Origin of the sequence: Nonomuraea sp. NPDC049269, from assembly GCF_043197155.1 — a bacterium.
In the GTDB taxonomy this organism is placed as follows: domain Bacteria; phylum Actinomycetota; class Actinomycetes; order Streptosporangiales; family Streptosporangiaceae; genus Nonomuraea.
Genome location: NZ_JBICSO010000002.1, coordinates 1,381,789 through 1,437,361 on the forward strand (window position 1 = coordinate 1,381,789; position 55,573 = coordinate 1,437,361).

The following is a 55,573-nucleotide window of genomic DNA, read 5'->3' on the forward strand; positions in this document are numbered from 1 at the left end:
TCCTCGACGGTGACCAGATCATGGCGATCCTCGCGGTCGACATGCATGCCGAGGGCACGCTGGCCAAGGACACCGTGGTCACGACCGTGATGTCCAACCTGGGCTTCAAGCTGGCCATGCGCGATACGGGCATCAACGTGGTGGAGACCGCGGTGGGCGACCGCTACGTGCTCGAACGCATGAAGGCCGACGGCTACAACCTCGGTGGCGAGCAGTCGGGTCACGTCATCATGCTCGACCACGCCACCACCGGAGACGGTCTGCTCACCTCGCTGCACCTGCTCTCGGTCGTGGCCAGGTCGGGCAAGTCGCTGCGTGAGCTGGCCGCGGTGATGACGCCGCTGCCGCAGATCCTGATCAACGTCAAGGACGTGGACCGGGGCAAGGCGTCGGTGCCCGAGCTCACCGAGGCCGTTGCGCTGGCGGAGAAGGAGCTGGGCGAGACCGGCAGGGTGCTGATCAGGCCCAGCGGCACCGAGCCGATGATCCGCGTGATGGTCGAGGCCTCGTCCGAGGAGCACGCCTCCGAGGTCGCGGGCCGGCTGGCCGACGTGGTGCGGGCCGCCTGCGTCTGAGGTCTTCACTGTGAGGGGCACGGCACCGCCGTGCCCCTCACGCGTATTCTGCGGCTGGTGAGCGTGACTGTGCTGATCACCGGTGGGCGGGCCCCTGTGGCGTTGGACCTGGCCAGGAAGTTCGCCAGGTCGGGTGTGCGGGTCGTGGTGGCCGAGAGTTCGCGGGCGCAGCTCTGCGCGCGGTCGGCGGCCGTGGCGGTGAGCCATCGGGTGCCGCCGCCCAACCGTGCCCCCGAGGCGTTCGCCGACGCGCTGGCCGACATCGTCAAGCTGGAGGGTGTGCGGCTGGTCGTGCCCACCTGCGAGGAGATCTTCTGGGTCGCCCGGGGGCGGAAGCGGCTGCCCTGCGAGGTGCTGGCCGAGCCGCTCGGGACGCTGCGGGCGTTGCACAGCAAGTGGGAGTTCGTCCAGCTGGCGAAGGGGTTCGGGCTGCCGGTGCCGGAGACGGTGCTGGTGACGTCGCAGGACGACCTGGTGGGGGTCCGACGGCCCTTCGTACTAAAGCCGGTTTTTTCGCGCTTTGGTACGAAGGTGCGGGTGGTGCGGGGAAATATCGCGTTAAGGGCGGGCGAGGGGCCCTGGGTGGCTCAGGAGTTGCTCGGCGGGGAGCAGATCTGCACGTACTCCGTGGCCGTCAAGGGCAGGGTGGTGGCGCATGCCGCCTACGCGGTGGAGTTCACGGCTTCCGGGGCCTGTGTCAGTTTTGAGCCGGTGGAGCATGCCGAGGTGGACGCCTGGGTGACGCGGTTCGTGGAGCGGGCTGGGTTCAGCGGGCAGATCGCCTTCGACTTCATGGCCGGCGACCGTGTGGTGCCGATGGAGTGCAATCCGCGGGCCACCAGTGGGGTCCATCTTCTGGGCGACGAGCTGGCCGGGGTGTTGCTCGGTGACCTGCCGGACGAGCCGCTGCGGCCCGCGCCCGGCGCGCGGGCGATGATCGGGCTGGCGATGCTCGGCTTCGGGCTGGCCGGCGTGCGGTCCTGGCCGGAGTTGCGCCGGTGGGCGAGCGTGGTGTCGTCCACTGACGACGTGATCGCGGTGAAGGGTGATCGGGGGCCGTTCGTGGCGCAGTTCGGGGTGCTGTGGGAGAACTGGATCCGCTCGCTGTGGACGCGGCGGTCGCTGATCGAGTGTTCGACGTACGACATCGAGTGGGACGGTCGGTGAAGGCCGAGCTGTACACGAGGGACGACCTCGGCGAGCTGCCCTGGCCCGAGACCGAGGACGGCGCCTATGCGCGGGCCTACCTGGTGCCGCTGGTCGAGGGCGGGACCGAGGCGTACGTCGGCAATGTGGCCACGACCTACGGGGTCCTGCTGGTGGACGGGCGCGTGGTGCTGCCGGTGTCGGTCAACGACGATGAGCAGGGGAACGCGTGGGTGTGCTCGCCGTACACGCATTATGTGACCTATGCCGGTGAGGAGCTGCGCGTGCTTCGTAGCGGGGTGCTGCGCGCGGTGCTGGCGGCGGCGCTGTCCGCGTTGGGGGCGCTGTGCCGGTGGGCGGAGCTGGACCGGGTGGTGCTGGTCAACAACTGGCTGCTCTCCACGAACCTCTATCCGGCGATCGAGCCCGCCCATGAGCAGGCGGCCATCCGGTTCCTGCGCGAGCGGTTCCCCGGGCACGCCGTCGGGTTCTGCTCAGTGAACCGGCGGATCGACGGCTGTGTGATGGTGCCGGGGCGGCGGATCTACCTGGTGCGGCCGGGGGAGCAGGGGGCCCGGCAGCGCAAGAAGTGGCGGCGTGATCTGCGGCTGATCGAGCGCCGGGGGTATGAGGTGGTGCGGCCGCGCGAGGATGACGCGGCTCGGGTGGTCGAGCTTTATAACCTGCTTTATCTGGATAAATACTCGCGGAACAATCCGCAGTTCACCGAGCGGTTCGTCCGCGAGACCATGCGGGCGGGGACGATCACTTACTGGGCGCTGGCAAGGGACGGGCGGATCTCCGGGGTGCTCGGCTACTTCCACCGTGACGGGACGCTGACCACGCCGATCTTCGGGTACGACACCGCGCTGCCGCAGCAGGTCGGCCTGTATCGGATGCTGAGCGCGCTGGTCTATCAGATCGCGGTGGACGAAGGGCTCGCGGTCAACGACAGTGCTGGTGCGGGGGAGTTCAAGCGGCTGCGCGGCGGGGTGCCGGAGATCGAGTACCGGGCCGTGTATGTCGGGCATCTGCCGTGGCGGCGTCGTACGGGCTGGGTGGCGCTGGCCCGGCTGCTGAACACGGTCGCGGTGCCGATCATGCGGCGTTACGAGCTTTGAGGGAGTGGGATGGGGAGCGATCTGCTGGCTCAGGTGTTCGCCGCCTGTGAGCGTACGCCGGGGGCGACGGCGATCGTGGGGGCGCGGGGGCGGGAGCTGACGTTCGGCGGGCTGCGCGAGCGGGCGCTGCGCATCCGCGACCGGCTGGTGGCCGAGGGGCTCGCGCGCGGGGACGGCGTGCTCTACGCCGTCGAGCCGTCGCCGGACGCGATCGCCGTGGCGCTGGGCGTGGTCGCCGCAGGTGGGGTGCTGGTGCTCGCCGATCCCGGTCTCGCGCCGGAGATCCTCCAGGCCCGGCTCCGGCTGGCCCGGCCGGGCTGGGTGGTGGCGGGGTCGCTGCTGTACGCCGTCACGTCGTTCGCGCCGCTGCGCGCCCTGGCCAGGCGCCGGGGCGTGCTCCTGCCCGACCTCCGCGATCCGCTGCCGGAGTTGGAGCTGCGTCACGCCTACACCGGTCGCCGGCTGCCCGGCGTGCCCAGGGACGCCGTACGCTTACGCGGCCTGAACGGACCGCTGACCGGTACCGTCACCGGCGACGTGGACGATCCGGCGGCGGTGATCTTCACCTCCGGCACCACCGCGCACCCCAGGGCCGTCGTGCACACCCGCGCGTCCCTCGCCGCCGGGCTGGAGATCTTCAGGGACCGCTTCCCCGTCGAACCCGGCGACGTCGTCCACACCGACGGCCTGATGCTGGGCCTGCCCGCGCTCATCGGCGGCGCCACCTGGTCGATGCCCGGCCAGGACAAGTTGATCTTCGAGCGCCGGGTGACCCACCTGTACTGCGTGCCCGTCGAGCTGGCCGCCCTCGTCGAGCGGGTGGAACGGCTGCCGGAGAGCCTGCGCCACCTGCTGCTCGGCTCGGCTCCCGCGCCGCCGGCCGTACTGCGGAAGGCGATCGCCGCCGCGCCGGGCGCGGAGGTGCTGAGCATCTACGCGATGACGGAGGCGCTGCCCATCGCACTGGCGAGCGCGGCGGAGAAGCTGGCCTGCGCGGAGGGAGACCTGCTCGGCGCGCCGCTGCCGGGCGTCGGCGTGCGGTTCACCGAGGACCAGGAGCTGATCGTCAGCGGCCCGCACCTGGCGCGCGGCTACCTGGGCGAGCCGCCGCACGACGAGGTGGCCACCGGCGACCTGGTACGTCTGGACGGGCAGGGCCGCCTCGTGCTGCTCGGCCGGAAGAAGGACATGATCCTTCGCGACGGGTTCAACATCTACCCGAGCCTGTACGAACCGGCCATCGCGGCGCTGCCCGGCGTGGCCGACGCCGCTATCGTCGGCCTGGCCGATCCGGTCACCGGCGACGAGGAGGTCGTGCTGGCGCTGGTGCCGGGCGACGGCTTCCAGGAGGCGGCCGTACGCGCCCGGCTGCCCGCGCTGGTCGACGTGGGCGCGCTGCCCGACCGGATCGCGGTGCTCGCGGACTTCCCGCGATCCAGCAGGCGCAAGCTCGACCGGGCGGCGCTGCGTGCGGCTATTCGTCGTCCGTGAGGGCGAAGACGCGCAGCCGCTGTCCCGCCCAGAGCACCGCGCCCAGCGTCACGATGATCAGCGCCGGCACGGCGAAGCCGAGCGTCACGTTGGTCTTCAGGAACGGGTTGTCGGAGATCTGGTCGGCGATCGTGTTGGCCCACTGCTGGATGGAGAACTTCTGCGCCCCCGGTACGAACGAGCCGACCAGCGTCTCCCACAGCAGCGCGTAGATGATCCCGATCGTGACCGCGTGCCGGGTGATGATGCCGAGCAGCAGGAACACCGCGGCGTAGGCGATGCCCGCGACCAGCGCGCCGAGTGCGAAGCCGACCGCGAGGTCGTCTTCGTTGCCCACCAGCAGCCAGGCCGCGAAGTACGTCGGGACCGCCGCGAACACCGCCAGCAGCGAGGCGCCCACCAGGAACTTCGTCTGCGCGATGACCGGCCGGGAGATCGGCTTGGACATCAGGTGGATGATCGTGCCGTCGTCGATCTCCGGGGCGATCACCCCGGTCCCCGCGATGAGGCCGAGCAGCGGGAGCATCGTGCCGATGGCGAACTTCTCCATCAGCAGTTCGGCCGAGTGCGGGTCGTTGGCGCCGCCGAACAGGCGCAGCATGACCGCCAGGGCGATCAGCGCCAACGGCAGCAGAAGCAGCAGGACAATCCGGCGCCTGCCTAGCAGCGCCCGGTAGGTGATCCCTGCAACGACCGTGTTCATCAGGTACTCCTGTTGATCAGGTAGGCGAACACGCTCTCCAGGTCCTCGTCGGCGGGGGAGACCTGGTGCAGGTGGATGCCTTCGGTGCGGGCGACGCGTGGCAGCAGTCGCGCGAAGCGCCGGAACTCGGTCGCCTGGACTTCCAGCCCGTCGGGGCCGAGTGCCACGCCGCCCGCCGAGCTGTCGAGCATCAGGGCGGCCGCGAGCTTCCGGTCGTCACTCGACCGGATCCTGAACAGGTGCGGCCGGTCGGTCATCAGCCGGCGGATCTCGCGGAAGTTGCCCGAGGCGGCGTGCCTGCCCGCGACCAGTACCTCGATCTGCTGGGCGACCCGCTCGACCTCTTCCAGGATGTGCGAGCTGAACAGGATCGTCTTGCCCGCCGTGCCCATCGCGCGGATCAGGTCCATCAGGTGCATCCGCTGGCGCGGGTCCATGCCGTTGAACGGCTCGTCGAGCAGCAGCACCGGCGGGTCGTGGACGAGCGCGGCGGCGACCTTCACCCGCTGGCGCATGCCCTTGGAGTAGGTCTCGACGCGGCGGTCCTTGGGCTCCTCCATCTCGACCGTGGCCAGCGCCTTGCGGGCGGCCTCGACCGGATCGGCCAGGCCGTGCAGCCTGGCGGCGGACAGAACGAACTGCCAGCCGGTGAGGAACCCGTAGACACCCTCCCGTTCAGGGACCAGGCCGATGTTCCGGTAGATGTGGTGATTTTTCCAGATCTGGGTGCCGTCCATCGTCACCGTGCCGCCCGAGGGGGCCAGGAACCCGGCCATCATGTGCAGCAGCGTCGACTTGCCCGCGCCGTTGGGACCGAGCAGGCCGGTGACGCCGGGACCGATCGTCATCGTGACGTCGTTGACCGCCACCACGTTGCCGTACCAGCGCGAGACCTGTGCGAGTTCGATGTTCATCGGGCGGCCGCCTTCCGGTAGCGCGCCGCGAGCGCCCCCAGTCCGATCGCGATGAGCACGACCACGATGATCGCCGGGGCGGGCCCCGGCGGGTAGCCGCTGCCGTCCAGCGCGTTGGACGTGGTGTTGAACAGCCACACCTGTACGGCGTCGACCAGCCAGAACGGGTGGATCAGCCAGGCCCAGGCGGCAGCCGACCGGTAGCCCGACGAATCCAGCGCGGCGAACATGATCGGGGTGGAGGCCGAGGTCAGCAGGTAGACGGCGATGATGGAGGCGACGCCGAGCCCGCGCCTGGGCGTCAGCGAGGCGATGGCCAGGCCGAACGACGACAGCAGGATCGACAGCAGCAGTGCCATGGCCATGGCCCCGAGGTATTCCTTGGTCTGCGGCGGCCCGTCGAGGTCGATGAGCAGCTCGCCGACGTAGATCAGCGTCAGCGGCACGGCGATCAGCAGGAACAACGCCACGGTCATGGCGGTGACCTTGGCGGTCACGTACTCGGTGATCGTGACCGGACGTGACAGATACAGGGGCAGTACCCGGTGGCGCAGGTCGGGCGCGACCACCGTCGGGGCCTGCGAGGCCAGGAAGATCGCCAGGACCGTCTGCATGTAGACCGCGAAGCCGGTGTAGCTCATGCCGTGCTGCTTCAGCAGGGCCATCATCGCGATCGACACGATCGCGGGCAGCAGCATGATGAAGGCCAGGGCGAATGGCATGATCTTGCTGCGTGCCGTACGGCCGAGGCCGAAGACGCCGCGCAGGCTGTGGACGGTCAGGGCGCGCGTCGAGTAGCCGCGGCCGAGTCGCGGACCGTCGTAATGGCGGTAACCGATGTCATAGATCTCAGACATTCGCCGCCTCCTCCCTGAAGACGTCCTCGATGCGGTGGCGGCCCTGTTCCAGCCGGATCAGGCAGAGGTCGAGATCGACGGTCGCGTCGCGGATCGCGTCGAACGTCTCCGGACCCGTCACCTCGACCACCAGCAGGCGGCCGTGCTGGGTGGCGGTGTGGCCGAGCTCGGACAGCCGCTCGGCGAGCGGCTGCGTGCCCTCCTCGACCTCGACCGTGACGGTCTGCGTGGCCTGGGTGAACTCGGCGATCGCGGACGAGCGCAGCAGCCGGCCCGCGTCGATGACGATCACGTGGTCGCAGATCCGCTCCAGCTCGCCGAGCAGGTGCGAGGTGACGAGCACGCTGATGCCGAAGTCGGTGCCGATGCGCCTGATCAGCGACAGCATCTCGTCGCGGCCACGCGGATCGAGCCCGTTGGTCGGCTCGTCGAGGAAGATCAGCTTGGGGTCGTGCACGAGCGCCTGGGCCAGCTTGACGCGCTGCTTCATGCCGGTGGAGTAGCCGCCGATGGCGCGGTAGCGCTCCTCGGCCAGTCCCACGTGGCGCAGCACGTCGGCGGCGCGCTCTCGGGCGGCCGTGCGCGGCAGCCCGGACATCTGGGCGAGGTGGACGACCAGTTCGGTGGCGGACACGTCAGGGGGGAGACAGTCGTGCTCGGGCATGTAACCGACGAACCTGCGGATCTCGGCGCCCTGCGTGGTCACGTCGAGATCGAGCACGCGCGCGCCGCCCCCGGTCGGTGGCAGTAAGCCCAGCAGGATCTTGATCAGCGTCGACTTGCCCGCGCCGTTCGCCCCGACCAGGCCGGTGACGCCGGACCCGACGTTGACCGTCAGCTGGTCGAGTGCCGTGACGGTCGGGAAGCGTTTGGTCAGCCCCTCGGTAGCGAGGATGTGCATGATCTGGACCCTACTGGCCGGGGGTGGGGTGTGGCCTCGTTCACACGGATGAACGATGTCCTACTTGAGGCCAGAATTTCCGCTGGACCGCGAGGGTGACGGTGCCCGCGATGAGCATGCCGACGATGTTCAGCGCGAGCTGCGCGACCGACCCCGCGACCTCGTCCCAGTCACTGAGCGCCAGCGCCACGGCCACGTAGCCGGCGGCGGGGACCGTGGTGACCGAGATGAAGACGCCGATCAGGGCAGACGACTTGCCGGCCGTGATCGACAGCACCCCGGCCGCGCCCGCCAGCAGCGCCACGATGAACGACCAGCGGTCGGGCTTGACGATGAACTGGACCTCCTCGTTGACCCGCAGATTGGACAGGTCGATCCAGCCCATCCAGCGCGAGACCAGCGCGCAGGCGAACGTGATCGCGATCGCCACCGCGAACCCGATGACCAGGGTCTTGGCCGAGGTGATGATCAGATGGCCGCGGAAGCGGAGCAGGCCGAAGCAGATGGCCGCGATCGCGCCGAACTCGGGGCCGAGCACCATCGCGCCGACGATCAGGATGGGGGAGTTCTGCAGGACGCCGATGCCCGCGAGCTGCGTGGCGATCGCGAGGAAGGCCAGGTACGCCCATGTGATGCGCGACTCGGCCTGCACCTTGTGGGCGAGCTCCTCCCAGACGACCGCGTCGTCGGGGTCGCCGGGAGCCTCCTCGACGGCGTCCGCGGCCACCTTGGACAGGGCCAGGTGGATCTGCTCGACGGCGATGGACCCCTCGTCCTGCACCCACTTGAGCCTGCTGATCACCTCGTTGGCCGCCTCGCGGGCGACGTCGCAGAGGATCAGATCGCCGGCCGGCTCGCGGGCCGCGCCGGGCAGCACGGCGACGTTGGTGACGCCCGTGCACTCGTCGAGCACGGTCGTCACCTCGCCGGTACGGGCGGACGGGCAGATCAATCGCAGATGTAGCACCGGGTCATTCTTGTCGATCGGATGTTGATGATGTGTTGACAGTGGTACGCGAGGGTTTTTCGCATGAGGGAGACGTTCAGGTGCCACGACGAGGGCGAGGACTGCTGGTTCGCCGACATCGACGATCAGGGGTGCGCGGGCAGGTTCGCCGCCTACCTGTTCGAGGAGGCGTTCAGGTTCGGCGAAGCCGTACCCGCCTGACGGAGTGGTCGGCGCCTTTCTGCATGACCAGGCTGGCGCGGCCGCGCGTGGGGGCGATGTTCTCGACCAGGTTGCGCTCGTTGATGTCGCGCCAGACGTTGACCGCGAACTCCGTCGCCTCCTCGTCGGACAGGTCGGCGATGTACTTGAAGTACGACTGGGGGTCTTCGAAGGCGGTGCGGCGGAGCTTGTGGAAGCGGTCGACGTACCAGGCCCGGATGTCCTCCACCTTGGCGTCGACGTAGATCGAGAAGTCGAAGTAGTCGTTGACCGCGAGGGACGTGGGCGGGGCGGGCTGAAGCACGTTCAACCCCTCGATGATCAAGATATCCGGATTTTTCACCACTTGTTTTGCGCCAGGGACTATGTCGTATTCGAGGTGGCTGTAGACCGGGGCGTGCACCTCGGACTGCCCGGCCTTGACCTCGGCCACGAACCTGACCAGCGCCCTGCGGTCGTAGCTCTCCGGAAATCCCTTGCGGTGCATGATCCCCTTGGATTCCAGCACCGCGTTGGGGTAGAGGAAGCTGTCGGTGGTGAGCAGCTCCACGTGCGGGTGTTCCGGCCAGCGGGCCAGCAGTGTGTGCAGAAGCCGCGCCGTCGTCGATTTCCCGACCGCGACGCTGCCCGCGATGCCCAGGATGTACGGCACGCGCTGCCCCGGATGCTCGAGAAACGCGTTCAGCACGTTACTGCGTTGTTTGGACCCGGTGAAGTGGAGATTCAGCAGCCGGGTCAAGGGGAGGTAGATGTCGGTGACCTCGGTGAGGTCGATGGGATCGTCGACGCCACGCAGCTCTTCCAGCTCTGCCGCGGTGAGAGTCAAGGGCGTGTTCTTGCGGAGTTCGCTCCACTGCTCCCTGCTCAGTTCAACGTAGCCGTTGTTCACCTTGGCAGCGTAGCGACGACGTCCAAACGCGCTCTCGACGGGTGCCAATCTTTGTCCACAGCCTGTGGATAAAGACATGGGATTACTTCGTCGCAGTTCTGGGTATGGGCGGCGGCTCCCGCCTGGGATCTCGGTGAAACGGGGCATGCGGCGATTTGTCAGAGGCTACTGTTCGGATACCGAGCCCTGGGAGGCCTTGTGGATCGTCGTCGCTTTCTGACCAGAGCAGGTCTGGCCGCCGCGGCCGGCATCGCCGGGCCGTTCGCCGGAGTCGCCTGCGCGGGCGCCAGAGGCGGCGTCGCCCTGGCGACCGGGTACGGACCGCTGAAGGCGGTGCGCGACGCGCGTGATGGGAAGGTCCGGCTGCACCTGCCCGAGGGGTTCAAGTACCGCTCCTTCAGCCCGGCGGGCAGCAAATACTCCGACGGCTCCATCGTGCCGGGCAAGCACGACGGGATGGCCGCGTTCCGCGGCCCGCGCGACACCGCGATCCTGGTGCGCAACCACGAGGTCGCCGGGCCGGTCGGCGCGTTCGGGGACAAGGACAAGGCCTACGACCCGGCGGCCGGCGGCGGCACCTCGACCCTCCAGGTCACCCGTTACGGCGAGGTGCTCAAGAGCGCCCCGTCGCTGAACGGCACCATGATGAACTGCTCGGGCGGCCCCATGCCCTGGAACGCCTGGGTGAGCTGCGAGGAGACCGTCAACGGCCCCGACGTGGCCAACGACTTCAACGGCAACGACAACAGCAAGCTGACCCGCAAGCACGGCTACATCTTCGAGGTGCCGGTGTCGGGCACCTCCAACGCCAAGCCGATCAAGGCGGCCGGCCGGTTCGCGCACGAGTCGGCCGCGTTCGACCCGCAGGCCGGGGCCCTCTACCTGACCGAGGACTGCTTCGCGTTCGCCTCCGGCTTCTACCGCTACACGCCGCCGAAGCACCCGCTCAAGGCGGGGCGGCTGCTCGACGGCGGCCGGCTGCAGATGCTCGCGATCAAGGGCTCCCCGCACAAGGACCTGTCCAAGGGGCAGCGGGCCGGCGTCACGTACAACACGGTATGGGTGACCATCGACGACCCCGACCCCACCTTCACCGGCAAGCCGTCGAACGACGATGCCGTCCAGGCCGTCGGCAAGCAGGGCCGGGCCGAGGGCGCGGCGATCTTCTCCCGGCTCGAAGGGGCCATCTACCACCAGGGCGTCGTGTACTTCTGCTCCACCCAGGGCGGCGCCACCGCCGAGGGTGACACGCCGCCGTCCGGGTTCGGCAAGGGACGCGGGCAGGTGTGGGCGTACGAGACGTGGACCGGGCGGCTCAGGCTCGTGTACGAGTCGCCGCGCTCGTCCGTGCTGGACCTGCCCGACAACGTGACGGCCAGCCCCCGCGGCACGCTGGTGCTCTGCGAGGACGGCGACGGCGACAACTTCCTGCGCGGCCTCACCAAAAAGGGAGAGATCTTCGACTTCGCCCGCCTGGAGCCGGTGGAAGGAGACCCGGGCGCGGAGTTCGCGGGCTCCACCTTCGGCCCCGGCGGTCACACCCTGTACGTCAACATCCAGTCCAAAGAGGGCATGTCCTTCGCCATCTGGGGACCCTGGCAGCGGGGCTCGTTCTAGACGGCCAGCTCCGCGACCGCGGCGGCCACCTGGTCCACCTCCTCCTCGGTGTTGTAGTAGTGCGGTGACAGGCGCAGGCACCAGTCGACGTCCTTGTCGCCGAAGTCGAACTGCGCGAACTCCCGGAAGCTGAGCGCCGAGTTGATCCGCCGCGCGTCCATCGCCGCCTTGAACGGCTCCGGCTGCCAGCCCTCGATGGTGAAGGTGACGATGGCGCCCAGCTCGGAGCCCTGTTCGAGCACCCGTACCCCCGGAACGGCGTCGAGCAGGCCACGCAGCCGGGCGGCGAGCGCGGGCGAGCGGCGCGCGATGGCCTCGACGCCGATCCCGCGGGCGTAGCGGGCGGCGGCCGCGCAGCCCAGCACGGTCGCGTACGGGAACTCCCACTCCTCGAACCGCGAGGCCGACTCGGCGGGCTGGTAGCGGTCCGGCCCGGTCCAGCGCGCGCCGTGCATGTCGATGAACAGCGGCTCGTAGCCCGCCTTGAGTACCCGGTCCGACACGTACAGGAAGCCCGAGCCGCGCGGTCCGCGCAGGAACTTCCGGCAGGTGGCGGTGAGCAGGTCGCAGCCGATCTCGGCCACGTCGATGGGGCGCTGGCCGATCGACTGGCAGGCGTCGACCATGTACAGCAGGTCCAGTTCGCGGCAGTGGCGGCCGATCTCGGCGACCGGCTGGACCAGCCCGGAGTTGGTGGGGATGTGGGTGGCGCTCACCAGCCGGGGGCGGTGCACCCGCATGAGCCGGGCCATCGCCGCCACGTCCACGCCGCCCTCCGGCGCGTCCGGCGCGTGCACGACCCGCACGCCGAAGCGCTTGCGCAGGGACAGGAACGCGATCTGGTTGGAGATGAAGTCGTTGCGCGTGGTCAGGATGACGTCGCCGGCCTCGAACGGGATCGCGGACAGGGCCGTGGCGAAGGCGTGGGTGGCGCTACCGGCGAACGCGATGTTCTCCGGATGGCAGTTGATCAGGCCGGCGAGCTCCGCGTAGAACTCGCGGACCTGGCCGGCGCGGGCGGCCGCCGCCTCGTAGCCGCCGATCTGGGCTTCCAGTCGCAGGTGGTCGACCATCGTGGCCAGCACCGGAGCGGCCAGCAGCCCGCATCCGGCGTTGTTGAAGTGCACGACCTGCTTACACCCTGGAGTGTCGGCCCGCAGGGCCTCGACGTCGAGTAGCGGTTCAGAGCTGCTATTGAAAGCGCTATTATCCAGTTTCATGTCGGATAGTAGCAGTTCGGCGGAGCTGGCAGTGCGGCTGCGTGCCCTGCTGTCCGGGATGGCGCCGGGTGACCGCCTGCCCAGCAGCCGCGACCTGGTCCAGCGCTACCGGGTGGGCCCGGTGACCGTGTCGCAGGCCATCGCCGCGCTGGCCGCCGAAGGCGCGGTGATCACCCGGCCGGGCAGCGGCACGTTCGTGGCGCCGCGCGCCAGGAAGGGCGCCGCGGTCGCCGACACCGCCTGGCAGACGGTCGCGCTCACCGACCGGGCCGTGGACACTCGCTCACTGACCGACGCGCTCGGCCCGCCACCCGCCGGGACGATCATGCTGGACGGCGGCTACCTGCATCGATCGCTGCAGCCGACGCGGGCACTGACCGCGGCACTGGGCCGCGCGGCCCGCCGCCCCGACGCGTGGGACCGCGCGCCCGCGGCCGGCCTGGCGCCGTTGCGCGCCGTGTTCGCCACCATGGCGGGTGGCGGCGTCACCCCGGACGACGTGCTGATCACGGCGGGCGGGCAGAGTGCGCTGTCGATGGCGTTCCGCGCCATCGCCGGCCCCGGCAACCCGGTGCTGGTGGAGTCGCCCACCTACCCCGGAGCGATGGCCGCCGCCCGCGCGGCCGGGCTCAGCCCGGTGCCGGTGCCCATGGACGCCGACGGTCTGCGGCCCGATCTGCTGGCCGAGGCGTTCGAGCTGACCCGCGCGCGGGTGCTGTACTGCCAGCCGGCCCACCACAACCCGACCGGCGCGGTGCAGGCGCCCGAGCGGCGCCGTCAGGTGGTCGAGGTGGCCAGGGCGGCGGGTGCGTTCGTGATCGAGGACGACTTCGCCCGGCACCTCGGCCATGGTGGGCCCGTGCCGCCTCCGCTGGTGGCCGACGACCGTGACGGCACCGTCGTCTACCTGACCTCGCTCACCAAACCGGCCGCGCCGAGCCTGCGCATCGGGGCGCTGATCGCGCGCGGGCCCGTGATGGCGCGGCTGCGGGCGGTCCGCCTGGTCGACGACTTCTTCGTCACCCGGCCGCTTCAGGAGGCCGCACTGGAGCTGGTCAGCTCGCCGGCCTGGGAACGGCACCTGCGCACGCTGGCCACGGCCCTTCGGGAGCGGCGCGGGGAACTGGCCGCCGCCGTCGCGCGCGAACTGCCGGGCTGGACCATCGCGCGGGTGCCCGCCGGTGGGCTGCACCTGTGGGTCCGCCTGCCCGACGGGCTGAGCGACCCGGTGGTCGCCGGCGCCGCCCGGCAGCTCGGGGTCGCGGTCAGCGCGGGCAGCCGCTTCTTCGCCACCGAGGTGCCCGCCGCGTGGCTGCGCCTCGGATTCGCCGCCACGGCCGACGCCGCCGAACTGGCCGAGGGCGTACGGAGGCTGGCAGCCCTCTGTTGAAGGCGGCCAAGCGGTTGTTCATACTCCAAAGCATGCTGTACATCTTCGGTTTTGAGCGGATCGGCGTGGCCGTGAGCGATCTGTACTTCGTCGATCCGAACCCGGGCAAGGGTCAGGAGGGAGCCGAGCACGGCGTACGTCTCGAAGTACGGATGCTCGAACGAGGGCAGCTGAAAGGGTCCATCTATTCGGCGAGGCCCATCAACGTCGACCGGCCCATCTGGCGCGTCGACCTGCTGGAATCGGTCGACGGCCGTCCCGGCAGCTTCGACCGGACCCATCACCACCCGGCCTTCACCGAATGGAACCCGGGCCCACGCGTGTTCGACAAGGAGCTGTCGAGTGATCCCCTGACGTGGCTGGCGGGCAAGCTGGCGGATCTGGACGCCGTGCTGGAGAAGGCGGGGGTCGATCGCGACGAGTCGATCGCGGCGGACGTGGCCGCGCTGCGCGGGTGCGTTCCCGAGATCATCGACAGCGTCAGCCGCCTGCTCGCAAGGGTGGGTAAGGGCGAGCTCGGCACGCGGCCCGATGACGGGCCGGCCGACAGCGTCCGGGCCAGTTGGTTGTAGGCGGGCCCGTTAACCTGGGGGGATGATCCTGGGCATCGGCGTGGACGTCGTCGACATCGCGCGGTTCGAGTCGGCGCTGGAGCGCACGCCGGGGCTGCGCGAGCGGCTGTTCACCGAGGTCGAACGGCCGCTCGCGGTGCACTCGCTGGCGGCCAGGTTCGCCGCCAAAGAGGCCGTCGCCAAGGCGCTCGGCGCGCCGAGAGGGCTCGGGCACCTGGAGGCCGAGGTGCGCTGCGACGAGACCGGCAAGCCCGAGCTCCACGTCACCGGCAAGGCCGCCGAAGTCGCCTACGGCCTGGGCGTCAAGCGCTGGCACGTCTCGCTCAGCCATGACGCCGGTGTGGCGATGGCCTACGTGATCGCGGAAGGATAGCTTCGGATCATGCCTACCGCCTACACCGCCGACCAGATCAGGACCGCCGAGCGCGCGCTGATGGCGCGGCTGCCCGACGGCACGCTCATGGACCGCGCCGCCGCCGGCCTGGCCGCCGTCTGCGCCGGCCTGCTCGGCAAGGTGTACGGCACGCGCGTCCTGCTGCTCATCGGCAGCGGTGACAACGGCGGCGACGCCCTCTACGCCGGAGCCCGGCTGGCCGGACGCGGCGCCCGGGTCGAGGCCGTCCTGGCGGGCGCCAAGACCCACGAGGCCGGTCTGGAGGCGTTCCGCCGGGCGGGCGGCACCATCGCCGGCCCGGACGCCCTCGACCGGGCCGAGCTGATCGTCGACGGGCTGGTGGGCATCGGGGCGACCGGCGCGTTGCGGGAGCCGTACGCACGGTTGGCCGAGGCGGCCAACACCGCGCCCGGCCTGGTCGTCGCGGTGGACGTGCCCAGCGGCGTCGACGCGAGCACCGGTCAGGTGGCCGGGGCGGCCGTCGGGGCCCAGGTGACGGTGACCATGGGAGCCCGCAAGACCGGGCTGCTCGTCGATCCGGGTGCGAGCTACGTGGGCGAGCTGGAGCTGATCGACATCGGGCTCGACCCCTACCTGCCCGATCCCGACGTGGTGTCGCTCTCCCACCATGACGTCTACGGCCTGCTGAAGCACCCGATGGGCGAGTCCGACAAATACCGCAGGGGCGTCCTGGGTGTAGCGGCGGGCAGTGACCGCTACACGGGCGCCGCCGTGCTCGCCGTGGGCGGAGCGCTGCGCGCGGGCGCGGGGATGGTGCGTTACGTGGGGCCGGCGGAGCCGGTGACCCAGGTACGCGCCCGCTGGCCCGAGGCGGTCATCACCGAGCTGAGCGAGCCGTCGATCGACGAGGTCGGGCGGGTGCAGGCATGGGTGCTGGGACCGGGTCTCGGCACCGGTGACTGGGCGCACGAGCTGGCCGCCAGGGTGCTGGCCAGTGACGTGCCCGTCCTGATCGACGCCGACGCCCTGACCCTGGTCGCCGGGGACAGGGCGCTGCTCCGCCGTACCGCGCCGGTGCTGATCACGCCGCACGCGGGGGAGCTGTCGCGGCTGCTGGGGGCCGACCGCGCGGCGATCGAGGCGGGCCGGCTCGAACACGCCCGCCGGGCGGCGGCGGAGCTGGGCGTGACCGTGCTGCTCAAGGGCTCGACCACGGTCGTGGCCGCGCGGGACCTGCCGGTACGCGTCAACGGGACCGGCACCGCGTGGCTGGCCACCGGTGGCACGGGCGATGTGCTCTCCGGCGTGGCCGGCGCGCTGCTGGCGCAGGGGCTCGACTGCTTCGACGCGGGCTCGTGCGGGGCCTACCTGCACGGGCTGGCGGGGCGGATCGCGGCAGACGACGCCCCGCTGACCGCCGCCGACGTGGCCGAGGCGGTGCCGGCGGCGATCCGCATACTGCGGGGCGCATCGCGTTCTCCCAGGTGAGCCGGAGGGCGGTCGTCGCCCCAAGAGGGCGAATCGCGCTCGACCACGCGAGTGAGCTGCCAGACTGGAGGGATGACATCCCCGATGGCGACGCCCGCGGAGGCGCGGGTCGATCTGGCCGCGATCAGGCACAACGTGGCACTGCTCAAGGAGCGCGCGGGCGGCGCCGAAGTGCTGGGGGCCGTCAAGGCCGACGCCTACGGGCACGGGCTCGTCCCGACCTCCGAGGCCGTGCTGCAGGGCGGCGCGAGCAGGCTCGGCACCGCCTACATCCGTGAGGCGCTCGCGCTGCGGGCCGGTGGCATCACCGCGCCGCTGCTGTCCTGGATCATCACGCCGGGAGAGCCGCTCGACGAGGCGCTCGAAGCCGAGATCGAGCTGTCGGCGGCCGACGAGGGGCTGCTCGACGAGATCGCCGCCGCGGCGCGGCGCACCGGGCGGACCGCCCGGACGCACCTTGAGGCCGACACCGGCATGAGCAGGGGCGGTTCACCGCTCGCGGCCTGGCCGGGGCTGCTGGCCAGGGCGCTCGCCCTCCAGGCCGAGGGCGTCATCGAGATCGTCGGCCTGTGGTCGCACTTCGCCTGCGCGGACATGCCGGGGCACGGCTCGATCGACCGGCAGATCGAGGCCTTCGAGGCGGCGCTCAAGCAGGCCGAGCAGGCCGGCGCGGCCGGGTCCCACGTCATCAGGCACCTGGCCAACTCCGCCGCGATCCTGACGCTGCCGCGCACCCACTACGACATGGTCCGGCCCGGCATCGCGATGTACGGGCTCAGCCCGGTCCCCGAGCTGGGCGACTTCGGGCTGCGGCAGGCGATGACGCTGGTGGCGCGGATCGCGCTGGCCAAGCGGGTGCCGGAGAGCTCAGGAGTGTCCTACGGACACCTTTATGTCACGAGTTCCGAGACCACGCTTGGCCTGGTACCGCTCGGGTACGCCGACGGGATCCTCAGGCACGCGACGGGGCGGGCGGAGGTGCTGGCAGGCGGCCGCCGCAGGGCGATAGCCGGCCGGGTGTGCATGGACCAGTTCATGATCGACATGGGCGACGACCCGCTGGCCGCGGGGGACGAGGTCATCCTGTTCGGGCCAGGTGGGAGGGGTGAGCCGACCGCTCAGGAGTGGGCGGATAACCTCGGCACGATTACGCATGAGATCGTGACCAGGATCGGTTCGCGGGTGCCGCGGGTGTATAGGGGATCAGGGACATGACGACGACAACACGGCGGAAGGTCGGGATCGCCGGCGCGATCGTCGGTGCCGCTTCGGCCGGTGTGGCCGCCGCGGCACTGGCCAAACGCTACGCGGTGGGCCGCATGAGGCTGCGCCCCGACGCCGAGGCCAGCGAGCGGTTCGGCGAGCTGCGCGGCCGGGACCGCACGCTCATCACCTCCGACAGCACGGCCCTGCACGTCGAGCTCGACGGGCCCGAGGACGCGCCGCTGACCATCGTGTTCTGCCACGGCTACTGCCTGAGCCTGGAGTCGTGGCACTACCAGCGCCGTGACCTGCGCGACAACTACCGCATGGTGCTGTGGGACCAGCGCTCCCACGGCCGCTCCCAGCGCGCGAGCGCCGAGGACAGCACGATCGACCGGCTGGGCGACGACCTGGCCGAGGTGATCGACCGTTTCGTACCCGGCCCGTGCGTGCTGGTCGGCCACTCCATGGGCGGCATGACGATCATGGCGCTGGCCGACCGCCACCCCGAGCTGTTCGGTGACAAGATCCGCGCGGTGTCGCTCATCGCCACCTCGGCGGGCAAGCTGGCCGAGCTCACGCTGGGCCTGCCCGCGCTGCTGTCCAAGGTCGTGCACAAGATCGCTCCGCCGACGATCTCGATGCTGGGCAAGCGGGGCTCGTTCGTCGACAAGACCCGCCACGCGGGCAGCGACATCGCGTTCCTGATGACCCGTCTCATGGGCTTCGGCGACTCCAAGAACGTCAGCCCCACCCTGGTCGACTTCGCCGAGACGATGATCAGGGCGACGCCGACCGAGGTGTTCGCCGACTTCTACCCGGCGCTGATGAACCACGACAAGCTGGCCGCCCTGCACGTCCTCGACCCGGTGCCGACCGCGATCCTGGTCGGCGACAAGGACTGGCTGACGCCGCCCGAGCACAGCAAGGCGATCGCCGCCGCGCTGCCCGAGGCCCAGCTCACCGAGGTGCCGGACACGTCGCACCTGATCCAGCTGGAGCGCCCGGGCGTGGTCAACGACGCGCTGCGCGACCTGATCAAGCGAGTGGAGCTGTAGTGGCGGAGAGGCTCCCGACCGCCGAGGACATGCGCGCCTACGGCGCCCGCCTGGCCGGCCTGCTGGGCCCCGGCGACCTGGTCATCCTGTCCGGCCCCCTCGGCGCGGGCAAGACCACGCTCGTGCAGGGCATCGCCGAAGGGCTCAAGGTACGCGGCCCGATCACCTCGCCCACGTTCGTGATCGCCAGGGTGCACCCGTCGCTCCGGCAGGGCCCGCCACTCGTCCATGCCGACGCCTACCGGCTGGGCGGTGACCTGGAGGTCGACGACCTCGACCTCGACGCCTCGCTCGACGAGTCGGTGACGGTCGTGGAGTGGGGCGAGGGACTCGTCGAGGGGCTGTCCGACGACCGGCTGGAGATCCACATCGACCGTGAGAGTGGCGACGACGCCCGCATCGTGACGCTGCGCGGCGTCGGCGCCCGGTGGGCCGACACGCCGTCCGAACCTGCGGAAAAGTAAAATCCGCCCTGTCTTCCGGCAAAGCTGTCACCCTTGATCTACCTCACCATCGATAGAAAACATGATCATTGGTAAGGGTTCGCCCAGAAAATCTGGGTATCAGGAGGGGCGGCGTCCACTTTTTTGGTGGATGCTTGGTGAAGGACGGCGCGGAGTGGGGTGCGGCGGTGCTCAGGGTCAGGCGAGTCGCGTACGCGGGAGCCATCGTCATGATCGGCGCGGTCGGCTGCTCAGCCTCCGCCCAAACCACACCGACCGCCACACCATCAGCCTCGGCCAGCACCACCCCCACGCTCGGCGCCACTCCGACCGCCAGCAGGAAGCCCATCCTCGTGCAGTTGAGCCCCGCGAAGGTCACCGCGGGTGAGAACTCCAAGGTGTGGATCTTAGCGAACTGCCCGGTCCCCACCGGCGGCCCCGCGCACACGGGCACCGCCGCGTCCAAGGCGTTCCTCAGCGGCGTGCCGCTGACCACCGCGCCGACCGCCGCCACGGCCACGCCCACGCCGACCGGCCGCGTCACGGCCGCCAACCCGTGGGTACGCGGCGAGGCGCAGGTGTCGAGCACCGTCAAGCGCGGCTCCTACCTGGTCGAGGTCAAGTGCGACGGCACCAACGACACAGGCAAGGCCACTCTGCAGGTCGTCAGAGCGACCGCGGACACCTCGGACGACGACACCAAGCCCACCAAGGCACCCCGAGCGGGCGGCGGCGGCACCTTCGGCAAGGACATCGACGACGACTCGGGGATGCCGGTCGGCGGCGTGCTGGCCGGCGTGGCCGTGCTGGCGGCGGCCGGGCTGCTGATCAAGCGCCGCGTCCGGGGTTAGCCGATGGCCCGCCCTGGACGCGTGGTCCTCGCGGGAGCCGTCACCGGGCTGTTGCTGGTCGCGTTCGGCAAGTCCTACCAGAACACCACCAAGACGACCGGCTCCGTCGTGCCCCAGAGCATCGACATCCCGTCGATCGAGGTCGAGGCGCCGCTGATGAAGCTCGGCCTGAGCAAGGACGGCGAGGTCGAGCTGCCGCCGTACGAGAAGCCCAAGATGGCCGGCTGGTACACCGGCAGCGCGGTGCCCGGCGACAAGGGCGCCTCGGTCATCATCGGCCACGTCGACACCAAGACGGCCCCGGCGGTGTTCTACAAGCTCAGGCAGGTACGCAAGGGCGAGATCGTCAAGGTCGAGCGGAGTGACGGCAAGGTCGTCAAGTACAAGGTCGACTCGATCGAGCAGGTGGCGAAGGAGCACTTCCCGGCCGAGCGCGTCTACGGCGGAGACGGCCTCAAGCTGGTGACCTGTGGCGGCAAGTTCGACTACGCCAAGGGCGAATACCTCGACAACATCATCGTCTACGCTTCCCGAGCGTGAGCGATGAGCGCAACCCGCCCGCCTCGGGCGCGCGGGTTCCCTGGCCGGAGGTGCACCCGGCCGCCCGCGCGGCCGTCGAGGAGTTCCTCGGCGCTCCCGTGACCGAGGCCGTGACGCAGCAGGGCGGGTTCTCGCCCGCGGCGGCGGCCCGGCTCCGCGCCGCCAACGGCCGGCGCGCCTTCGTCAAAGCCGTCGGCCCGGAGCCGAACCCTGACAGCGTCCGTCTCTACCAGGCCGAAGCCAGGATCGCCGCCGCCCTGCCCGAGTCCGTGCCCGCGCCGCGGCTCCAGTACGACGTCGAGATCGAGGGCTGGGTGGTGCTGGTCTTCGAGGACATCGAGGGCCGCCACCCCGAGCTGCCCTGGCGCCGCGACGAGCTCGACCGGGTGATGGAGGCCGTACGGCGCATGTCCGCCGCGCTCACGCCCTCGCCGATCGAGGCGCCGCCGGTCGCGGAGGCGTTCGGGGAGGCCTTCCGCGGCTGGCGCTCGCTGCTCGACGAGGACACCACCGGCCTCGACCTCTGGGCGCTGCGCCACCTCGGCGCGCTGGCCGAGCTGGAGTCCGGCTGGGCCGACGCCGCCGCCGGCGACACGCTCCTCCACGCCGACCTGCGGGCCGACAACCTGCTGCTCACCGAGGACCGCGTCTACGTGGTCGACTGGCCGTGGGCCTGCGTCGGCGCGAGCTGGTTCGACTTCCTGGGCATGCTGCCGTCGGTCGCCATGCAGGGCGGCCCGCCGCCGCAGGAGCTGTTCCCCGACCCCGATCCCGCCGCCACCGCGGTGATCGCCGCCTTCACGGGTTACCTGGTACGGCAGGGCCGCCGGCCGTCGCCGCCCGGCCTGCCCACGGTCAGGGCGTTCCAGCGGGCGCAGGGCGTCGTGGCGCTCGACTGGCTGAAACTGCGCACCGGCTGGGCGTGACCCGCCAGGCAGGTAGGCTAAACAGTCGTGCTGGTCCTGGCCTTTGATACCGCGACGCCCGCCGTCACGGCCGCCCTCCATGACGGGCAGCGAGTGCTCGCCGAGTCGACGACGATCGACGCCCGGCGACACGGCGAGCTGCTCGTCCCCACCGTCGAAACCGTGCTGCGCGAGGCGGGCGCCGTCCTGTCCGACGTCACCGCCGTCGTCGCGGGCAGCGGCCCCGGCCCCTACACGGGGCTGCGCGTCGGGCTGATGACCGCGCAGGGGCTCGCCACCACGCTGGGCGTCCCCGCGTACGGCATCTGCACCCTCGACGCCGTCGCCTACGGCAGCGGGTTCACCGAACCGTTCCTGGTCGCCACCGACGCGCGGCGCAAGGAGGTGTTCTGGGCCCGCTACGCGGACGCGCGCACCAGGCTCGACGGGCCGTTCGTCGACCGGCCCGCCGATGTGCCGGTGGACGGCCTGCCCGTGGCCGGTGCCGGAGCCGGGCTCTACCCCGACCTCCTGGGGCGATCCGACGCTCCGCCGTACCCCTATGCCGGGTTCCTGGCCGCCCTGGCGGCCGAGGGCATCGCGGCGGGGGTGGCGCTCGGGCCGCCGCGCCCGATCTACCTGCGGCGCCCCGACGCGGTGGTGCCCGGCGCGCCCAAGCGGGTGACGGCATGAAGCTCCGGCAGATGGACGTGCGGCTCCGGCAGATGACCGAGGCCGACCTGCCGGCGGTCATGGAGATCGAGCGCAACACGTTTCCGATGGACGCGTGGAGCGAGGGCATGCTCCGTGGCGAGCTGGCCGACCAGCCGCGGACCAGGCACTACGTGGTGGCCGTCGTCGGTGAGGAGATCGTCGGCTACGCCGGTCTGGCCGCCGCGGCCGACCAGGCCGACGTTCAGACCATCGCGGTCGACTACCCGCATCAGGGCACCGGGATCGGCGGCGCGCTGCTGGCGGAGCTGCTGGCCGAGGCCGGCCGGCGCGCGGCGCGGGAGATCTTCCTGGAGGTGCGCGCCGACAACCCGCAGGCGCGGGGGGTCTACGAGCACTTCGAGTTCGAGGTGATCGGCCGGCGCCGCCGCTACTACGACGACGGCACCGACGCGATCATGATGAGAAGGAAGCTGGATGGCTGACGCACCCCTGGTCCTGGGCATCGAGACGTCCTGCGACGAGACCGGCATCGGCATCGTCAGGGGCCACACGCTGCTGGCCAACACGATCGCCTCCAGCATGGAGGAGCACGCCAGGTTCGGCGGCGTGGTGCCCGAGGTCGCCTCGCGAGCCCACCTGGAGGCGATGACGCCGACGGTGGAGGCCGCGCTGGCGCAGGCCGGGCTGAAGTTCTCCGATATCGACGCGATCGCCGTCACCGCAGGCCCGGGGCTGGCCGGGGCGCTGCTCGTCGGCGTCGCCGCGGCCAAGTCCTACTCGCTCGGCCTCGGCGTGCCCCTCTACGGCGTCAACCACCTGGCCGCCCACGTCGCCGTCGACCAGCTCGAACACGGCCCGCTGCCCAAGCCGTGCATCGCCATGCTGGTGTCGGGCGGCCACTCGTCGCTGCTGCTCGTGCCCGACGTCGCCGAAGACGTGATCTCGCTCGGCTCCACCGTGGACGACGCGGCCGGGGAGGCGTTCGACAAGGTGGCGCGGGTGCTCGGCCTGCCGTTCCCCGGCGGCCCGTACATCGACAAGGCGGCCACCTCCGGCTCGGGCACGGCCATCGCCTTCCCGCGCGGCAAGATCGACGACGGCACGCTCGACTTCTCCTTCTCCGGGCTGAAGACCGCGGTGGCGCGCTGGGTGGAGGCCCGCGAGACGGCCGGCGAGTCCATCCACGTGCCCGACGTGGCGGCCTCTTTCCAGGAGGCCGTGGTCGACGTGCTGACCCGCAAGGCGCTGCAGGCCTGCCGGAAGTACGAGGTGCGCGACCTGCTGATCGGCGGGGGTGTCGCGGCCAACTCCCGGCTGCGTGCCCTGGCCCAGGAGCGGTGTGACGCGGCGGGCGTACGGTTGCGGGTGCCGCGGCCCGGGCTGTGCACCGACAACGGCGCCATGGTCGCGGCGCTGGGGTCCGACCTGGTCGCGGCGGGCGTCACCCCGTCGGCGCTGGACATCCCGGCTGACTCGTCGATGCCGATCACGACCGTGCACGTATGACGGGCGCGTTGGGGCCGTTCCCCCCTGCGGGGGAGGCGGTTCCCTCCGGCGGGCGATGAGCCGGCCCTGACGCGGCTGCGATCTTCGAGGTAGATCGGGCAAGCCATGCCCGCAGGCCCGAAGGACCGCCGATGACCACCCTCACCGAAGTACCGCCGACCACCGGGCGGCTACGCGCCGCCTGGACGGCCGCCCACGCCCCCGTGCCCGGAGTGCCCCGCTGGGCGCGGATCGCCGCCTACGCCATCCCGTTCACCGTGCTGCCGGCCAGCGTCTGGCGGATCGCGGCGGTCACCTTGCACCTGCCGATCGGTCACGGCGAGCAGGGCGCCGGGGACATCCCGTTATGGCTCCCGATGGAGCTGTACGTGGTGCTGCTGTCGATCTTCTCCGAGCTGGTGGCGTTCACCGCCATCGGGCTGATCTCCGCGTGGGGAGAGGTGTTCCCGCGCTGGATCCCGGGTCTGCGCGGGAAGCGGGTTCCGGTGCTGGTCGCCGGTGTCCCCGCCGGGCTCGGCGCGGTCGTCCTCACCTGGCTGTGGACGCTGGCGGCGGTCGCCACCTCAGCCGGACACGACATCTACGGCCGCCCGCTGCCCGCGGACTTCCCTCTGGAGTTCCACGACTGGCAGGGCCTGCTGGCCGTCGCCGCCTACGCGCCGCTGCTGCTGTGGGGCCCGCTGCTGGGAGCGCTCACCGTCGCGTACTGGCGGCGCCGCCGCGCCAGGCCCGCCGCGCCTGTGGCAGCTCACAGGCCGTCGCGGTAGGAGGGGTAGGCGGGCGCCCAGCCGAGCTCCCGTTTCGCGCGTTCGCTGGACACCCGGATGCGAACGCCCGTCATGAAGGCCCGCATGTACGGCGTCGGCGTCAGCAACCAGCCGGGCACCCGCGGCGGTGCGGGGGCTTTCGCCGCCCGAGCCAGCGCCCGGACGTACTCGTCGAAGCTCACCGGCTCGTCATCCGCGACGTTGTACGCCCGGCCGGGCCGGCCCCGGTCGAGCGCGGCGACGGCGGCCGAGGCGGCGTCGTGGATGTGCACGAGCGAGATGACGCTGGCCGGGTGCACCTCCGGCAGCATCCGCCGCCTCGCCATGGCCATCATCTTCCGCGTGGTCACCTCGGGGCCGTAGAACAGGCCGTAGCGCAGGGCGATGCCCTCGATGCCCGGTGTGTTGAGCACCTGCTCCTCATTGGCGCGCAACGTCCTCATGTGCACGCCGAAGGGGCCCCTGGCGGGCTCGGCGAACGGCCGGTCCTCGGTCACCGGCTCCGGGCCGTGGTCGCGGTAGCCGTACCCGAGGAAGAACGACTGCGCGACGAAGCGGCGCGCGCCGACCTCCTCGGCGGCCGCGATCAGGTTGGCCGTGCCCCGCTCGCGCAGCGCGCCGGTCGGATACAGCGCACGGTGGAACAGCGGCACGCCGGTGATCGCCGTCGCCTGGTGCATCACCGCGTCGGCCTGATGACCCTTCACCGCGGCGAGCAGGGCGTCGCGGTCCATCATGTCCGCGACCAGGCCGGTCGCGCCCGCCTCCGCCAGCTTGGCGGCACCGCGCTCGGTACGGGTGAGGCCGAGCACGGAGTGGCCGGCGGAGATCAGCTGGGGGATCAGCTCGGTGCCGACGGTGCCGGTGGCTCCTGCCAGAAGTACCTTCATTCCTGCTTCCTTGTTGTGTGGTGGGGTTCTCACGCAACAGCTGCGTGGCGGGGCTCCCGATGTGACATGGCGAGCCGTGAGATGACCTACGTGCCCGCTACGGTGGGCCGAAACCGCCCCGGGGGAGCTGGAAGGGATCGTGGCCGATGCTGAGGCGGTGTTCACGTGGCCTGTCTCACCGGAATTGTTCCCCGGTACGCGGGGGTGGACGTCCGGCGCGACGGGGTGTCGGCCTGCCCCGGCGACGGCCCAGGATGCGCGTCGTCACGGCGGGGACCCCGTGAGCGTTCACGACCGGCCAGGAAGGTCGCGCGCCCAGGTCGGCGCGTGCGGGTGACCTTGGCTGTGCCGTACAGGGAGGTCAGTCTTTTCTGGTGGGGCGGAGGAGGGCTTCGGCGAGGGCGAGCATGGTCTCCTCCAGAGCGCCCAGGCGCTTGGTGAGGTCGCCGGTGGCGGGCTCGACGATGTCGGTGACCGTCTGGGTGAGCTCGGAGCGGTCGGGGCGCGCCGCGACCAGCTCCGTGAGCGCGGACGCGGCGGCGGTCAGGTGCTCGCCCTGGTCGGTGGTCTGGGAGTCGAGGAGCTCGCGCACTCGCTCGCCGATGCTGAGCGTCGCGGGCAGCTGACCGATGCGCTGGTTGACGGCCTCGATGCGGTCGTCGACGGCTTCGAGGTGCTCGTTGGCCTGTTCGGCGCGTACGGCGAGGCCGGTCAGGTTGGTCTCCACGCTGTTGAGCTGGGTGCCGAGGCCGTTGACCGAGGTGCCGAGACCGTTGATCGAGGTGTCGACGCCGGCCAGCCGGGTGTTCAGGCCGGTTACGGAGAGGTCGACCTCGGTGAGCCGCTCGCTCAGGCCCGTCACGGTGGCGTTGACGCCGGTGAGCTGGTTGTCCAGGCCGTCGAAGCGGGTGGTCAGGCGCTCCTCCACCTCACCCAGGCGTTCGTCGAGTGACTCCAGGCCGTTGTCGAGCTGGTTGAAGCGGCCCTCGTTGCGGGTGGCGGACTCGGTGAGGTGCCGGTCGGCGACGGCCAGGCGTTCGTCGAGCCGGATGAAGTGGCCGTCGACACGGCCGTCGAGCGCGTCGAACCGGTCGTCGTGGCGGGACAGGTGACTGTTGACGGAGTTGAGGTGCTGGTCGACGCCGCCGAGCCCGCTTTGGGCGTCGAGCAGCTTGCCGTCGACGACGTCGAGGCGACCGGTCAGGCGCTGCTCGGTCTCGCCGAGGCGGCCGGACAGGCCCTGCTCGGACTCGCCCACACGGGCGGTGAGACCCTGCTCGGTCCTGTCGAGACGCGCGATCAGGGTCTGCTCGGCCCTGTCGATACGCGTGGTCAGGGTCTGCTCGGTCTTGTCGAGGCGGCCGGCGAGTCGCTGGTCCAGGTCGGCCAGTTGCTGCTCAGCGTCGTCGAGGCGGCCGACGAGGCGTTGTTCGGTGCCGTCCACCTGGGCGCCGAGACGGTCCGTCGCCGCGGTGAGCTTGCCGCCCAGTTGGTTGGCGGTGGCGGTGAGCTTGCCGTCGAGCTGGTCGGTTGCGGCGGTGAGCTTGCTGTCGAGCTGCTCGGTGGCGGTGGTGAGTTGTGCGGCGGTGGCGGTGAGCTTGTCGTCGAGCTGCTCGGCCGTGGCGGCGAGCTTGCCCTCCAAGCCGTCGGGCAGCTCCAGCACCGCGCTTTCGACACGGTCGGTACGGGCGGTCAGCTCGGCGAGCGACTTGTCGATGCGGGTGAAGCGGTTGGCGGCGGCCTCCATGCCCGTGGTGAGCCGGCCCAGCCTCATGCCCAGATCACCCATCTGCTTGGTGATGCCGTCGGTGCAGTCGAGGACCGACTGCAGCTTCTTGAGCACCTCGTCCACGTTGTCGCCGACGCTGCCGACCTCGGCCCAGAGCCCCGGCAGCTCCGACACCGGCGCCACCCGCTGATGAACCGACTCCACATGCGCGTCAACGGTGCCCACCTGCTCGCCGACGGCGTCAACGTGGTCGCGTACCGCCTCCACATGCTGGGCGAGACCCTCGGCCCACATCGGCGGTTTGGCCGCGATGTCGTCAAGCCGCCCGCTCACCGTCTCGAGCGTGCCGCTCAGCCCGCCGAGCTCCCGTTCGCGGACCTCGCGCAGCAGCCACTCCATACCTTCGAGGCGCTGGCGGATCTCGTCGAGGACGGCGCCCTGGGTGCGCTGCTCGTAGACGTGATCCTGGGAAGCACGCGCCAGCAGGTCCCGCATCCTTTCGGAGATGGCGGAATCGCCGCCTGCCTGTAGAAGGGTGGTGTGGTTGGAGTGATCCACCGAAAGGCTCCTTCGCTCGCCGACGGTCTGCCGCGCAGCGGTGGGATAGGTCCGGTTTGCAGATGGAAGAAAGAGAGCGCGGCTAACCGCCAGCGTGCCCACCTTAGCCTCTCGATCAAGGTAAGTCAGGGGCGAAGTGAAAGATAGGTATTGGCCCGGGAACGCCCGGATTTGTCATTTATGCAGGTGGGGCGGCATGGCAAATCAGGACGGAAGGCTTATTCATCACGCGGGTAAGGACGATTACCGCTGATTTATCGCCAGAAAGCCGGAGGTCATTTCTGAGCCGCTCGATGTCGACTGCCGAGGCTCGCTTCTTGATAACGACATTTCCGATTTGCCGCTCGCGAAGGGTGGCGCGGAGGCGCTTCAGCGAGAACGGCAGCACTTCCTCCACCGAGTAACGCGCGGCCCACGGGGTGTCGAACGCCTCGTCGCTCGTGATGTAGGCGATCATCGGGTCGGGGAGGCGGCCATTGACCATCTCGGCGACCTCCCCGACGAGGTGTGCACGGATCGCGGCCCCGTCGGGCTCGTACACATAGCGCCCGACGGGACCGATCTGCGCCTCGACCCCGCGGGCGACGAGCGTTTCCCCACCGGGCAGCAACGTCGCCCGCCGCACCGCACCACCGGGCACCGTCGCCGGTGGCACCACATCGCCCGGCCGCTCAACAGCGCCGATCGGACCTGTGGCGCCGATTGTGGGCGCTTCGTCTGTTCTGGGGGCGCCGGTTGTGTCTGGGGTGCCGGCCCTGGTCGTGGCGTCGATGGAGCCTGTCCAGAGGGCCGCTTCTTTTACCTCGCCCTTGTACGACACCCACTCGGCTTCGGCGCCGGCCGGGATGAACTCGTACGGGATCCCCGGAGCCACCTTCAGACAGGCCCGCGGGGCCCTGGCGACCAGGTCGAGCACGACCGGCCACGGTGGCGAGTAGGCCATGGGGTCGAACGTCCTGCCCCGGCTCGTACGGCGGGCAGGGTCGGCGAACAGCCAGTCATACTCCTCCGGCGAGACCGTCGCGGCGTCGCCCACCCGGACGGTGACCCGCTCCCCGAGCCCGAGCGCTTCGGCGTTGGCCCGGGCGACCGCGACGGTCAGCGGATCGAGGTCCACGGCGTCCACGAGGCACCCGGCGCGGGCCAGCGCGATGAAGTCGCCGCCGATCCCGCAGCAGACGTCCACCACCCGCGTTCCACTGGTCACGACCCGCGTTTCTCCGGCCCAGCCAGGCCTGCCACCGGCCGCGACCGGCGTTTCCCTGGCCGCGCCCTGCGCTTCGCCGGATGTGGCCCGCGTTCCGTCGGTGGGTGTGGCCAGGCGGCGGGCGCGGTGGGCGCCGACCTCGGCGCGGGTGGCCTGCTCCAGGCCGTGCGGAGTGAAGTACATGCTGGCCGCGTCGGCGCCGAACTTGGCTCTGGCGCGGTCGCGTAGCCCCGCCTGGGTGAGCGCGGCCGAGGTGAGCGCGGCGTCGTACGTCCTGCGCAGTCTCGTCGCGGCGGCCACCGGATCGGCCCCCACCAGCTCGACGGCCTCGGCCAGAGCGCGCTGCCCGCGCGGGGTGAGCAACTCGGTGAAGGCGTCGAGATCCACGTCACACCACGCTAGCGCCTCCCCGCCACGCTCCAGGCCGCGACCCCGTAGGCGCGAAGGCGGTGGTGAAGGGACGGGTGGCCGCACGCGTTGCGGTGGTCTGACGCGGCTGCCTGGCCAGATACGGCTGGTGGACTGATGTGTCCGCTGTGCGCGTAAAGCGGGTACTCGTGCGTACTCACGCATCCGCCGTACCCCACGAGCACGTGTCACCCCATTTACTCCCAACCTTGGGCAAGCTCTTGGGCCTGATCGCTCTGAGCAGACGCGTTCGTGTTGACTGTCAAGCCCCTCTTGCATATGTTTCCTGTTGGCACTCTCCCCTTGAGAGTGCCAACGTGCGACGAGGCAGGTCTGACACCCGCGACGGCAGGCCCCGCTGGTCGCCTCTTCTAGATCATTCAAATCTGAAGGGGAGGTCCGATCGTGACGACCGCCACCAAGGTTCCCGTTAAGCCGCTCGGCGACCGCATTGTGGTTCAGCCGCTTGAGGCCGAGCAGACGACCGCTTCCGGCCTGGTCATCCCTGACACCGCCAAGGAGAAGCCGCAAGAGGGCAAGGTCCTCGCGGTGGGCCCGGGCAACTGGGATGAGGACGGCGACAAGCGCATTCCGCTTGACGTCGCTGAGGGCGACATCGTCCTCTACAGCAAGTACGGCGGCACCGAGGTCAAGTACGGCGGCGAGGAGTACCTCGTGCTCTCCGCCCGCGACGTTCTCGCGATCATCGAGAAGTAAGTCGGATGCGTCGGGCCCCGGGCGCGCGCTTCTCGTCTGAGCGCGTGCGGCCGGGGCTTTCGACGCTAGGAGAGGACTTTCAGCATGGCCAAGATCCTAGCGTTCGACGAGGACGCCCGCCGCGCGCTTGAGCGCGGCGTCAACGCCCTCGCGGACGCCGTGAAGGTTACCCTCGGCCCGCGTGGCCGCAACGTCGTCATCGACAAGAAGTTCGGTGCTCCGACGATCACGAACGACGGCGTGACCATCGCTCGTGAGATCGAGCTGGAGGAGCGCTACGAGAACCTCGGCGCCCAGCTCGCCAAGGAAGTCGCCACCAAGACCAACGACGTCGCCGGTGACGGCACCACCACCGCGACCGTCCTGGCCCAGGCGATGGTCCGCGAGGGTCTGCGCAACGTGGCGGCCGGCGCTTCGCCGCTGTCGCTCAAGCGCGGCATCGACAAGGCCGCCAAGGCGGTCAGCGACAAGCTGCTCGCCAGCGCGCGCCCGGTCGAGGACAAGAAGGAGATCGCGAACGTCGCGACCATCTCCGCTCAGGACGCCAAGATCGGCGACCTGATCGCCGAGGCGTTCGACAAGGTCGGCAAGGACGGTGTTCTCACCGTCGAAGAGTCCAACGCCATGGGCATGGAGCTCGAGTTCACCGAGGGCCTCCAGTTCGACAAGGGCTACCTGTCGGCGTACATGGTGACCGACCCCGAGCGCATGGAGTCCGTCCTCGAGGACGCCTACATTCTGCTCACCCAGGGCAAGATCTCCTCGATCGCGGACTTCCTGCCGCTGCTCGAGCAGATCGCCCAGACCAAGAAGCCGCTGCTCGTGGTCGCCGAGGACGTCGAGGGCGAGGCCCTGGCCGTTCTGGTCACCAACAAGATCCGTGGCACGTTCACCTCCGTGGCCGTCAAGGCTCCGGGCTTCGGCGACCGCCGCAAGGCGATGCTGCAGGACATCGCCATCCTCACCGGTGGCCAGGTCGTGAGCGAGGAAGTCGGTCTCAAGCTCGAGAACGTCGGCCTTGAGGTACTCGGCACCGCTCGCCGCATCGTCGTCACCAAGGACGCCACGACCATCGTCGACGGCGCCGGTGACGCGAAGGCGATCGAGGACCGGGTCAAGGAGATCAAGCTCGCCATCGAGCAGTCCGACTCCGACTGGGACCGCGAGAAGCTGCAGGAGCGCCTGGCCAAGCTGGCCGGCGGCGTGTGCGTGCTGCGCGTCGGCGCTGCCACCGAGGTGGAGCTCAAGGAGAAGAAGCACCGTCTCGAGGACGCGATCTCCGCTACGCGGGCCGCGATCGAGGAGGGCATCGTCTCCGGCGGTGGCTCCGCGCTGATCCACGTCTCCAAGGACCTCGACGACCTCGGTCTGACGGGCGACGAGGCGACCGGTGTCGCCATCGTCCGCCGCTCGCTGGTCGAGCCGACGCGCTGGATCGCCGAGAACGCCGGTCTCGAGGGCTACGTGGTCACCCACAAGGTCTCGGAGCTGTCCGCGGGCCACGGCCTCAACGCCGCCACGGGCGAGTACGTCGACCTGCTCAGCGAGGGCGTCATCGACCCGGTCAAGGTCACCCGCTCGGCCGTGCAGAACGCCGCGTCCATCGCCGGCATGCTCCTCACCACCGAGGCGCTCGTCGTCGACAAGCCGGAAGAGGAGTCCGCTCCTGCCGGTGGGGGCCACGGTCACGGCCACGGTCACTGACCAGTTTCTCCCTTACACGGTTCGCGCCTGTTCTCTGGGTGCGGGCCGTGTTTTGGTTTTTGCGGCTTTACGGCAGGCATGGGCCGGCCCCACCCGCCGTCCAGGGCCGGGGTCTGTCCAGGGGCACGCTCCTCCGGTGGAGGCGGCTGAGCGCCGTGACGCGCGCATGGTGGGCCCCGGCCATCCCTTCTTGCCCGGGTCGCCGCCCTGGCACTTCCTTGGACGCTGAGGCGCCGCGTATCGCCTACCCTCGGCCGCTCTCACGGCCGACAGACGTTGGCCCAACTCCCACCACCAGGTATGGCATATGACATACGCTCAATCCCGGCAGGCCGCTGGAGAGGTGGCCGAACGATGATGAAGTGGGAAAATTCCTTTATTCGGGTAAACCTGATGTGTGCCGTAAACGTCTAGCCGCCTGGCAATTTCTGCACATTTCGGGTTATGGGATGAAATATTCTTCCGCAATAAAGGCTTAGTGTCGTCGTTTGATTACTGCCCGTTATCGTCTCGTCAATGTGACCAATCCGTAGCCGTTCGCGATGACGACAGGCCCGATCAGTGCGGGCATCATGCCTATCGTGAGCGAGGGAAGCGTCGCCGACGCCAAAATTGGGGTAAGGCTCGCGTCGAGACTTCCGGCACGGACGGATGACTCCGACCTAAGGGAACTGACGAGCCTCGCCGTGCAGGGAGATCGCAGTGCGATCGAATCCCTGCTGGGCGAGTTGCGTCCGATGGTGGTGCGCTATTGTCGCGCCAGGCTGGGCAGGGTTTCAGGGCAATATCACATTGCCGATGACGTAGCCCAGGAGGTGTGCATCGCGGTCCTGTCCGCGCTGCCGCGATACCGAGACATGGGGCGGCCTTTCGCCTCCTTCGTCTTCGGTATCGCCTCGCACAAGGTGGCCGATGCGTTGCGGAGTTCGGTCCGCTCGGCCGTACCGACTCAGGATCTACCGGACGGGCCGGACGATGGACCGGGGCCCGAGGAGACGGTAGTCCGTTACATCGAGGTGGAGTACGCCCGCAGGCTGCTCGCCAAGCTGCCCGACAACCAACGCGAGTTGCTGTTGTTGCGGGTGGTGTCGGGGTTGTCGGCGGAGGAGACCGGTAATGTACTCGGTATGTCACCAGGTGCGGTCCGCGTCGCCCAGCATCGAGCGCTGGCGAGGTTGCGGCAGATGGCCGAACTGGAGTCGGCTTGACGCCGGAGGAGCAGACTGACGCGCTTCTCGACGTGCTAGCCCGCGGCGAGCTGCCTGATTCGCGCGATCCAGCCGCACGGCTGCTCGCCGTGCTGCTGGACGACGTGGATCAGCGGCGCTCCTCGGTGTCGATGACACCGTCGACATAGCCTCTGGCGTACTCCCAGGTCACGTAGTCGGCCGGGTCGGGAAGAAAGGCCGGCTCGTGCATCTGGGGCTGGCCCTTGTCGATCATCTGGCGCAGATTGCCGCGCAGCAGCTCCCAGTCGAAGAAGTGCTGCTCGCCGCATTCCGGGCAGTCGAGCACGAGTCCCAGCACTCCCTGCTGCTCTAACAAGGAGCGAAAGACCTCGACGTCGGCGAGGTCGGTGATGGCCTCGTCGCGCTCGCTCGCGGTCAGCGGTTCGGCGTCGTCGAGCTCGCCCATCGCTGAGGAGGGGTCGTTCGGGTCGTCCGCGAACGGGTCGCGGGGGACGTCTTCCAGCACCTTCCCACCATATGACCGATGCGGCCGACGCGGTGGCTATTAGCTCAGCCAGCCACGCCGCGCGGCCTCCACACCTGCGTGAAAGCGTGATTGCGCGCCGAGCTGAACCATGGCGTCGGCGAACCTGGCCCGTACCGTGCGCACCGAGACGCCCAGCTGGCGGGCGATCGAGTCGTCGCACATGCCCTGCGCCGCGAGCCGCAGCACCTGCACCACGCCCTCGCCCCGGCGGCCCCAGGGCAGGGGTACGGCCCGGCCCCACAGCTCCTCGAAGAGCGATCGGAGCATGCCGACGACGATCGGCGTCCGTACTAAATAGAAGTTGTACGCGTGGTCGGGCAGGTTGCCGCCCCATAAAGCAGGCAGGCCGGCGGCGTCGGAGCCGGCGGTCATGAACCAGCTCGGCACCCGGTCCAGCGTGCGGACCGTTCCGCCGGTCGCCAGCAGCCTGGTCAGCTGGTCGCGTACGCCGGGCAGGGTGAGCGTGGAGACCGGGATGACGGCCCGCACATTCAGGAGTTTCCGCTGCTGTGCATCGATCCAAGGATCGGCAAATTTTCGTACAAAGTCTGCCATGGTGCGGTCATCGGGGATCGCGGTGAGCAGCCGCATCGGCGGGGACTGCACCGCCATGCCCACCACGCTCTCGTAGAGCACGTCGGCGCCGCTCACCATCTCGACCCGGAACGCGCCGTTCTGGTAGTCGTGCCCCACGTCGTAGTCGCGGATCAGCCCCCGGATCGATCCAAGCGCGGAGTCGATGCGCCTGCTCTCCTCGGCCAGCCGGTCGAGGCGCTCGGCGATCAGCCGGCCGAGCGCGGCGGCGGGGTGCCTGGCCAGGTACTCGCCCGACTGCTCGTCGATCACGCCGAGCCTGACCAGGTCGTCGAGCTGCCTGCTCACCTTGTCCACGGGACCGTCCATGGCCTCGGCCAGTTCGGTACGCGTGGTTCTGTGCAGGCGCAGCACCGCCGTGTACAGCGCGGTCTGAGCCGGGTCGAGGCCCAGTGTCGCGAGGGGATCAGACGCCTTAAGGGGATCAGACACGGTGTGGGACTCGGTGCGCATATAAGGGGCTCCGTAGGGAGGACACGGGCGTGTCGTGAGAATAACTCGGCGATACGTCCTTGTCCGCTCCTTGCGTTGGACTCCCTGGTCACATGTGCAACTTCGTGCAATTGCACGTTTTCACATTGCGGTGTGCCGATGAGTAACGCAGGCTTAACCCAGCGTCGGCATCCACTTGAGCTGGCAGCGCTGGCCATCAGGACGCGGAGGGGGGTTCGGTGGCGCTTTACGCGCTTCCGCCCGGATGCCGGTGGCCGGAGGATGGGGCGGATCACCGACCGCCCCATCCCTCGGCACTTTTGGCGGCCGGGGGTACGACGGGCCGTGGGGGCCATCGTGCTCCCGGCCTCAAGACGTTTTGCACGTAGGCCCTAGACTTGCCTGCATCAGCATCGGCAGGAGGGGCCGCAGCATGTCCAAGTTCACCGAGACAGGTCTGACCTTCGACGACGTGTTGCTCGTCCCGAGCTATTCAGATCTGCAACCCGGTGACGCGGATACCGGGTCGCGGCTCTCCCGTGGGATCAGACTGTCGATCCCGCTGGTCTCCGCCGCGATGGACACCGTCACCGAGGCCCGCATGGCCGTCGCGATGGCCCGCCAGGGCGGCATCGGCATCCTGCACCGCAACCTGTCGGCAGAAGAGCAGGCCCAGCAGGTGGACCTGGTCAAAAGGTCCGAGGCCGGGATGGTCACCAACCCGGTGACCTGCACTCCCGACAACACCCTGGCCGACGTGGAGCGGCTGTGCGCGACGTACCGGATCTCCGGGGTGCCGGTCACGGACGTCTCCGGCGTACTCGTCGGCATCGTGACCAACCGCGACATGCGCTTCGAGACCGACCAGTCGCGCCCCGTGCGCGAGGTCATGACCAAGATGCCGCTGGTCACCGCCCCGGTGGGGGTGTCGCGTGACGACGCGTTCGCGCTGCTCCGGCGCAACAAGATCGAGAAGCTGCCCCTCGTCGATCACGAGGGCAAGCTGCGCGGCCTGATCACGGTCAAAGACTTCACCAAGAGCGAGCAGTACCCACTGGCCACCAAGGACGCCGACGGCCGCCTGGTCGTCGGCGCCGCGGTGGGCGTCGGCGGCGACGCGGAGCTGCGGGCCAAGGCGCTGATCGAGGCGGGCGTCGACGTGATCGTGGTCGACGTCGCGCACGGCCACTCCAAGGGCCTCGCCGAGATGATCGCCAAGGTCAAGGCCAACAGCAAGGTCGACGTCATCGGCGGCAACATCGCGACGAGGGCGGGCGCCCAGATGCTCGTCGACGCGGGTGTCGACGCGGTCAAGGTCGGTGTGGGCCCCGGCTCCATCTGCACCACCCGCGTCGTGGCCGGGGTGGGCGCGCCGCAGGTCACCGCCATCTACCAGGCGTCGCTGGCGTGCGGGCCGGCCGGTGTGCCGGTCATCGGCGACGGCGGCCTTCAATACTCCGGCGACATCGTCAAGGCCATCGCCGCCGGCGCCGACACGGTCATGCTCGGCTCGCTGCTCGCCGGCTGCGAGGAGTCGCCCGGTGAGCTGATCTTCATCAACGGCAAGCAGTTCAAGTCGTACCGCGGCATGGGCTCGCTCGGCGCGGTCCGCAACCGCGAGCGCGGCGGCATGTCCTTCAGCAAGGACCGCTACGCCCAGGCCGACGTCGGCGGCGACGACAAGTACATCCCCGAAGGCATCGAAGGCCAGGTCCCCTTCCGGGGCCCGGTCGCGGCCGTCGCCCACCAGCTGATCGGCGGACTGCGCCAGGGCATGTGGTACGCGGGCTGCCGCACGATCAGCCAGATGCACACCGACTGTGAGCTCATGCCGATCACGGCGGCGGGTCTCACGGAGAGCCATCCCCACGACATTCAGATGACCGTGGAAGCCCCGAACTATCACAGAAGGTAAGACATGACTCAGCAGGTGGAGATCGGCCGGGGCAAGACCGGTCGCCGGGCCTACGCGCTCGACGAGATCGGCCTCGTACCCTCCCGGCGCACTCGTGACCCGGAGGAGGTCTCGATCGCCTGGCAGATCGACGCCTACCGGTTCGAACTGCCCGTGGTCGTCGCTCCCATGGACAGCGTGGTCTCGCCCGCCACCGCCATCGAGATCGGGCGGCTCGGCGGCTTGGCGCCGCTCGACCTCGAAGGCCTCTGGACTCGCTACGACGACCCGTCGCCGCTGCTGGAGGAGTGCGCCTCGCTCGACGCCGAGGCCGCGACCAAGCGGCTGCAGGAGATCTACGCGGCACCGATCAAGGAAGAGCTGATCGGGCAGCGGATCTCGGAGATCCGGGAGTCCGGCGTGACGACCGCCGTCCGCCTGTCTCCGCAGCGTACGGTGCAGTACCACAAGGCCGTCATCGACGCGGGCGTCGACATCTTCGTCATCCGCGGCACCACGGTCTCGGCCGAGCACGTCTCGGGCCGTGCCGAGCCGCTGAACCTCAAGCAGTTCATCTACGAGCTCGACGTGCCGGTCATCGTGGGCGGCTGCGCCACCTACACGGCGGCCCTGCACCTCATGCGTACCGGCGCGGCGGGCGTTCTGGTGGGCTTCGGCGGCGGCGCCTCTCACACCACCCGCAACGTGCTGGGCGTGGCCGTGCCGATGGCCACGGCGATCTCCGACGTCGCCGCCGCCCGCCGCGACTACATGGACGAGTCGGGCGGACGCTACGTCCACGTGATCGCCGACGGCGGCATGGGCACCTCGGGCGACATCGCCAAGGCCATCGCCTGCGGGGCCGACGCGGTCATGGTCGGCTCCCCGCTCGCCCGCGCCACGGAGGCGCCCGGCCACGGCTTCCACTGGGGCTCGGAGGCACACCACCCGGACCTGCCTCGCGGGCGTCGGGTGGCTTTCGGCCAGGTGGGCAGCTTGGAGCAGATTCTGCACGGGCCGTCCAGCGTGGCCGATGGGTCGATGAATCTGATGGGGGCGTTGAAGCGGGTGATGGCTTCTACGGGCTACTCGGACATCAAGGAGTTCCAGCGCGTCGAGGTGGTTGTCGCTCCTACGCAGCGCTGAGTGTTCGGCGCCCATCCGCGAAAAAACTTCGCGGGTGGGCGCTTCGCGCTTCGGGGGCAGGCGTTGCTTCCAGTCGGGCCGAGGCCCGACCCCTGAAGGTCCTCGCTCCGCTCGGGCCCCCTTCTTGGGGCGCGGCTTCGCCGTCGTTGGCCGGAGAAAGCGCGGATCGAGGGGCGGCCGGTGGTCTGGCTTGGTAGGTCGAGCGCCTTTGTCCATGACCCTGGAGACTGGCCTACCCCGGTTGATGACTCTTCCAGAGGGCGGGCCAGAACGCCGCCGTCGAGCGGCCCCCAGTTGGTGGGCCGCTCGACCTTGCTCAGTCCTGGTCGTATGCGAGGCCGGGATTGCGCTCGGGAGTAACCTGGAGACGGACCACACCGACGCGCACCGACGCGACTCTGTAGACGATCCAGTTGGCGCCGACCTGATCCGCCGCCAGCGGCTTGAGCTCGTACCCGCTGTCATGGACGTCGACGAGGTTGAATTCGGCGGTCAAGCCGCGCTTCCGCACCTCGGCCAGCACGTCACCAACGGTCCGGCCGCTCGCCTTGGCTCCGGCCAGTTGCTCTCCGGCATGAGTGGCCGACAGCCATTCGTTCGCGTAGGACTCGCCTGGCTTGGCCTGCCGTCCCAGATCGAAGTGCATCAGGCTGGAGGTGTCCTTGACCACTGCTGGGACGGTCACCACCATGAAGCAGTCGCTGTCGGCCAAATCGCAGTCGTCCGGTTCCCGGCCTGCCCCGAAAGGCACGTTCGGAATGGCCGAGTGCATAGTCCCGCCCATGCTCACGATCTTGCCTACCGCAGTCGGCGAGACCGGGATCACCCTGAGTTCGACGTTGAGGCCAAGGGCCCGGAACGCCTCGGAGAATTTCTGCTGATCCGCGTACGGGTCCTTGATCCGGGCGACATAGGTGTTCGCCTCTTTCCGGATCTCCACCGCGGAGTTGGCGTAGGAGGTCGCGGTACCGCCGCCGTGTCCCAGCAGGCTCGGTCCGAGGACGACGCCGAGGGCGAGGACGACGGAGGCGGCGAGTCCGAGCAGCGTGCGACGAGCCCAGCGCCGGTCGCGCAGGGGTGCCGCCAACGTCGGCTGCCGCTCTTGGGCGATGATGTCCGTGAGCAACGCCTGTGCGCGGGCGCCGTCGGCACGTCCGCCCGGTTCGTCCGTTCCGATCCGGGCCAGCGGCCTCAGCAGTTCGTTGATCTCATCAATGTCCTTCATAGCGGTCTCCCTGCGGGAACGATGGCGCTGGCTGGTGTGAATCGGACATCGGCTTCGTCGAGCGCGCGGGAAAAGCGTTTGCGGGCCCGGTACAGCCGGATGCGTACGGCATTGCGGGAGAGCCCCAGCATCGTGGCGATCTCTTCGCGGTCCAGGCCCTCCCACGCGACCAGCGAGAGGAGCTCGCGGTCGTCGTCGGAGAGCGTTCTGAACACCTGGGCGATCGCGTTCAGCTCGACGTTGTGGTCAGCGGGGTCGCCATAGAGGTCGGCCATCTCCGCGTCGAGTTCCCGGTGACGTGCCTGGTGGCGAAGCGCGCTGCGGCGGTGGTCGGCCAGCACGTTGCGCGCGACTCCGTACACCCAGAGTCTGGCCTCCGCGCCTGGAGGTAATTCGTCGATCTTGCGCCAGACAACGGTGAAGGTCTCGGCGACCACGTCGGCCGCGTCCTGCGGGGAGTCGCAGCGACGTCCGGCGTAGGCGATGATCTGGTCGTAGGTCGCCCTGTAGACGGCTTCGAACCTGTCGGTGTCATCTGGCACGGGCGGTTCCCATCGTGACGTGCTCCGCTCGGTTGGGGATGCGAACGCCCTCTTCATTGGTCGACGAGGGCTCATCATTTCGCCCCAAGCCAAAGAATCTTGCGCGTTTCTGGCCTTGCTCGGCAGCCACGGGTATCTTCGTGGTCAACCCGCCCCGGGGGCGGCCGAGTTCATGGCCGGCGATCCCGGTGTCGATTCCATCGGGTTTTCCCTTTCCTCGCCCCTTCTTTCGCGCACCCCGACCGCGTGCTCCCGGGCGATCGTGGAATCCACGGGCACATCGCAGGCGAGTAGCCCGGCCGCGTCCGCCACGACACCCGGCCCGGATCCGCTACCGAATCCCGTTGATCACTTACGCCCCGTTTTGTTGCCTCAGCAACGGTTCCAGCACCGCCCACTGCGAGTCGGTCATCAGAAAGGCGACCAGATGACGATGAAGCGCTACATCCTCACCGGCACCCCCGGTGCCGGCAAGACCGCGATCCTGCGGTGCCTGGTGATGCTTGGATACGCGACGGTCGAGGAGGCGGCCACGGCGGTCATCGCGGACGCGCAGGCGTGCGGTGACGCCGAGCCGTGGACCCGGCCGTCCTTCATCGACAAGATCGTGGCCTTGCAGCGACGGCGACAGATGCAGTCGATCGTCGCCGCGCCGCCCGTGCAGTTCTTCGACCGCTCTCCCATTTGCACCCACGCTCTCAGCACCTACGTCGGGCACCCGATCTCCTCGGCCCTGTCCACCGAGATCGAAAGGATCACCCGAGAGCAGATCTACGACCGGCGGGTGTTCTTCATCCGCAATCTCGGCTTCTGCGAACAGACCGAGGCCCGCCGGATCAGCTTCGAAGACTCTCTGACGTTCGAACGCCTCCACGAGCAGACCTACCGCGCCTTCGGCTATCAGCTCATCGACATCCCCGCCGGACCGCTGTCCGAACGAGTGACCACGATCCGAACCGTGATCTTCCAGCACGCGGACATCTGACGGCAGGAGAGCAGCGTCTCCCGCAGGTGGGTCTTACCGTCAGCCGCGCAGGGCGTCCAGGCAGCGGCGGGCCTGGGCGCGTAGGGCGTTGGCGAGCTCGGGCGGGCCGCTGGTCAGGGTGAAGTCGGCGTCGACCGACGTGATCATCCAGACCAGCGCCCATAGGTTCTCGGCCCCGACGTGCAGCAGGCAGCTGTGGTCGTCCACCGCCTCCACGACGCCCATCCCCGGCCACACCCGGTCGGCGATCGCCTCGGCCGGCTCGTGCAGGGTGACGACCGCCTGGTACGGCCAGGCTCGCGAGGACAGCCGGTGTGCCAGGTATGTGACGGTGTCACCGTACGGTGGTTGCCTGGGTGTGAAGTGCGGGCCGGTGGGTGTGCGCGGAGTGAGGCGGTCGGCCCGGAAGGTGCGCCAGTCGCGGCGATCGGTGTCCCAGGCGACGAGGTACCAGTGTCGTTCGAAGTTGACGAGGCTGTGCGGCTCGACGGACCGGACGGTGTCGCCGCCGCGGTGACTGGTGTAGTCGAAACGCAGGCGTTCGCGGCGGCGGCAGGCGTCAGCGATCGCCATGAGGGTGTCCGGGCTGACCACGGGCCCGGCCGCGCCGACCCGGACCGTTGCCGTGTTCAGGGCGTTCACCCGATAGCGCAGCCGAGGTGGCAGCATGCGCTCGAGCTTGGTGAGCGCCCGCAGCGCGGTCTCCTCGATGTCGGCGACCGAGCCGCCCGCCGCCGTCCGCAGGCCGACTGCCACGGCCACCGCCTCGTCGTCGTCGAGCAGCAGCGGCGGCAGCGACGCTCCGATGCCGAGCCGGTACCCGGCGGCGCCCTGAACGGCGTCCACCGGATAACCCAGCTCGCGCAGCCGCTCCACGTCTCGGCGGACCGTACGGGTGCTGATGCCCAGCCGCTCGGCGAGTTCGCCGCCGGACCAGTCGCGATGGGTCTGCAACAGTGACAGCAGCTTGAGCAGCCGTGCGGATGTCTCCAGCATGTTCACCAGTCTGCCCGCAGCTTAGGACCGAATCTGTCCTAAGCGTTCCTATGGTCGGAGACATGACCCACGACATCAGCCCCTTCCGCATCGACATTCCGCAGTCCCAGCTCGACGACCTGAAGGCACGGTTGGCGGGCACTCGCTGGCCGGACGAGCTGCCGGGCGTCGGCTGGAGCCGCGGCGTGCCGGTGACGTACCTGAAGGAGCTCGCCGAATACTGGCGAACCGGCTACGACTGGCGGGCGCATGAGGCGGCGCTCAACGCCTACCCGCAGTTCCTCGCCACCCTCGACGGGCAGAATGTGCACTTCCTCCACGTACGCTCGCCCGAGCCGGATGCGACGCCGCTCATCCTGCTGCACGGCTGGCCGGGCGGCGTGGTGGACTTCCTCGACGTCATCGGCCCTCTGTCGGACCCACGCGCCCACGGCGGCGACGCGGCCGATGCGTTCCACCTGGTGATTCCGTCGCTGCCGGGGTTCGGGTTCTCCACGCCGCTGGCCGGGCCGGGCATGGACTCCGCCAGGATGGCCGGGCTCCTCGTCCGGCTGATGGCCCGGCTCGGGTACGAACGCTACGGCGTGCAGGGCTACGACACCGGCTCGTGGGTCGGCCCCGCGATGGGCAAGCAGGACCCGGACCATGTCATCGGTGTCCACCTCAATGCCATGATCACGTTTCCGATCGGGGCGGTCGGCGAGATGGGCGGGCTGTCGGAGATCGAGCAGCGGCGCTGGCAGCGCATGCAGGACTTCAACGACGGTTACCTGCGGTGCAACTCCAAGCGGCCGCAGACGGTGACGTACGGGCTGCACGACTCGCCGGTCGGCCAGCTCGCCTGGATCGTGGAGAAGTTCAAGGAACTCACCGAGCCGGAGGAAGGGCTGCCTGAGGACAGCATCGATCGCGACCGCATCCTGACCGACGTCTCGATCTACTGGCTGACCGGCACGGCCGGGTCGGCGGCGCAGTGCTATTACGAAGAGATCAGCGCCACCGAGCCGGACTGGGGTGACGGCGCGGACGCTTGGGCGCCGGAGCGTGGCACGGTGCCGACCGGGGTGCTGGTCTCCGCCCACGACGTGACCGTTCGTCCCTGGGCAGAGCGTGACCACAATGTCGTCCACTGGACCGAGTTGGGCAAGGGCGGCCACTTTCTCGCGATGGAGGCGCCGGCCCTGCTGGTCGGCGACGTACGAGCGTTCTTCGCGAAGGTGCGCTGAGAGAGACGCCCGCGTACCGGTGCGGCTCGGCGTGTCAAGGGGCCGGCGCATCATTCGAGGCGGGTAGCTGGTTCAGTCGCTCGCCCCGGTGGATCGCGTGGTGGCCCCCGGGCGGTGGGTACGGCGGCGCCGTCCGCCGTACCCACCGCCCGGCGAGGGTCAGCTGCCGGGCGGCGGGTACGCCTCGGGGTTCGTCTTGGGGTCGGGCAGCGTGTCCCAGGACGGGTCGGCGATGACCTTGCAGGGCTTGACCGGGCCGGTGACGAGGTAGCCGCTGAACTGCCACAGAGCTCTGGGCTTGTCCGGGCCCGAGGTTTGGTCCGCGTTCTCGGTGAACTCCATGACGGCCGTCTGCCCCGGCTTGATGTACTGCGGGTTGATCCGTACCTGGCCGCGGCCCATCTTGAACGTCTTGCCGTTCGGCGAGTTCGCGATCGCTTCCTCGATTCTCTTCTGGACCTTGGGATCCTTGCTCTTGAGCTCTTCCTTGGAGAAGGAGGGGGCGCCTTCGCCCTCGCCGCGGCCGGGGGCGCACCGGCTGCCGGGTTTGACGTAGGAGACGTCGGCGGTGACGCCGAGTTTCGCCAGGTCCTTCTCCACCTGGTCCGGGTCCCTGAATTCGTTGATCTTCAGGGTGATCGTGCCGTCGGTGTTCTTGGTGACCGCGTAGGCCGGGGTCTCGGATCCGGTCAGGAGCGGCACCGCGACGGCCGCCGCGGCCGCGATCGTGGCGACCGCTCCTGTGGCGAGCAGGCGTCGTCTGACGAGCAGGCGGCGGGCCTTGTTGCGGGCCACGATTTCGGCTTTGAGTTCCATCAGTACGTGCTCCTTGAAGTTCATCGCGTTCCTTCCATGACGAAGGGAGCCATCTCCGGCACGTTCCTGAGCGTGTGGCGGGCGCGGTGCAGCCTGGCCCTGGCGGCGCCCTGGCGGATGCCCAGAGCGGTGGCCGCCTCGCCGATCGTGAGCTGGTCGATGACGACCAGTTCGAGCATCGCGCGATCACCGTCCGGTAACCCGGCCATGGCCTGGAAGGCCCGCCTGGCCACGCTCTCCGCGTCGATCCGCTCTTCGAGCTCGGCGACGTCGTCGCAGTCGAGCGGCCGTCGTCCGCCTACGCGATCGGCCAGTCTCGTCTCCTTGAACGCCCGCCGCCGCTCGGCCGACAGGGTGTTGCGCGCCACGCCGTACAGCCAGGCGATCTCGCTGCCGAGTCCGGGCCGGTAGGTGTGGGCGGAGTCGAGCACCGCGAGGAAGACCTCCGCCACCAGGTCGGCGACCGTGTTCGGATCATCGACCCGGCGGGCGAGGAACGACGTGATCGCGTCGACGTGGCGCCGGTAGAAGGCTTCGAAAGCCTCCGGATCTGTGGCGATGTCCGCCTGTCTGCGACGCACCGGCCGTGCTCCCTTCGTCGACTACACCCCTTCTTGGTCAGCAGCCGGAAAAGCGTTATGAGAGTGAACAGATGGGGTCAAATGTCTCCGCTGTGAGGCGGTCGCGCGGGCTGACCGCGGAAATCGGGTCGCAGGCCGGTGAGCTGGGGCATGGGTGGGCTCCGGATCCGGGCGGTGCTTGCGGTCGTCGGGGCGGATCGACCGGATCAAGGCAGCCATCGCACTGGGGATGCCTGGCGGATGTGGATGAGCACGTCGAAGGCGTCGGCCAGGGATGCCACAGCCATATGCTCGGCGGCGTCGCGGGACGGATCGTAGACACCGCTGATGACGCGTACCTTCGCCGGTCCGTCCCATCGCCGGCGTATGTCGTCGGGGCGGAGGTCCAGCCAGCGGGCGGGCAGTTTCACCTCGCCGAGCTTGGCGTCGATCAGGTCCCTGGCCGGCTCCGGGACGACGGCGACGCCGAGATCTCCATGATGGAAGCCGATCGCCACGGAGACGTACTGCCTACCGTGGCGTTCGCGCAGCAGGCTGCCGACGCTGGGCTGGGGACCGCGTTCAGGAGCCAGGCCCAAGGTTGCCGGCGCTGCTGATGTGTGAGCGATGCCGTCCCAGAAGGCCACCCGCTGGCCGGTTCGGCGCTGATAGTCGCTGATCGTGTCGGCCCACACCTCCGCATCGCCCGCGTAGCTGCCTCGCCCAGCGACGCTGCGTTCGTGGAAGTCGACGATAAGCCGCATCCGCTCCATGATGGCGCCGTGGGCGTCGATGTCTGGCAATGATCGGATCAGCGTGAGCGCGTCACGGGCGTGGTCGGCGAACGGGCGGCCCGGGTGCAGTCCCCGCACGCGCTGCACGTGCTCATCGGTCTGATGGGCGGTTCGGATGGGATTCAGGTGGGACGCCAGGTCCACCAGCCGTTCCGGGGCCAGCCGATGGACATGTTCGAGGATGGTGTCGTAGTCCGTGGGCTGTGCCTGTGCGGGCTTCACGCCGAAAATCCGGAGGGGATCGTCCAAATGGTCCTGGTTGAAGGCGCGGATCCAGTGAAGCGTCGCGACCATCTCGACGGTGCGCCAGGGACGCCAGGCGTCGCCGAGAGCAGATTCGGCGGTGCCCTCGCCGAAGGTCACGTACCTGTCGAGCCTCGTGGCGACAGCGGCGTTGTCCTGCAGAGCCAGTGCCCGGAATCCGTACCGCTGGGCCAGTCGCCGGAACAGCCGGTCTCGCACGGTGAAGGTCTCGCGGGAGAATCGTGTGGACTCCCCGAGGCCAACGATCTCCGCCTCGACGGCGATCTTCTCGGCCAGCTCGTCGAGCGCGGCGTCCGGCAGCGGGCCGCTGTCGGCAGGCTGCGGTCCGATCGGCTCCCTTGGCACGGCCGGGGCGGTGATGTCGGTCATGCCAGAGCTCCTTCCCGAAGCGGCCGCAGCGCGCTCGACCAGATGACGACCTCGTCCAGCAGGGTGCTGAGGGTCTTGTCCTGGTGTGGGCCGGGGGTGAAGGTGCCCGGTTCGGCCGGGGTCGGGATGGTGAAGTCATGGAACAGGGACAAGGCGACCTGTGTGCGTACGGTGGCGACCTTCAGCTCAGCCAGGATCAACCGTAGGTGCTCGACGGCGCGGGTTCCGCCGTGCAGTCCGTAGCTGACGAAACCGGCCGCCTTGTTGTTCCACTCGGCGTACACGAAGTCCAGGGCGTTCTTCAGGGCTCCGGGGACCGAGTGGTTGTACTCGGGGGTGACGAATATGAATCCGTCGAAGCGACCGATCGTCTTGGCCCAGCGGACGGTGTGCTCGTTGCCATACTGGCCGAACAGCGCCGGCTGCTCCTCGTCGAGCAGCGGCAGGCCGACGTCGACCAGGTCAAGAAGCTCGAAGTCGACAGTGGGGTGTTCCTGGGCGGCCACGCCGGCCACCCACTCGGCGACTGCGCGGCCGCGTCGGCCCGGGCGCGTGCTGCCGACGATGATCGCGATCTTGGTCATGAGAGTCTCTCTTCAAGTGGGTTATTACACCGATCGATGCAAACATTACTCCGATCGGTGCATGTAGTGCAACGATCGGTGTAACCCGGTAGCCTCGGTAGGCATGACGGACAAGAAAAAGCCCGGTGGGCAGCCCGACAAGCGGCGGGCGATCGTCCACGGTGCGCTGCAGTTGTTCGCCCGAGACGGCTACACCCGGGCGAGCCTGGACGCGATCGCGGCGGAAGCGGGTGTCTCCAATCGCACCATCTACAACCACTTCACCGACAAGGCTGAGCTGTTCCAGACCGTGATCCAGGACAGCACCCGGCGAGTGGCCGACACGATGATCGACATCATCGACCGCCACCTGGCAAAGGTCGTCGACCTGGAGAACGACCTGGTCGAATTGGGGCTCGCGTGGCTCCGGTTGCTGACCTCCGACCTCGCCCCGCACTTCGCCTTGATCCGCCAGATCAACGCCGAGATCGAGCACATTCCCCCGACCGCACTCAAAGTCTGGCAGGAGACCGGGCCCAGTCGCGTCCGCCAGGAACTGGCCAACCGGCTATGCCAGATCGCCGGCAGTGGCCAGCTCACCTTGGCCGATCCGCTTCGCGCGGCGGGACACCTCATGCTGCTCATCTCCGCCGAAAACCTCACCGACCGCACGGCCCTCCACGACGAGGCCGAGCTCGCCGCCATGGTGTCCGCGGGCGTGCGTGCCTTCCTCTACGGCTACAAGAGGTGACCCGCCGGTTTGCGGCCGAGGATGGCCAGCTTGGATCACTGCTGCCATACCGAAGATCGCTAGGCGGGAAGGTTCCATGAGGGGCCGTCGGGGTTGCCGAGCCATACCTTCTGACCCTGTTTGGTGACGGTGAGGCCGAACCTCGACTGGTGCGGCCTGCCCGCCACCTGCCAGGCCGAGACCGCCTGTTCGACGCCATCCCACAGCTTCAACGGCCCGTGCTGGCGTACCAGCCAACCTCCGTCCGGCGACTGCTCGGTGGTGGCCTGCGAGCCCGTTGCCACGTCCAGGAGGATGATCCGGTCGTCCGCCCCCATCTTCTCGGCCGACGGAGCGCCGAGCTGGGCCACGAACAGGCCGGTCGGGTCGTGCAGAACGCGCGGGTCGATCACGCTCTCGCGCTGCTCGCCGAGGCCGAGCAGGTAGTGGGAGCGCGGGGGCCGGTCGTGGGGCCGGGCGAACATGAACGACAGGTCATCGGTCAGGAAGCGTCCCGTGGCGGTGCCGTCGTCGGCCAGGGTGAGGTGCGCCAGGGCCGTGCCGCCCATCCAGCCGGACAGCGGCGCCGTGATGGTCCCTCCGTCTCGGACCTGCCACATCCACGAGGCCGGAACGTAGCGTACGGAGCAGGTCGCGATCAGCCGGTCATATTCTGCGTTCTTGTCATATCCCGCCAGACCATCACCAACGACCAGGGTCGGCGCGTAACCGGCGGCGGTGAGGGCGTGCGCGGCGCGGGCCGCCACTTCGGGGTCGTACTCGATCGACGTCACCTTGCCATCCCCGAGGCGATGACAGAGCAGGGCCGTGGAGTAGCCGGTGCCGGTGCCGATCTCCAGGACCCTGTTCGCGTCGCCGATCCCTGTGGCCTCCAGCATGCGTACGACCAGGCTGGGCAGGGTGGAGGAAGACGTGGGCGGCCCGGGCAGAGGGCCGTTGGCGGCCTCGGCCATGACTCCCTCGACCTGTGTGACCCAGGTCCGGTTCTCGTAGGCCATGCGGAGCCACTGCTCGCGGGATGTCTTCGCGCGCTGGACCGGCTCCCATAGCGGTCCGTTCGTGTCATCGACGGGCCGGAAGACCGCCTCTCCCAGGAACAGCTCGCGCGGCACGGCTTGGACCGCCGCCGCCCAACGGGCGTCGGTGAGGGACCCCTTGGCGACCAGGAGTTCTGCCAGCTCTTGGCGGAGTTCGGCGCTCACGAGAGCTCCCTCGGGCGGGTCAGATGGTCGGCTATCGCGCTGGAGATCTGCTGCGGGATGGGATCGTCGAACCAGGCCCACTGGCCGTTGGGATTGCACTCCAGGAACACCCACTGGCCATCATGAGTCAGGGAGAAGTCGAAAGCCCCGAAAACAAGCCCGAAAGCGTCGAGGTAGGCGCGCATGCCCTTGATCACAGCGGTCGGCGCCTCGATGAGCTGGTAGGTCAGCGATGGGTAGTCGTGCCGCCAGTCAAGGCCGGGAGCGCCGTCTATGCGGACAGGGAACACATGCTCACCCACCATGGTCACGCGCACGTCGGCGATCTTGTTCACCTGCTGCTGGAACAGGTGCGCGGCCCCGCTGACGCTCTCGTTCAAAGTGCCGGGGTCGATAACGTCCGCCCACACTGTACGAGCCTCTCCATCAGCGTTCCGGTAGGGGGTGGACCACAGCGGCTTGTAGACCACACTCCCCATCCGCGAGGCGAAGGTACGGGCACTGTCGACCCGGTTGGTGATCAGCGTGGACGGAATCGTGAGCCCGCAGGCGGCGGCCGTGGCGAGTTGGACCGGCTTGTGCTCGGCGTCGCGATTGCGCCAGGGATGGTTGAGGTAAGAGGCCCCCGGTAGCGCGGCCATGACACCGCCCAGACCGAAACGGGACTGGTCAGCGACCCACGCCCCCGTGTACTTGTCGAGGTCCTCGGGCCGACGATAAGGCGTCGGCTGACGCCAGTAGACAGCGCGCACACCCGCCAGGTCGAGATGGCGCGTCTGAGTGCCGAGGGAGCCCTTCATGCCCGTGCCGTCAAGGAAGGCCTCCAGCGTTGCGTGGCGTGGGAAGTCGGCGCCGGGATCGAATCGCACGACCGGGACGTCCCGGCCGTGCAGCTCGCCCAGTACCAGGTCGGCGGTGGGGTCATCCAGGCAGGCGACCACCAGGACCGGGGCTGGGATCGGCATCAGTCCGACACCCAGTCCGTCGTGGAATCCGGCTTTGCACCGCCGTCCCTGCTGCCGTCACCGTCTGGGGTAGGCGGCGCGGTAGGGGTGGCCTGCTGCACGTTGGAGCCGTGCTTGCCGGCGGCCTCGATCGGCCGGTTGGTCACCGGATCGAGGCGGACGCCCTTCTGAGTTACAGGGTCGATGCTGATGCGGTGATGAGGGGTGGGCACTTCGCCCTGGGAAGGGAAGGGGGCCATCCGGCTCACACCCCAGGGAACGAAGCTCTGGTCCGCGGGAGCAGCGGGGACTGGCTCATGAAGCCTCCGAATCAGAGCGGGCACGCGTGCAGCGGCCTCGGCGGGCTCCAGAGGAGGAACCTCGCGTTCGGTGACGGACGCCTTCACCGTAGAGAGGGGCTGCGCCACTCGTCATACGTTCTATGAAAGAAGTTCCTTGGGAACGGTTCCACTATTCTGGCGTTTGAGGACAGAAGCCAAAAGCCCTCCCTTGGGCGCAAGGGGAGGAGGGTCGGCGGGCTACATGAATGCAGTCGATGTTGACGCGTTCGATCAGACAGTGATCAGATCGGTGTATTCGCCGTCCTGCATGCCGAGCACAAGGGCGGCGAACTCAGCCTTGTCGAAGTACAGCTTCGGGCCGTCGGGGTCCTTGCTGTCGCGAATAACGACCAGATGGCCGTGTTTGTGCAAGCCCGCGCTGGCGGGAACGTGGATAAGTCCTGCCTCAAAGCAGTTTCCATCGGCATTGCTTCGCTTCGGCTTGCGCCAGCGTACCTTTGACAGGTCGATCTCCATGCCTGCTCCTTCGTTTGATGTATGCATCAGAGATCCTTTTCCGCCTGGACGAGCAGTCGCAGACTCTCGCTGGGGTCCAGCGCCTTAGCTCGAAGGTGGTTAAAAACTACGTTATATCGATCAACGACGTCGGCTTCCTCTAGATAACGGGCATCTGTCTGGCTCTCCAGATAGACCACATCGGGAGAAGTTCGCTCGGGGAACTCGATGATCACGAAGCTTCCGTCCATGGCAGGATGGGAACCGGCGGAGAACGGCAGGATCTGCAGGGTGATGTTGGGGCGTTCAGTGGCCGCGATCAGGTGCCTCAACTGGGCCTTCATCGTGGTGGTGCCGCCCACCATGCGTCGGATGCATGCCTCATTGGTGATCGACCACAGCCGCAGTCCGTCCGGCGCGGCCAACTGCTCTTGGCGGGCGAGACGGAAAGCTACCTTCTGCTCTGTCTCTTCGGCGCTCAAGTGAATGGGCGTCGTACTGAGGTGGGCCTTGTAGTAGTCGGCCGTCTGCAGAAGGCCGGGGATCAGCTCGGAGTCGTACGGTCTCAACTCGATCGCGGCGGACTCCAGCCCGACGAAGGTCTCGAACCACGGCCGGATCGCCTTCTTGTGATCCTGCCACCAGCCGCGCTGACGCGCCTCGCGGGCCAGCGTAATGAGGAATTCCTTGCGTTCTTCATCGACGCCATAGAGGTCGAGAAGCATGGCCACGTCGGCAGGGCGCGCGACTGAAGTTGCGTTTTCCACCTTTGTGATAGTGCTTGGCGCTACCCCGAGATGGTCTGCGGCCTGGTCGCGATTCAGGCCGGCGGCGATTCGCAACACCTTGAGCTCGGCACCGAGCCGCCTCCGGCGGACCGTTGGGGAAGACAGTCTGCTTGCCACGATTCCACCTCATATATCGGGAAATGCCAGCGGCTCGGAACAATAACTTCTGGAACTGTTCCGAGAGAACGCTTTACATGCTCCTTGTTGTACGGGCACCATCGGGTCAAGGATTCCGTACCCCTACGGTCTGTGACGACCGCAGTGGCAGAACTCGTCGAAAGCTCCGTGCCGCGACCACCGGAGCCGGCAAGAAGCTCGGATCGGGTCTATCGCCAAGGATGCGCCCTGCCCGCCAGGCAAGGTGGCGCGGTGTTCGACCGAGGACCGGATGCGACCCATCCGAGATCAAGCCTGGCGCGAGTAATGGGTGGGACCAGCGGATTGGCGCGATCGGACGGATCTGGAGAGGCGGGCAATGAGCGGGTTGTTTCTGGGCGAGATCGTGTTGCCGGGAGTGAAGCTTGCGGTGCCGCTGGCTCGTCGGTGCGTGGCGGACATTCTGACGACCGCAGGTCATGCGGACGTGGCCGACGTGCGGTTGGTGGCCAGCGAACTGGTCACCAACGCCGTGGCGCACACCGCGTCGGGCCGACCGGGGGGCCTGGTCGCGGTGAAGATCGCCGCTGTTGATGCCGAGACGGCCTACATCGAGGTGATCGACGAGGGGGCGGCGACCGTCCCGCGGATACGTAAGGCGGGCACTGATGACTGCGGAGGGAGGGGCCTGCGGATAGTCGAGATGGCCGCGGTCGAATGGGGCGTGCGCGTCGGTGCTCTGGGGCGGCGCGTTGTGTGGGAAGAGATGTCCACCAAAGTCGGCGCTTCTGCCTGCGCGGGCGCGTCTATGACCAGGCGGCCGAGCGCGACCTCCGAGTGCACCTGGAGAGCCGATGGGGGAGTGGTCACTTGATCTTCCACAGCCGGGCAGTGTTGTCCCAACTGCCGGTGGCGAGGGTTCTGCCGTCCGGGCTGAATGCCACAAGCTGGTAGAGGATCGCGCCGACATTGGAGCCGGACTCGATCCAGGTGGTCCCGGTGAGCAGTTCGTACAGGACGCAGCCGAAGGCGTACAGGTCGGTGCGGTGGTCCACCTGCCCGCCTTGGATCTGCTCGGGCGCCATGTACAGCGGGGTCCCCGCGGAAGAGCCGGTGGCGGTGATCTTCGTGGCGTCGGCGAGGCGGGCGATCCCGAAGTCGCAGATCTTCACCCGGCCCTCCTCCAGCAGGAACAGGTTGGCCGGTTTGATGTCACGGTGCACCACGCCACGGCGGTGGGCGGCGGCGAGCGCATCGGTGATCTGCACGGCCAACTCCGTCACCTGCTCGATCGGCAGGCCCTTGGGACTGGCGGCGAGTAGGTGGAGCAGGTCGCGGCCGACCATCAGCTCCATCACCAAGAACAGCCAGAGCTCGTTCTCATGCCGGTGTTCGTCGATGTCGAAGACCGTGGTGATACCTGGATGATTCAACGTCGCGGCGACCTCGGCCTCTCGCCGGAATCTGGCCACCCCGGTCGGTTCCGCCGCGATGGTCAACGGAAGGATCTTGACGGCGACCGGACGCCGGAGCCGCAGATCGACCCCCCGCCACACCTCACCCATCCCGCCCCGGCCCAGCGGCTCCTCCAGCCGGTACCGGCCGGCCAGCTCCACCTTCCGCCGCACCATCGCCTCCACCTAAGGAAAGATCACACCGCCGCTACATTCCATCAGGTATGTACGGCTGGGGTATCCAGGTTTCCCACGCCCTGCCTGAGCGGCGAAAGGGTCGAACCGCCAGAAACCAAGATCCAGACTGTGTTAAGGTCACGAACCTGCATCGAAGGGGGCCTCGATGAAGGGGTGTAATCGTCATGCGCGCTGAGGTGAGATCACCGTCACCTGCGGATCAGCTGGTCGTCGAGGGTCCTCTATGGACGATGCCCAGGTCGGCCGACGGGCCTGAATCCCTGGAATGTGAACATCTACCGAAGAGGATCACGAATCTTGCCCATCTTCCGAACCAGAACGAGTCGTCGTGCTGTGGCCGCGCTGTCCGCCGCCTCGGTGCTGTTATGCGCCGCGGTACCGTCCGCCCAGGCCGCCGATACCGGTGAGGTGGCCGCCTTCCTGCAGGACGCCATGAACGAGCTGCGCTTCGAGCAGGTCCTCGACCTGGCGCCGCCGGCATCCCCGCAGGCTCGGACGCTGGCCGGCGTGGTCGACAAGGACGCGCAGACGGCCGCCGACTACGCCCGGCTGTTCGCCGCCGCAGTCGACCCCAAGCCCATCGTCCAGCAGCCGCAACTCGACGTGACCGTACTGGAACTGGACCGGCGGGGCCGGCCGGTGTCGTCCGGCACGGTCCTGATGAGCCCGCAGTATCCGAACGGGATCGCCGTGCCGGTGGACCAGAACTTCCACACCGACCAGGTGCGATATCGGCAGTGGGACGACGCGGGATGGTACGCCAACCAGGGCAAGGGCACCATCGACATCGTGCCGGGCCGGGAGAACGCGCCCATCGACTTCATGCTCCCCTATCCGGCCTCCGTCCTGAAGCTGATGGTCACCTTCGGGGTGCTGCGCCTGGTGGACAAGGGCGAGATCAAGCTTGACGACACCTACGCCTACCAGCCCACCACGCTCAGTTCCCTGTGCGGCGGGCCGACGAGCAACACCATCGGCGCCTACATGGACGCCTCGATCACCTCCTCCTCCAACGCCGGGACCTGTGCGCTGGTGAAGCTGCTACACGACCGCGGTGCGGTGGACGAGCTCAACCAGACCTTCCAGGACCTGGGCCTGGAGACCATGCAGCTGAAGAACACCAACCCGGCCAACGGCGGCCGCTGGTCCAACCCGGTCACGATGAGCTCGCTGGACACGGCCAAGCTGCTCGCGCTGGTCAACGGCGTACCTGGCACGGCGTGGACCGCCCCCAACGGCAAGCCCGTCACCGGCGAAGTGCTGAGCGCCACGTCCCGCCAGGTCTTCAAGAAGCTCCTCGACGAGCAGGGCTTCAACGACATGCTCTCCACCACCAACCGGTGCGGCAGCACCTACCCGGCCGCGGGCATCCCGCAGCGGGTGAACTCGCGGTGGGTGGCCGCCGACGGCACGGTGACGGTCGAGGGCCTCAAGTTCGGCCAGGACATCCGGCCCTGCAACAAGCAGGCGCAGGTCACGTTCGGGCACAAGACCGGATGGGTCGGCAACTCGGGAGCTGACGCGGGGATCGTCAGGTCCCTGCCGGGCAAGGCGGGCCGCCACTACGTCGTCGTGGCCATCACCAACCTCGGCACCCAGTACGTCGACGCCAACCGGCCGGCCACCGAGCCCGGCATCTACCCGGTCGCCTTCACCGAGAAGCTGGCCAAGCTTGGTGCGGCGATCGACCGGTACGAGGCCGCCTGGTATGCCCGGCGCAACGTGAAGTGACCATCCGCATGGCAGCCTGTGCAACCGCGAATCGCCGCCGCGTGCGGCTTCGATCCGGTTGTTGACGGTCACGACGGCGCTGGCCCGCTGGCGCCGTCGTGACCGCCCTGCTCCGCTGGGATCTGGAGGCAGCCCGACCTCGTTGAACCAGTTGGTCTAGGAATAGACGGGGCCGTCGCTGTCGCCGTGCGCGACGCGCCGATGTGGCAACGGCGTCCCATCTGGCCCACAGGCGCCTGTGGTGTGGCGCTGACTGTGAGGCATGCGCAGGAGGTAGTTCATCGGGCGGGAGCCGGATGGTTCGTGATCGGCCCGCCGCGGGCGGAGTACCGCGCCCTTCGGTCAAGGGGCGGGTCGCCGTGCGCGGCGACGGCGTGTCCGCCGAGTTCCCGTACGACCTACCTACCCTCAGGGGTGGGGACGTGCTGGTCGATGAGGATGCGTGCGGCGGCGACGGATCGGGCGGCGGGGCCGGAGGGGCCGAGCGTGGCCGCGTTGGCGTAGAGGCCGGAGATGATGAGCATCAGCATGTCGGCCAGGGCTTTGGGATCGGTGGCGCGGGCCGCGGACGCGAGGGTGCACAGCAACTCGCGTAGCCCTTCGAGGTGGGCGACGGCCTCCCGGCGGCCGGGGTGGCCGGGGTCGCGGAACTCCGCCGAGGTGTTGTAGAAGGTGCAGCCGTGGGCGTCGGAGCCCTGGGTGCCCTCCTGGGCCTGCTCCACGATGGCCAGGAGCTGGCGGGCGGGGTCGCCCTCGTGCCGGGCGATCGCACTGCCGATCTGTGCCCAGGCGTGGTCGTGCAGCTCGCCCACCCACGCCCTCACCAGCTCGTCCTTACTGGTGAACTCGCGGTAGAGAGCGCTCTTGCCGAGCCCCGTCTCCTCGACGACCTGCTGCATGCCCACGGCCCGCGCGCCCTGCTCGCGGAACAGACGGGCGGCCGTCTGGAGGATGCGCCGGCGGGTGCCGGGAACCGGTGTGCGCGTCACCTTCGGGTCCCTTCGCGAGGAGTTCAAGGATCTTCGTTGACAGCGTAGCGCGCTACCCCCAAGATTGGACCGATCGGTCCGGACCGATCGGTCCGTTATGAATGAGGGGGTGTGTTCTTGTATGACCGAGACTGCGGCCGGCACCCGGAGCGGGAATGCCGGTCTGCTGCTCGCGGTGATGTCCGCCGTACAGTTCCTGGACGCGATGGACATCGCCAGCATCGGGCCCGCGCTGCCGCTCCTACAGCGTGACCTGGGTATGTCGCCCGAGGCGTTGCAGTGGGTGGTGAGCGGCTACGCGCTGGGCTTCGGTGGATTCCTGCTGTTAGGCGGGCGGCTGGCCGATCTGTTCGATCGCAGGAGGTTGTTGCTCGGCTGGCTGGTGGTGTTCGTCGTCGCCAGCCTCGTCGGCGGTCTGACCAGCGAGGGCCTGATTCTCGTGATCGCCCGCCTGCTCAAGGGCGTCAGCGCCGGCTTCACCGCCCCGGTGGCCATGGCGTTGTTGCTGGACACCTTCCGCGAGGAACGGGCCCGCAACCGCGCGCTGGGGACCTTCCTCGCCATCTCCTCCTCCGGTTTCTCGCTGGGCCTGGTGTTCGGCGGGGCGCTGGCGCAACTCGACTGGCGCCTGGTCTTCCTGCTGCCCGCGGCGGTCGGCGTCGTCGTCGCGCTCGTGGCCGCCGCCGTGGTGCCGCGGGACCGTACGAGAAGAACCCGGACCGGGCGCCTGGACGTCCTCGGCGCGATGCTGGTCGCGGGCGCCGCGATCACTCTCGTGTACGGAGTCAGCCAGGCCTCCATCGTCGGCTGGAGCCATCCGCTCACCCTGGCAGCGCTCGGCGGGTCCGCCCTCCTGCTTGCCCTGCTCCTCGTCGTGGAACGCGGGCATCCGGCGCCGCTCATACCGTTATCGATCTTCGCCAGGGCAGGACT

At 69.1% G+C, this 55,573-nt stretch carries 57 protein-coding genes (2 of these 57 running past the window's edge); 31 read left to right on the top strand and 26 right to left on the bottom strand.

Features of this window, described 5'->3' with window-relative positions; all coding sequences use genetic code 11:
- The 4 genes in view from glmM to ACGFNP_RS16670 are tightly spaced (at most 57 nt apart) and all read left to right on the top strand, a layout consistent with a single transcriptional unit that may run on beyond the window.
- Window positions 1-575: the end of a phosphoglucosamine mutase gene (gene glmM / locus ACGFNP_RS16655; protein ID WP_358330590.1), read on the top strand. It extends 772 nt beyond the left edge of the window; 575 of the gene's 1,347 nt are visible here — the last part of the coding sequence; its start codon lies off the left edge, out of view; the stop codon is at window positions 573-575.
- A gap of 57 nt (window positions 576-632) precedes the next feature.
- Entirely contained in the window at window positions 633-1,742 is a 1,110-nt protein-coding gene (locus ACGFNP_RS16660) for an ATP-grasp domain-containing protein (protein ID WP_393319251.1), read from the top strand.
- Window positions 1,739-2,842 carry a GNAT family N-acetyltransferase gene (locus tag ACGFNP_RS16665; RefSeq protein ID WP_393319254.1) on the top strand — a complete coding sequence of 368 codons (1,104 nt, stop codon included), beginning with the start codon at window positions 1,739-1,741 and terminating at the stop codon, window positions 2,840-2,842. The genes ACGFNP_RS16660 and ACGFNP_RS16665 overlap by 4 nt, the downstream gene beginning before the upstream one ends.
- Window positions 2,843-2,851: 9 nt before the next feature.
- Window positions 2,852-4,333 (top strand): class I adenylate-forming enzyme family protein, encoded by a 1,482-nt coding sequence (locus tag ACGFNP_RS16670; RefSeq protein ID WP_358330581.1) that lies wholly within the window; start codon window positions 2,852-2,854, stop codon window positions 4,331-4,333.
- Here ACGFNP_RS16670 and ACGFNP_RS16675 read toward each other — a convergent pair.
- The 5 genes from ACGFNP_RS16675 to ACGFNP_RS16695 are packed head-to-tail and all read right to left on the bottom strand — an operon-like array spanning window position 4,317 to window position 8,675.
- Complete coding sequence (locus ACGFNP_RS16675) at window positions 4,317-5,036, bottom strand: ABC transporter permease subunit (RefSeq protein WP_393319257.1); 720 nt, start codon at window positions 5,034-5,036, stop codon at window positions 4,317-4,319. The two genes, ACGFNP_RS16670 and ACGFNP_RS16675, sit on opposite strands and share 17 nt — an antisense overlap.
- Window positions 5,036-5,950 (bottom strand): ABC transporter ATP-binding protein, encoded by a 915-nt coding sequence (locus ACGFNP_RS16680; RefSeq protein ID WP_358330575.1) that lies wholly within the window; start codon window positions 5,948-5,950, stop codon window positions 5,036-5,038. The genes ACGFNP_RS16675 and ACGFNP_RS16680 overlap by 1 nt, the downstream gene beginning before the upstream one ends.
- Window positions 5,947-6,807 carry an ABC transporter permease gene (locus ACGFNP_RS16685; RefSeq protein ID WP_358330572.1) on the bottom strand — a complete coding sequence of 287 codons (861 nt, stop codon included), beginning with the start codon at window positions 6,805-6,807 and terminating at the stop codon, window positions 5,947-5,949. Before ACGFNP_RS16685 ends, ACGFNP_RS16680 begins: the two co-directional genes overlap by 4 nt.
- Window positions 6,800-7,708 (bottom strand): ABC transporter ATP-binding protein, encoded by a 909-nt coding sequence (locus ACGFNP_RS16690; RefSeq protein WP_393319260.1) that lies wholly within the window; start codon window positions 7,706-7,708, stop codon window positions 6,800-6,802. The genes ACGFNP_RS16685 and ACGFNP_RS16690 overlap by 8 nt, the downstream gene beginning before the upstream one ends.
- 40 nt (window positions 7,709-7,748) lie before the next feature.
- Window positions 7,749-8,675, bottom strand: coding sequence for a DUF389 domain-containing protein (locus tag ACGFNP_RS16695; RefSeq protein WP_358330567.1), 927 nt, complete (start codon window positions 8,673-8,675; stop codon window positions 7,749-7,751).
- A 63-nt stretch (window positions 8,676-8,738) separates the two neighbouring features.
- Between ACGFNP_RS16695 and ACGFNP_RS16700 the strand changes: the two genes are divergently transcribed.
- Window positions 8,739-8,876, top strand: coding sequence for a hypothetical protein (locus tag ACGFNP_RS16700; RefSeq protein ID WP_219531460.1), 138 nt, complete (start codon window positions 8,739-8,741; stop codon window positions 8,874-8,876).
- Here ACGFNP_RS16700 and coaA read toward each other — a convergent pair.
- Entirely contained in the window at window positions 8,848-9,765 is a 918-nt protein-coding gene (coaA, locus tag ACGFNP_RS16705; RefSeq protein WP_358330564.1) for a type I pantothenate kinase, read from the bottom strand. The genes ACGFNP_RS16700 and coaA overlap by 29 nt on opposite strands.
- A gap of 198 nt (window positions 9,766-9,963) precedes the next feature.
- On the opposite strand from coaA, the gene ACGFNP_RS16710 reads away from it, so the two are divergent.
- Window positions 9,964-11,382: an alkaline phosphatase PhoX gene (locus ACGFNP_RS16710; RefSeq protein WP_358330560.1), complete on the top strand. Its 1,419-nt coding sequence runs from the start codon at window positions 9,964-9,966 to the stop codon at window positions 11,380-11,382.
- Here ACGFNP_RS16710 and ACGFNP_RS16715 read toward each other — a convergent pair.
- Window positions 11,379-12,509, bottom strand: a complete 1,131-nt coding sequence (locus ACGFNP_RS16715) for an aminotransferase class V-fold PLP-dependent enzyme (RefSeq protein ID WP_393319265.1) — start codon at window positions 12,507-12,509, stop codon at window positions 11,379-11,381. The two genes, ACGFNP_RS16710 and ACGFNP_RS16715, sit on opposite strands and share 4 nt — an antisense overlap.
- A gap of 91 nt (window positions 12,510-12,600) precedes the next feature.
- Here ACGFNP_RS16715 and ACGFNP_RS16720 point away from each other — a divergent pair, with 91 nt between their 5' ends.
- The 14 genes from ACGFNP_RS16720 to ACGFNP_RS16785 all read left to right on the top strand — a co-directional run bounded on the left by ACGFNP_RS16720 (window position 12,601) and on the right by ACGFNP_RS16785 (window position 24,355).
- Window positions 12,601-13,992 (top strand): PLP-dependent aminotransferase family protein, encoded by a 1,392-nt coding sequence (locus ACGFNP_RS16720; protein ID WP_393319268.1) that lies wholly within the window; start codon window positions 12,601-12,603, stop codon window positions 13,990-13,992.
- A gap of 32 nt (window positions 13,993-14,024) precedes the next feature.
- A complete protein-coding gene (locus ACGFNP_RS16725) occupies window positions 14,025-14,564 on the top strand; it encodes a hypothetical protein (RefSeq protein WP_393319271.1) in 540 nt (179 codons plus the stop codon).
- 22 nt (window positions 14,565-14,586) lie between these two features.
- A complete protein-coding gene (locus ACGFNP_RS16730) occupies window positions 14,587-14,937 on the top strand; it encodes a holo-ACP synthase (protein WP_358330550.1) in 351 nt (116 codons plus the stop codon).
- 9 nt (window positions 14,938-14,946) lie between these two features.
- Window positions 14,947-16,407, top strand: coding sequence for an NAD(P)H-hydrate dehydratase (locus tag ACGFNP_RS16735; RefSeq protein WP_393319274.1), 1,461 nt, complete (start codon window positions 14,947-14,949; stop codon window positions 16,405-16,407).
- Between the two features lie 72 nt (window positions 16,408-16,479).
- Entirely contained in the window at window positions 16,480-17,622 is a 1,143-nt protein-coding gene (gene alr / locus ACGFNP_RS16740; RefSeq protein ID WP_393319276.1) for an alanine racemase, read from the top strand.
- Window positions 17,619-18,668 (top strand): alpha/beta hydrolase, encoded by a 1,050-nt coding sequence (locus ACGFNP_RS16745; RefSeq protein ID WP_358330544.1) that lies wholly within the window; start codon window positions 17,619-17,621, stop codon window positions 18,666-18,668. Before alr ends, ACGFNP_RS16745 begins: the two co-directional genes overlap by 4 nt.
- Entirely contained in the window at window positions 18,668-19,132 is a 465-nt protein-coding gene (gene tsaE, locus ACGFNP_RS16750; RefSeq protein ID WP_393319280.1) for a tRNA (adenosine(37)-N6)-threonylcarbamoyltransferase complex ATPase subunit type 1 TsaE, read from the top strand. The genes ACGFNP_RS16745 and tsaE overlap by 1 nt, the downstream gene beginning before the upstream one ends.
- A 137-nt stretch (window positions 19,133-19,269) precedes the next feature.
- Complete coding sequence (locus tag ACGFNP_RS16755; protein WP_358330538.1) at window positions 19,270-19,962, top strand: hypothetical protein; 693 nt, start codon at window positions 19,270-19,272, stop codon at window positions 19,960-19,962.
- A gap of 3 nt (window positions 19,963-19,965) precedes the next feature.
- Window positions 19,966-20,502 carry a class F sortase gene (locus tag ACGFNP_RS16760; protein ID WP_393319283.1) on the top strand — a complete coding sequence of 179 codons (537 nt, stop codon included), beginning with the start codon at window positions 19,966-19,968 and terminating at the stop codon, window positions 20,500-20,502.
- On the top strand, window positions 20,499-21,428 hold the full coding sequence (locus ACGFNP_RS16765; RefSeq protein ID WP_393319286.1) for a phosphotransferase family protein: 930 nt from the start codon (window positions 20,499-20,501) through the stop codon (window positions 21,426-21,428). The genes ACGFNP_RS16760 and ACGFNP_RS16765 overlap by 4 nt, the downstream gene beginning before the upstream one ends.
- 27 nt (window positions 21,429-21,455) lie before the next feature.
- On the top strand, window positions 21,456-22,100 hold the full coding sequence (tsaB, locus tag ACGFNP_RS16770; protein WP_358330530.1) for a tRNA (adenosine(37)-N6)-threonylcarbamoyltransferase complex dimerization subunit type 1 TsaB: 645 nt from the start codon (window positions 21,456-21,458) through the stop codon (window positions 22,098-22,100).
- Window positions 22,097-22,564, top strand: a complete 468-nt coding sequence (gene rimI, locus ACGFNP_RS16775; RefSeq protein WP_358330527.1) for a ribosomal protein S18-alanine N-acetyltransferase — start codon at window positions 22,097-22,099, stop codon at window positions 22,562-22,564. Before tsaB ends, rimI begins: the two co-directional genes overlap by 4 nt.
- On the top strand, window positions 22,557-23,588 hold the full coding sequence (gene tsaD, locus ACGFNP_RS16780; RefSeq protein ID WP_358330524.1) for a tRNA (adenosine(37)-N6)-threonylcarbamoyltransferase complex transferase subunit TsaD: 1,032 nt from the start codon (window positions 22,557-22,559) through the stop codon (window positions 23,586-23,588). Before rimI ends, tsaD begins: the two co-directional genes overlap by 8 nt.
- Before the next feature lie 131 nt (window positions 23,589-23,719).
- Entirely contained in the window at window positions 23,720-24,355 is a 636-nt protein-coding gene (locus ACGFNP_RS16785; RefSeq protein WP_393319290.1) for a hypothetical protein, read from the top strand.
- Here ACGFNP_RS16785 and ACGFNP_RS16790 read toward each other — a convergent pair.
- From ACGFNP_RS16790 to ACGFNP_RS16800, 3 genes are all read right to left on the bottom strand, one after another.
- Window positions 24,337-25,245: an NAD-dependent epimerase/dehydratase family protein gene (locus tag ACGFNP_RS16790; protein WP_393319293.1), complete on the bottom strand. Its 909-nt coding sequence runs from the start codon at window positions 25,243-25,245 to the stop codon at window positions 24,337-24,339. The genes ACGFNP_RS16785 and ACGFNP_RS16790 overlap by 19 nt on opposite strands.
- A gap of 361 nt (window positions 25,246-25,606) precedes the next feature.
- On the bottom strand, window positions 25,607-27,532 hold the full coding sequence (locus ACGFNP_RS16795; RefSeq protein WP_393319296.1) for a hypothetical protein: 1,926 nt from the start codon (window positions 27,530-27,532) through the stop codon (window positions 25,607-25,609).
- Window positions 27,533-27,710: 178 nt separating this feature from the next.
- On the bottom strand, window positions 27,711-29,126 hold the full coding sequence (locus ACGFNP_RS16800; RefSeq protein ID WP_393319299.1) for a methyltransferase domain-containing protein: 1,416 nt from the start codon (window positions 29,124-29,126) through the stop codon (window positions 27,711-27,713).
- A 423-nt stretch (window positions 29,127-29,549) separates the two neighbouring features.
- Between ACGFNP_RS16800 and groES the strand changes: the two genes are divergently transcribed.
- From groES to ACGFNP_RS16815, 3 genes are all read left to right on the top strand, one after another.
- Entirely contained in the window at window positions 29,550-29,864 is a 315-nt protein-coding gene (groES, locus tag ACGFNP_RS16805) for a co-chaperone GroES (protein ID WP_214633886.1), read from the top strand.
- Between the two features lie 84 nt (window positions 29,865-29,948).
- Window positions 29,949-31,568, top strand: a complete 1,620-nt coding sequence (gene groL, locus ACGFNP_RS16810) for a chaperonin GroEL (protein WP_358330509.1) — start codon at window positions 29,949-29,951, stop codon at window positions 31,566-31,568.
- A gap of 572 nt (window positions 31,569-32,140) precedes the next feature.
- The gene (locus ACGFNP_RS16815) at window positions 32,141-32,776 is read left to right on the top strand and encodes a sigma-70 family RNA polymerase sigma factor (protein ID WP_246651813.1); all 636 of its coding nucleotides are present in this window, start codon (window positions 32,141-32,143) and stop codon (window positions 32,774-32,776) included.
- A 109-nt stretch (window positions 32,777-32,885) separates the two neighbouring features.
- Here the strand turns inward: ACGFNP_RS16815 and ACGFNP_RS16820 are convergent, their stop codons facing one another.
- The gene (locus ACGFNP_RS16820) at window positions 32,886-33,263 is read right to left on the bottom strand and encodes a DUF5319 domain-containing protein (RefSeq protein ID WP_214633227.1); all 378 of its coding nucleotides are present in this window, start codon (window positions 33,261-33,263) and stop codon (window positions 32,886-32,888) included.
- 39 nt (window positions 33,264-33,302) lie between these two features.
- Window positions 33,303-34,310 carry a helix-turn-helix domain-containing protein gene (locus tag ACGFNP_RS16825; RefSeq protein WP_358330506.1) on the bottom strand — a complete coding sequence of 336 codons (1,008 nt, stop codon included), beginning with the start codon at window positions 34,308-34,310 and terminating at the stop codon, window positions 33,303-33,305.
- 433 nt (window positions 34,311-34,743) lie between these two features.
- Here ACGFNP_RS16825 and guaB point away from each other — a divergent pair, with 433 nt between their 5' ends.
- Window positions 34,744-36,225, top strand: a complete 1,482-nt coding sequence (gene guaB, locus ACGFNP_RS16830) for an IMP dehydrogenase (RefSeq protein ID WP_358330503.1) — start codon at window positions 34,744-34,746, stop codon at window positions 36,223-36,225.
- 3 nt (window positions 36,226-36,228) lie between these two features.
- Entirely contained in the window at window positions 36,229-37,350 is a 1,122-nt protein-coding gene (locus ACGFNP_RS16835; protein WP_358330500.1) for a GuaB3 family IMP dehydrogenase-related protein, read from the top strand.
- A gap of 316 nt (window positions 37,351-37,666) precedes the next feature.
- Here the strand turns inward: ACGFNP_RS16835 and ACGFNP_RS16840 are convergent, their stop codons facing one another.
- Both ACGFNP_RS16840 and ACGFNP_RS16845 read right to left on the bottom strand, forming a co-directional pair.
- Complete coding sequence (locus ACGFNP_RS16840) at window positions 37,667-38,575, bottom strand: hypothetical protein (protein WP_393319304.1); 909 nt, start codon at window positions 38,573-38,575, stop codon at window positions 37,667-37,669.
- Window positions 38,572-39,117, bottom strand: coding sequence for an RNA polymerase sigma factor (locus ACGFNP_RS16845; protein WP_393319307.1), 546 nt, complete (start codon window positions 39,115-39,117; stop codon window positions 38,572-38,574). Before ACGFNP_RS16845 ends, ACGFNP_RS16840 begins: the two co-directional genes overlap by 4 nt.
- 19 nt (window positions 39,118-39,136) lie before the next feature.
- Between ACGFNP_RS16845 and ACGFNP_RS16850 the strand changes: the two genes are divergently transcribed.
- The gene (locus tag ACGFNP_RS16850) at window positions 39,137-40,102 is read left to right on the top strand and encodes an AAA family ATPase (protein ID WP_393319310.1); all 966 of its coding nucleotides are present in this window, start codon (window positions 39,137-39,139) and stop codon (window positions 40,100-40,102) included.
- 39 nt (window positions 40,103-40,141) lie between these two features.
- Here the strand turns inward: ACGFNP_RS16850 and ACGFNP_RS16855 are convergent, their stop codons facing one another.
- Complete coding sequence (locus ACGFNP_RS16855) at window positions 40,142-41,098, bottom strand: helix-turn-helix transcriptional regulator (protein WP_393319313.1); 957 nt, start codon at window positions 41,096-41,098, stop codon at window positions 40,142-40,144.
- A 62-nt stretch (window positions 41,099-41,160) separates the two neighbouring features.
- On the opposite strand from ACGFNP_RS16855, the gene ACGFNP_RS16860 reads away from it, so the two are divergent.
- Window positions 41,161-42,324 carry an epoxide hydrolase family protein gene (locus ACGFNP_RS16860; RefSeq protein WP_393319316.1) on the top strand — a complete coding sequence of 388 codons (1,164 nt, stop codon included), beginning with the start codon at window positions 41,161-41,163 and terminating at the stop codon, window positions 42,322-42,324.
- 159 nt (window positions 42,325-42,483) lie between these two features.
- On the opposite strand, the gene ACGFNP_RS16865 is transcribed toward ACGFNP_RS16860, so the two are convergent.
- The 4 genes from ACGFNP_RS16865 to ACGFNP_RS16880 form a co-directional block, all read right to left on the bottom strand.
- Window positions 42,484-43,164, bottom strand: coding sequence for a hypothetical protein (locus ACGFNP_RS16865; protein WP_393319319.1), 681 nt, complete (start codon window positions 43,162-43,164; stop codon window positions 42,484-42,486).
- Window positions 43,161-43,721: an RNA polymerase sigma factor gene (locus ACGFNP_RS16870; protein ID WP_358327329.1), complete on the bottom strand. Its 561-nt coding sequence runs from the start codon at window positions 43,719-43,721 to the stop codon at window positions 43,161-43,163. Before ACGFNP_RS16870 ends, ACGFNP_RS16865 begins: the two co-directional genes overlap by 4 nt.
- A 206-nt stretch (window positions 43,722-43,927) precedes the next feature.
- Window positions 43,928-45,127, bottom strand: a complete 1,200-nt coding sequence (locus tag ACGFNP_RS16875; RefSeq protein ID WP_393319322.1) for an erythromycin esterase family protein — start codon at window positions 45,125-45,127, stop codon at window positions 43,928-43,930.
- Window positions 45,124-45,711 (bottom strand): NAD(P)H-dependent oxidoreductase, encoded by a 588-nt coding sequence (locus tag ACGFNP_RS16880; protein ID WP_358330476.1) that lies wholly within the window; start codon window positions 45,709-45,711, stop codon window positions 45,124-45,126. Before ACGFNP_RS16880 ends, ACGFNP_RS16875 begins: the two co-directional genes overlap by 4 nt.
- A gap of 103 nt (window positions 45,712-45,814) precedes the next feature.
- On the opposite strand from ACGFNP_RS16880, the gene ACGFNP_RS16885 reads away from it, so the two are divergent.
- Window positions 45,815-46,441 (top strand): TetR/AcrR family transcriptional regulator, encoded by a 627-nt coding sequence (locus tag ACGFNP_RS16885; RefSeq protein ID WP_358330473.1) that lies wholly within the window; start codon window positions 45,815-45,817, stop codon window positions 46,439-46,441.
- A 59-nt stretch (window positions 46,442-46,500) separates the two neighbouring features.
- On the opposite strand, the gene tgmC is transcribed toward ACGFNP_RS16885, so the two are convergent.
- The 5 genes from tgmC to ACGFNP_RS16910 form a co-directional block, all read right to left on the bottom strand.
- A complete protein-coding gene (tgmC, locus tag ACGFNP_RS16890; RefSeq protein WP_358330470.1) occupies window positions 46,501-47,643 on the bottom strand; it encodes an ATP-grasp peptide maturase system methyltransferase in 1,143 nt (380 codons plus the stop codon).
- Window positions 47,640-48,608, bottom strand: a complete 969-nt coding sequence (tgmB, locus tag ACGFNP_RS16895; RefSeq protein ID WP_393319326.1) for an ATP-grasp ribosomal peptide maturase — start codon at window positions 48,606-48,608, stop codon at window positions 47,640-47,642. The genes tgmC and tgmB overlap by 4 nt, the downstream gene beginning before the upstream one ends.
- A complete protein-coding gene (gene tgmA / locus ACGFNP_RS16900) occupies window positions 48,608-49,015 on the bottom strand; it encodes a putative ATP-grasp-modified RiPP (protein ID WP_393319329.1) in 408 nt (135 codons plus the stop codon). Before tgmA ends, tgmB begins: the two co-directional genes overlap by 1 nt.
- Window positions 49,016-49,159: 144 nt before the next feature.
- The gene (locus tag ACGFNP_RS16905) at window positions 49,160-49,405 is read right to left on the bottom strand and encodes a DUF397 domain-containing protein (protein ID WP_393319332.1); all 246 of its coding nucleotides are present in this window, start codon (window positions 49,403-49,405) and stop codon (window positions 49,160-49,162) included.
- 26 nt (window positions 49,406-49,431) lie between these two features.
- Window positions 49,432-50,289: a helix-turn-helix domain-containing protein gene (locus tag ACGFNP_RS16910; protein WP_393319335.1), complete on the bottom strand. Its 858-nt coding sequence runs from the start codon at window positions 50,287-50,289 to the stop codon at window positions 49,432-49,434.
- A 358-nt stretch (window positions 50,290-50,647) separates the two neighbouring features.
- Between ACGFNP_RS16910 and ACGFNP_RS16915 the strand changes: the two genes are divergently transcribed.
- Window positions 50,648-51,142 (top strand): ATP-binding protein, encoded by a 495-nt coding sequence (locus tag ACGFNP_RS16915; RefSeq protein ID WP_393319338.1) that lies wholly within the window; start codon window positions 50,648-50,650, stop codon window positions 51,140-51,142.
- On the opposite strand, the gene ACGFNP_RS16920 is transcribed toward ACGFNP_RS16915, so the two are convergent.
- Window positions 51,135-51,899: a protein kinase gene (locus tag ACGFNP_RS16920; protein ID WP_393319341.1), complete on the bottom strand. Its 765-nt coding sequence runs from the start codon at window positions 51,897-51,899 to the stop codon at window positions 51,135-51,137. The two genes, ACGFNP_RS16915 and ACGFNP_RS16920, sit on opposite strands and share 8 nt — an antisense overlap.
- Window positions 51,900-52,217: 318 nt before the next feature.
- On the opposite strand from ACGFNP_RS16920, the gene ACGFNP_RS16925 reads away from it, so the two are divergent.
- Complete coding sequence (locus ACGFNP_RS16925; protein ID WP_393319344.1) at window positions 52,218-53,651, top strand: serine hydrolase; 1,434 nt, start codon at window positions 52,218-52,220, stop codon at window positions 53,649-53,651.
- Between the two features lie 398 nt (window positions 53,652-54,049).
- Here the strand turns inward: ACGFNP_RS16925 and ACGFNP_RS16930 are convergent, their stop codons facing one another.
- On the bottom strand, window positions 54,050-54,640 hold the full coding sequence (locus ACGFNP_RS16930) for a TetR/AcrR family transcriptional regulator (protein WP_358330448.1): 591 nt from the start codon (window positions 54,638-54,640) through the stop codon (window positions 54,050-54,052).
- A gap of 121 nt (window positions 54,641-54,761) precedes the next feature.
- On the opposite strand from ACGFNP_RS16930, the gene ACGFNP_RS16935 reads away from it, so the two are divergent.
- A protein-coding gene (locus ACGFNP_RS16935) for an MFS transporter (RefSeq protein WP_393319348.1) crosses the window boundary here: on the top strand, window positions 54,762-55,573 show its 5' portion. It continues 568 nt past the right edge of the window; only the first 812 of its 1,380 coding nucleotides appear in the window; its start codon is at window positions 54,762-54,764; the stop codon falls past the right edge of the window.

Bases quoted from the DNA above. Each gene is read 5' to 3' on its own strand.
- tsaD (WP_358330524.1), top strand. From the start codon at position 22,557: ATGGCTGACGCACCCCTGGTCCTGGGCATCGAGACGTCCTGCGACGAG.
- ACGFNP_RS16855 (WP_393319313.1), bottom strand. From the start codon at position 41,098: ATGCTGGAGACATCCGCACGGCTGCTCAAGCTGCTGTCACTGTTGCAG.
- ACGFNP_RS16670 (WP_358330581.1), top strand. From the start codon at position 2,852: ATGGGGAGCGATCTGCTGGCTCAGGTGTTCGCCGCCTGTGAGCGTACG.
- ACGFNP_RS16730 (WP_358330550.1), top strand. From the start codon at position 14,587: ATGATCCTGGGCATCGGCGTGGACGTCGTCGACATCGCGCGGTTCGAG.
- ACGFNP_RS16905 (WP_393319332.1), bottom strand. From the start codon at position 49,405: ATGGAGATCGACCTGTCAAAGGTACGCTGGCGCAAGCCGAAGCGAAGC.
- ACGFNP_RS16815 (WP_246651813.1), top strand. From the start codon at position 32,141: ATGCCTATCGTGAGCGAGGGAAGCGTCGCCGACGCCAAAATTGGGGTA.
- ACGFNP_RS16675 (WP_393319257.1), bottom strand. From the start codon at position 5,036: ATGAACACGGTCGTTGCAGGGATCACCTACCGGGCGCTGCTAGGCAGG.
- ACGFNP_RS16680 (WP_358330575.1), bottom strand. From the start codon at position 5,950: ATGAACATCGAACTCGCACAGGTCTCGCGCTGGTACGGCAACGTGGTG.
- tgmB (WP_393319326.1), bottom strand. From the start codon at position 48,608: ATGCCGATCCCAGCCCCGGTCCTGGTGGTCGCCTGCCTGGATGACCCC.
- ACGFNP_RS16885 (WP_358330473.1), top strand. From the start codon at position 45,815: ATGACGGACAAGAAAAAGCCCGGTGGGCAGCCCGACAAGCGGCGGGCG.
- ACGFNP_RS16880 (WP_358330476.1), bottom strand. From the start codon at position 45,711: ATGACCAAGATCGCGATCATCGTCGGCAGCACGCGCCCGGGCCGACGC.
- ACGFNP_RS16785 (WP_393319290.1), top strand. From the start codon at position 23,720: ATGACCACCCTCACCGAAGTACCGCCGACCACCGGGCGGCTACGCGCC.
- ACGFNP_RS16860 (WP_393319316.1), top strand. From the start codon at position 41,161: ATGACCCACGACATCAGCCCCTTCCGCATCGACATTCCGCAGTCCCAG.
- ACGFNP_RS16835 (WP_358330500.1), top strand. From the start codon at position 36,229: ATGACTCAGCAGGTGGAGATCGGCCGGGGCAAGACCGGTCGCCGGGCC.
- ACGFNP_RS16865 (WP_393319319.1), bottom strand. From the start codon at position 43,164: ATGAACTTCAAGGAGCACGTACTGATGGAACTCAAAGCCGAAATCGTG.
- ACGFNP_RS16915 (WP_393319338.1), top strand. From the start codon at position 50,648: ATGAGCGGGTTGTTTCTGGGCGAGATCGTGTTGCCGGGAGTGAAGCTT.
- ACGFNP_RS16745 (WP_358330544.1), top strand. From the start codon at position 17,619: ATGACGACGACAACACGGCGGAAGGTCGGGATCGCCGGCGCGATCGTC.
- ACGFNP_RS16920 (WP_393319341.1), bottom strand. From the start codon at position 51,899: ATGGTGCGGCGGAAGGTGGAGCTGGCCGGCCGGTACCGGCTGGAGGAG.
- guaB (WP_358330503.1), top strand. From the start codon at position 34,744: ATGTCCAAGTTCACCGAGACAGGTCTGACCTTCGACGACGTGTTGCTC.
- ACGFNP_RS16840 (WP_393319304.1), bottom strand. From the start codon at position 38,575: ATGAAGGACATTGATGAGATCAACGAACTGCTGAGGCCGCTGGCCCGG.
- groL (WP_358330509.1), top strand. From the start codon at position 29,949: ATGGCCAAGATCCTAGCGTTCGACGAGGACGCCCGCCGCGCGCTTGAG.
- ACGFNP_RS16700 (WP_219531460.1), top strand. From the start codon at position 8,739: ATGAGGGAGACGTTCAGGTGCCACGACGAGGGCGAGGACTGCTGGTTC.
- ACGFNP_RS16685 (WP_358330572.1), bottom strand. From the start codon at position 6,807: ATGTCTGAGATCTATGACATCGGTTACCGCCATTACGACGGTCCGCGA.
- ACGFNP_RS16790 (WP_393319293.1), bottom strand. From the start codon at position 25,245: ATGAAGGTACTTCTGGCAGGAGCCACCGGCACCGTCGGCACCGAGCTG.
- ACGFNP_RS16875 (WP_393319322.1), bottom strand. From the start codon at position 45,127: ATGACCGACATCACCGCCCCGGCCGTGCCAAGGGAGCCGATCGGACCG.
- ACGFNP_RS16725 (WP_393319271.1), top strand. From the start codon at position 14,025: ATGCTGTACATCTTCGGTTTTGAGCGGATCGGCGTGGCCGTGAGCGAT.
- ACGFNP_RS16760 (WP_393319283.1), top strand. From the start codon at position 19,966: ATGGCCCGCCCTGGACGCGTGGTCCTCGCGGGAGCCGTCACCGGGCTG.
- alr (WP_393319276.1), top strand. From the start codon at position 16,480: ATGACATCCCCGATGGCGACGCCCGCGGAGGCGCGGGTCGATCTGGCC.
- ACGFNP_RS16735 (WP_393319274.1), top strand. From the start codon at position 14,947: ATGCCTACCGCCTACACCGCCGACCAGATCAGGACCGCCGAGCGCGCG.
- rimI (WP_358330527.1), top strand. From the start codon at position 22,097: ATGAAGCTCCGGCAGATGGACGTGCGGCTCCGGCAGATGACCGAGGCC.
- ACGFNP_RS16690 (WP_393319260.1), bottom strand. From the start codon at position 7,708: ATGCACATCCTCGCTACCGAGGGGCTGACCAAACGCTTCCCGACCGTC.
- ACGFNP_RS16720 (WP_393319268.1), top strand. From the start codon at position 12,601: ATGTCGGATAGTAGCAGTTCGGCGGAGCTGGCAGTGCGGCTGCGTGCC.